At 44.9% G+C, this 54,364-nt stretch carries 56 protein-coding genes and 1 other RNA gene; 39 read left to right on the top strand and 18 right to left on the bottom strand.

Annotation, left to right across the window (positions count from 1 at the left end):
* Both J7I83_RS02770 and recU read right to left on the bottom strand, forming a co-directional pair.
* Positions 1–2,469 (bottom strand): PBP1A family penicillin-binding protein (locus J7I83_RS02770; protein WP_251047402.1); only part of this gene is annotated, 2,469 nt, incomplete at its 3' end.
* Between the two features lie 34 nt (positions 2,470–2,503).
* Positions 2,504–3,115 (bottom strand): Holliday junction resolvase RecU, encoded by a 612-nt coding sequence (recU, locus tag J7I83_RS02775; RefSeq protein WP_215099164.1) that lies wholly within the window; start codon positions 3,113–3,115, stop codon positions 2,504–2,506.
* Positions 3,116–3,495: 380 nt separating this feature from the next.
* On the opposite strand from recU, the gene J7I83_RS02780 reads away from it, so the two are divergent.
* The 11 genes from J7I83_RS02780 (at position 3,496) to J7I83_RS02830 (ending at position 18,994) form a co-directional block, all read left to right on the top strand.
* Positions 3,496–3,864 (top strand): YppE family protein, encoded by a 369-nt coding sequence (locus J7I83_RS02780; protein WP_215099165.1) that lies wholly within the window; start codon positions 3,496–3,498, stop codon positions 3,862–3,864.
* Positions 3,857–6,127 carry a DEAD/DEAH box helicase gene (locus J7I83_RS02785; protein ID WP_251047403.1) on the top strand — a complete coding sequence of 757 codons (2,271 nt, stop codon included), beginning with the start codon at positions 3,857–3,859 and terminating at the stop codon, positions 6,125–6,127. The genes J7I83_RS02780 and J7I83_RS02785 overlap by 8 nt, the downstream gene beginning before the upstream one ends.
* A gap of 6 nt (positions 6,128–6,133) precedes the next feature.
* On the top strand, positions 6,134–7,381 hold the full coding sequence (locus J7I83_RS02790) for a ribonuclease H-like domain-containing protein (RefSeq protein ID WP_215099166.1): 1,248 nt from the start codon (positions 6,134–6,136) through the stop codon (positions 7,379–7,381).
* 65 nt (positions 7,382–7,446) lie between these two features.
* Positions 7,447–7,740: a cell division regulator GpsB gene (gene gpsB, locus J7I83_RS02795; protein WP_006829902.1), complete on the top strand. Its 294-nt coding sequence runs from the start codon at positions 7,447–7,449 to the stop codon at positions 7,738–7,740.
* A 48-nt stretch (positions 7,741–7,788) separates the two neighbouring features.
* Positions 7,789–8,168, top strand: an RNA gene (rnpB, locus tag J7I83_RS02800) — RNase P RNA component class B.
* Positions 8,169–8,670: 502 nt separating this feature from the next.
* Positions 8,671–9,807 carry a THUMP domain-containing class I SAM-dependent RNA methyltransferase gene (locus J7I83_RS02805; RefSeq protein WP_215099167.1) on the top strand — a complete coding sequence of 379 codons (1,137 nt, stop codon included), beginning with the start codon at positions 8,671–8,673 and terminating at the stop codon, positions 9,805–9,807.
* Between the two features lie 49 nt (positions 9,808–9,856).
* The gene (locus J7I83_RS02810; protein ID WP_215099168.1) at positions 9,857–11,764 is read left to right on the top strand and encodes an ATP-dependent DNA helicase; all 1,908 of its coding nucleotides are present in this window, start codon (positions 9,857–9,859) and stop codon (positions 11,762–11,764) included.
* 53 nt (positions 11,765–11,817) lie between these two features.
* Positions 11,818–13,323 carry a carboxypeptidase M32 gene (locus J7I83_RS02815; protein ID WP_215099169.1) on the top strand — a complete coding sequence of 502 codons (1,506 nt, stop codon included), beginning with the start codon at positions 11,818–11,820 and terminating at the stop codon, positions 13,321–13,323.
* Positions 13,324–13,623: 300 nt separating this feature from the next.
* The gene (locus J7I83_RS02820; protein WP_215099170.1) at positions 13,624–14,382 is read left to right on the top strand and encodes an SDR family NAD(P)-dependent oxidoreductase; all 759 of its coding nucleotides are present in this window, start codon (positions 13,624–13,626) and stop codon (positions 14,380–14,382) included.
* A 97-nt stretch (positions 14,383–14,479) separates the two neighbouring features.
* On the top strand, positions 14,480–18,061 hold the full coding sequence (locus tag J7I83_RS02825; protein ID WP_215099171.1) for a dynamin family protein: 3,582 nt from the start codon (positions 14,480–14,482) through the stop codon (positions 18,059–18,061).
* A gap of 3 nt (positions 18,062–18,064) precedes the next feature.
* The gene (locus J7I83_RS02830) at positions 18,065–18,994 is read left to right on the top strand and encodes a sulfurtransferase (RefSeq protein WP_215099172.1); all 930 of its coding nucleotides are present in this window, start codon (positions 18,065–18,067) and stop codon (positions 18,992–18,994) included.
* Positions 18,995–19,031: 37 nt separating this feature from the next.
* Here the strand turns inward: J7I83_RS02830 and J7I83_RS02835 are convergent, their stop codons facing one another.
* Positions 19,032–20,348: a hemolysin family protein gene (locus J7I83_RS02835; RefSeq protein ID WP_215099173.1), complete on the bottom strand. Its 1,317-nt coding sequence runs from the start codon at positions 20,346–20,348 to the stop codon at positions 19,032–19,034.
* A 170-nt stretch (positions 20,349–20,518) separates the two neighbouring features.
* On the opposite strand from J7I83_RS02835, the gene J7I83_RS02840 reads away from it, so the two are divergent.
* The 3 genes from J7I83_RS02840 to J7I83_RS02850 are packed head-to-tail and all read left to right on the top strand — an operon-like array spanning position 20,519 to position 23,050.
* On the top strand, positions 20,519–22,096 hold the full coding sequence (locus J7I83_RS02840) for an amidohydrolase (RefSeq protein ID WP_215099174.1): 1,578 nt from the start codon (positions 20,519–20,521) through the stop codon (positions 22,094–22,096).
* A complete protein-coding gene (locus J7I83_RS02845) occupies positions 22,093–22,839 on the top strand; it encodes an SDR family NAD(P)-dependent oxidoreductase (protein WP_251047404.1) in 747 nt (248 codons plus the stop codon). The genes J7I83_RS02840 and J7I83_RS02845 overlap by 4 nt, the downstream gene beginning before the upstream one ends.
* Before the next feature lies 1 nt (position 22,840).
* Positions 22,841–23,050, top strand: a complete 210-nt coding sequence (locus J7I83_RS02850; RefSeq protein ID WP_215099175.1) for a hypothetical protein — start codon at positions 22,841–22,843, stop codon at positions 23,048–23,050.
* A gap of 409 nt (positions 23,051–23,459) precedes the next feature.
* Here the strand turns inward: J7I83_RS02850 and J7I83_RS02855 are convergent, their stop codons facing one another.
* Positions 23,460–24,506 (bottom strand): hemolysin family protein, encoded by a 1,047-nt coding sequence (locus J7I83_RS02855; protein ID WP_215099176.1) that lies wholly within the window; start codon positions 24,504–24,506, stop codon positions 23,460–23,462.
* Positions 24,507–24,983: 477 nt separating this feature from the next.
* Between J7I83_RS02855 and J7I83_RS17705 the strand changes: the two genes are divergently transcribed.
* The 6 genes from J7I83_RS17705 to J7I83_RS02885 all read left to right on the top strand — a co-directional run bounded on the left by J7I83_RS17705 (position 24,984) and on the right by J7I83_RS02885 (position 31,941).
* Positions 24,984–25,091 (top strand): CGNR zinc finger domain-containing protein, encoded by a 108-nt coding sequence (locus tag J7I83_RS17705; RefSeq protein WP_251047411.1) that lies wholly within the window; start codon positions 24,984–24,986, stop codon positions 25,089–25,091.
* Between the two features lie 202 nt (positions 25,092–25,293).
* Positions 25,294–26,034 carry a metal ABC transporter ATP-binding protein gene (locus J7I83_RS02865; RefSeq protein WP_215099214.1) on the top strand — a complete coding sequence of 247 codons (741 nt, stop codon included), beginning with the start codon at positions 25,294–25,296 and terminating at the stop codon, positions 26,032–26,034.
* A gap of 2 nt (positions 26,035–26,036) precedes the next feature.
* Complete coding sequence (locus J7I83_RS02870) at positions 26,037–26,894, top strand: metal ABC transporter permease (RefSeq protein ID WP_215099177.1); 858 nt, start codon at positions 26,037–26,039, stop codon at positions 26,892–26,894.
* 25 nt (positions 26,895–26,919) lie between these two features.
* Complete coding sequence (locus J7I83_RS02875; protein ID WP_215099178.1) at positions 26,920–27,858, top strand: metal ABC transporter substrate-binding protein; 939 nt, start codon at positions 26,920–26,922, stop codon at positions 27,856–27,858.
* A 616-nt stretch (positions 27,859–28,474) separates the two neighbouring features.
* Entirely contained in the window at positions 28,475–29,905 is a 1,431-nt protein-coding gene (gene cls, locus J7I83_RS02880) for a cardiolipin synthase (RefSeq protein ID WP_251047405.1), read from the top strand.
* 677 nt (positions 29,906–30,582) lie between these two features.
* Positions 30,583–31,941, top strand: a complete 1,359-nt coding sequence (locus J7I83_RS02885; protein ID WP_215099179.1) for a DUF2254 domain-containing protein — start codon at positions 30,583–30,585, stop codon at positions 31,939–31,941.
* Between the two features lie 447 nt (positions 31,942–32,388).
* Here the strand turns inward: J7I83_RS02885 and J7I83_RS02890 are convergent, their stop codons facing one another.
* Entirely contained in the window at positions 32,389–32,664 is a 276-nt protein-coding gene (locus J7I83_RS02890; RefSeq protein WP_215099180.1) for a hypothetical protein, read from the bottom strand.
* A 359-nt stretch (positions 32,665–33,023) separates the two neighbouring features.
* Positions 33,024–33,263 (bottom strand): alpha/beta fold hydrolase, encoded by a 240-nt coding sequence (locus J7I83_RS02895; RefSeq protein ID WP_215099181.1) that lies wholly within the window; start codon positions 33,261–33,263, stop codon positions 33,024–33,026.
* 99 nt (positions 33,264–33,362) lie between these two features.
* Here J7I83_RS02895 and J7I83_RS02900 point away from each other — a divergent pair, with 99 nt between their 5' ends.
* The 5 genes from J7I83_RS02900 (at position 33,363) to J7I83_RS02920 (ending at position 36,709) form a co-directional block, all read left to right on the top strand.
* The gene (locus tag J7I83_RS02900) at positions 33,363–33,740 is read left to right on the top strand and encodes a hypothetical protein (RefSeq protein ID WP_215099182.1); all 378 of its coding nucleotides are present in this window, start codon (positions 33,363–33,365) and stop codon (positions 33,738–33,740) included.
* Between the two features lie 205 nt (positions 33,741–33,945).
* Positions 33,946–34,161 (top strand): hypothetical protein, encoded by a 216-nt coding sequence (locus J7I83_RS02905; RefSeq protein ID WP_058385191.1) that lies wholly within the window; start codon positions 33,946–33,948, stop codon positions 34,159–34,161.
* 343 nt (positions 34,162–34,504) lie between these two features.
* Positions 34,505–35,893 (top strand): M1 family metallopeptidase, encoded by a 1,389-nt coding sequence (locus J7I83_RS02910; protein WP_215099183.1) that lies wholly within the window; start codon positions 34,505–34,507, stop codon positions 35,891–35,893.
* Between the two features lie 110 nt (positions 35,894–36,003).
* The gene (locus J7I83_RS02915; RefSeq protein ID WP_215099184.1) at positions 36,004–36,177 is read left to right on the top strand and encodes a hypothetical protein; all 174 of its coding nucleotides are present in this window, start codon (positions 36,004–36,006) and stop codon (positions 36,175–36,177) included.
* A 55-nt stretch (positions 36,178–36,232) separates the two neighbouring features.
* The gene (locus tag J7I83_RS02920; protein WP_215099185.1) at positions 36,233–36,709 is read left to right on the top strand and encodes an immunoglobulin-like domain-containing protein; all 477 of its coding nucleotides are present in this window, start codon (positions 36,233–36,235) and stop codon (positions 36,707–36,709) included.
* A gap of 91 nt (positions 36,710–36,800) precedes the next feature.
* Here J7I83_RS02920 and J7I83_RS02925 read toward each other — a convergent pair whose 3' ends face one another.
* The 4 genes from J7I83_RS02925 to J7I83_RS02940 form a co-directional block, all read right to left on the bottom strand.
* Positions 36,801–37,166 (bottom strand): hypothetical protein, encoded by a 366-nt coding sequence (locus J7I83_RS02925; RefSeq protein WP_215099186.1) that lies wholly within the window; start codon positions 37,164–37,166, stop codon positions 36,801–36,803.
* A complete protein-coding gene (locus tag J7I83_RS02930; protein WP_215099187.1) occupies positions 37,163–37,351 on the bottom strand; it encodes a hypothetical protein in 189 nt (62 codons plus the stop codon). Before J7I83_RS02930 ends, J7I83_RS02925 begins: the two co-directional genes overlap by 4 nt.
* 33 nt (positions 37,352–37,384) lie before the next feature.
* On the bottom strand, positions 37,385–37,870 hold the full coding sequence (locus J7I83_RS02935; protein WP_215099188.1) for a flavodoxin domain-containing protein: 486 nt from the start codon (positions 37,868–37,870) through the stop codon (positions 37,385–37,387).
* 281 nt (positions 37,871–38,151) lie between these two features.
* A complete protein-coding gene (locus J7I83_RS02940; RefSeq protein WP_215099189.1) occupies positions 38,152–38,361 on the bottom strand; it encodes a heavy-metal-associated domain-containing protein in 210 nt (69 codons plus the stop codon).
* A 291-nt stretch (positions 38,362–38,652) separates the two neighbouring features.
* Here J7I83_RS02940 and J7I83_RS02945 point away from each other — a divergent pair, with 291 nt between their 5' ends.
* Positions 38,653–40,554: a heavy metal translocating P-type ATPase gene (locus J7I83_RS02945; RefSeq protein WP_215099190.1), complete on the top strand. Its 1,902-nt coding sequence runs from the start codon at positions 38,653–38,655 to the stop codon at positions 40,552–40,554.
* Between the two features lie 258 nt (positions 40,555–40,812).
* On the opposite strand, the gene J7I83_RS02950 is transcribed toward J7I83_RS02945, so the two are convergent.
* Complete coding sequence (locus J7I83_RS02950) at positions 40,813–41,613, bottom strand: TIGR00266 family protein (RefSeq protein ID WP_215099191.1); 801 nt, start codon at positions 41,611–41,613, stop codon at positions 40,813–40,815.
* Between the two features lie 119 nt (positions 41,614–41,732).
* Between J7I83_RS02950 and J7I83_RS02955 the strand changes: the two genes are divergently transcribed.
* Complete coding sequence (locus J7I83_RS02955) at positions 41,733–42,260, top strand: cupin domain-containing protein (RefSeq protein ID WP_215099192.1); 528 nt, start codon at positions 41,733–41,735, stop codon at positions 42,258–42,260.
* 37 nt (positions 42,261–42,297) lie between these two features.
* Complete coding sequence (locus tag J7I83_RS02960) at positions 42,298–42,543, top strand: hypothetical protein (protein ID WP_215099193.1); 246 nt, start codon at positions 42,298–42,300, stop codon at positions 42,541–42,543.
* 66 nt (positions 42,544–42,609) lie between these two features.
* On the opposite strand, the gene J7I83_RS02965 is transcribed toward J7I83_RS02960, so the two are convergent.
* Positions 42,610–43,254, bottom strand: a complete 645-nt coding sequence (locus tag J7I83_RS02965; protein WP_215099194.1) for an SDR family oxidoreductase — start codon at positions 43,252–43,254, stop codon at positions 42,610–42,612.
* A gap of 197 nt (positions 43,255–43,451) precedes the next feature.
* Between J7I83_RS02965 and J7I83_RS02970 the strand changes: the two genes are divergently transcribed.
* The 3 genes from J7I83_RS02970 to J7I83_RS02980 all read left to right on the top strand — a co-directional run bounded on the left by J7I83_RS02970 (position 43,452) and on the right by J7I83_RS02980 (position 45,203).
* Positions 43,452–43,658: a hypothetical protein gene (locus tag J7I83_RS02970; RefSeq protein ID WP_215099195.1), complete on the top strand. Its 207-nt coding sequence runs from the start codon at positions 43,452–43,454 to the stop codon at positions 43,656–43,658.
* 21 nt (positions 43,659–43,679) lie between these two features.
* Positions 43,680–44,690 (top strand): S66 family peptidase, encoded by a 1,011-nt coding sequence (locus J7I83_RS02975; protein WP_215099196.1) that lies wholly within the window; start codon positions 43,680–43,682, stop codon positions 44,688–44,690.
* Between the two features lie 63 nt (positions 44,691–44,753).
* Complete coding sequence (locus tag J7I83_RS02980; RefSeq protein ID WP_251047406.1) at positions 44,754–45,203, top strand: GNAT family N-acetyltransferase; 450 nt, start codon at positions 44,754–44,756, stop codon at positions 45,201–45,203.
* A 49-nt stretch (positions 45,204–45,252) separates the two neighbouring features.
* Here J7I83_RS02980 and J7I83_RS02985 read toward each other — a convergent pair whose 3' ends face one another.
* Positions 45,253–46,263: a PQQ-dependent sugar dehydrogenase gene (locus tag J7I83_RS02985; RefSeq protein ID WP_215099197.1), complete on the bottom strand. Its 1,011-nt coding sequence runs from the start codon at positions 46,261–46,263 to the stop codon at positions 45,253–45,255.
* A 76-nt stretch (positions 46,264–46,339) separates the two neighbouring features.
* On the opposite strand from J7I83_RS02985, the gene J7I83_RS17955 reads away from it, so the two are divergent.
* The gene (locus J7I83_RS17955; protein WP_285228664.1) at positions 46,340–46,462 is read left to right on the top strand and encodes a hypothetical protein; all 123 of its coding nucleotides are present in this window, start codon (positions 46,340–46,342) and stop codon (positions 46,460–46,462) included.
* Positions 46,463–46,865: 403 nt separating this feature from the next.
* On the opposite strand, the gene J7I83_RS02990 is transcribed toward J7I83_RS17955, so the two are convergent.
* From J7I83_RS02990 to J7I83_RS03005, 4 genes are all read right to left on the bottom strand, one after another.
* The gene (locus tag J7I83_RS02990) at positions 46,866–47,180 is read right to left on the bottom strand and encodes a hypothetical protein (protein WP_215099198.1); all 315 of its coding nucleotides are present in this window, start codon (positions 47,178–47,180) and stop codon (positions 46,866–46,868) included.
* 20 nt (positions 47,181–47,200) lie between these two features.
* Positions 47,201–47,410, bottom strand: a complete 210-nt coding sequence (locus J7I83_RS02995; RefSeq protein ID WP_215099199.1) for a hypothetical protein — start codon at positions 47,408–47,410, stop codon at positions 47,201–47,203.
* 118 nt (positions 47,411–47,528) lie between these two features.
* A complete protein-coding gene (locus tag J7I83_RS03000) occupies positions 47,529–47,918 on the bottom strand; it encodes a ribonuclease HI family protein (RefSeq protein WP_215099200.1) in 390 nt (129 codons plus the stop codon).
* Between the two features lie 8 nt (positions 47,919–47,926).
* The gene (locus tag J7I83_RS03005; protein ID WP_215099201.1) at positions 47,927–48,610 is read right to left on the bottom strand and encodes a queuosine precursor transporter; all 684 of its coding nucleotides are present in this window, start codon (positions 48,608–48,610) and stop codon (positions 47,927–47,929) included.
* A 146-nt stretch (positions 48,611–48,756) separates the two neighbouring features.
* Here J7I83_RS03005 and J7I83_RS03010 point away from each other — a divergent pair, with 146 nt between their 5' ends.
* On the top strand, positions 48,757–48,957 hold the full coding sequence (locus J7I83_RS03010; RefSeq protein WP_215099202.1) for a zinc-finger domain-containing protein: 201 nt from the start codon (positions 48,757–48,759) through the stop codon (positions 48,955–48,957).
* 65 nt (positions 48,958–49,022) lie between these two features.
* Here J7I83_RS03010 and J7I83_RS03015 read toward each other — a convergent pair whose 3' ends face one another.
* Positions 49,023–49,232: a cold-shock protein gene (locus J7I83_RS03015; RefSeq protein ID WP_215099203.1), complete on the bottom strand. Its 210-nt coding sequence runs from the start codon at positions 49,230–49,232 to the stop codon at positions 49,023–49,025.
* Positions 49,233–49,397: 165 nt separating this feature from the next.
* Between J7I83_RS03015 and J7I83_RS03020 the strand changes: the two genes are divergently transcribed.
* The 6 genes from J7I83_RS03020 (at position 49,398) to J7I83_RS03045 (ending at position 54,236) form a co-directional block, all read left to right on the top strand.
* Positions 49,398–50,033 carry an HD domain-containing protein gene (locus J7I83_RS03020; protein WP_215099204.1) on the top strand — a complete coding sequence of 212 codons (636 nt, stop codon included), beginning with the start codon at positions 49,398–49,400 and terminating at the stop codon, positions 50,031–50,033.
* Positions 50,030–51,907 (top strand): ABC-F family ATP-binding cassette domain-containing protein, encoded by a 1,878-nt coding sequence (locus tag J7I83_RS03025; protein WP_215099205.1) that lies wholly within the window; start codon positions 50,030–50,032, stop codon positions 51,905–51,907. Before J7I83_RS03020 ends, J7I83_RS03025 begins: the two co-directional genes overlap by 4 nt.
* Before the next feature lie 26 nt (positions 51,908–51,933).
* On the top strand, positions 51,934–53,064 hold the full coding sequence (locus J7I83_RS03030) for a conserved virulence factor C family protein (RefSeq protein WP_215099206.1): 1,131 nt from the start codon (positions 51,934–51,936) through the stop codon (positions 53,062–53,064).
* 138 nt (positions 53,065–53,202) lie between these two features.
* Positions 53,203–53,505 carry a hypothetical protein gene (locus tag J7I83_RS03035; protein ID WP_215099207.1) on the top strand — a complete coding sequence of 101 codons (303 nt, stop codon included), beginning with the start codon at positions 53,203–53,205 and terminating at the stop codon, positions 53,503–53,505.
* 29 nt (positions 53,506–53,534) lie between these two features.
* Complete coding sequence (locus tag J7I83_RS03040; protein ID WP_215099208.1) at positions 53,535–53,789, top strand: hypothetical protein; 255 nt, start codon at positions 53,535–53,537, stop codon at positions 53,787–53,789.
* Positions 53,790–54,029: 240 nt separating this feature from the next.
* On the top strand, positions 54,030–54,236 hold the full coding sequence (locus J7I83_RS03045) for a hypothetical protein (RefSeq protein ID WP_215099209.1): 207 nt from the start codon (positions 54,030–54,032) through the stop codon (positions 54,234–54,236).
* Positions 54,237–54,364: the final 128 nt, after the last annotated feature.

The raw sequence follows: 54,364 nt of genomic DNA on the forward strand, positions 1-54,364 counted from the left end.
AGCTGGCTCTTCTTCAGCTGGTTCTTCTTCAGCTGGTTCTTCTTCAGCTGGTTCTTCTTCAACTGGTTCTTCTTCAGCTGGCTCTTCTTCCGGTTCCTCAGGGGCTGCAGCAACTTCTACCACTGTAGAGGCTGGATCGCTTCGTTGTGTGCTGTTAACCGCTACTACGCGGAAGGTATAGCTTTTTCCTTCTTCAAGTCCGTTAAAGGTATAGGATTTGCTAGATGAGGTGTTGAGCACTGTGCTGGAGCCATCAACTGCAACAGATACTTCAAAGGATACATCATCGTCACCATAGTTCCACGACAGCTGAGCTGAATCACCTTGGACATTTGCACGTAATCCGCTTGGTGTATTCAGGTCTTCAACCACATAGCGCTGTGAAACTGAATTTGGTTCAGTGCCACGGGCAAACAGTTCCGAGCTTCTCATGCCATAAGGTGTAAAGGCACTGGCCAGTTTCAATGGGTCAGAGCCCACTTCAACAACTTGCTCGGTTACTGATTCTGGCTGTTCAAAACGAGCCGTTTCAGGAGATGAAATTTCCGACATGACATTTTTGAACAAACGCTGAGACAACAGACGCTCATCAGAATCTGTGTCAATCGGTGTTTTTCGGTCAGGATAACCGCTCCAAACTGAAATGGAATAATCCGTTGTATAGCCGGCAAACCAAACATCCAGCGCGGAGCTGGCGTCCAGTCCAAATTCTTCTAGCTTTTCAACAGAGTAGTTGGTAGTCCCGGTTTTGCCGGCCATGTCCAATCCATTGATGGCGACTTCTTTGCCGGTAGAGCCAGGCACATTCAAGTCTACAACGTCTCTAAGCATATCTGTGACCATATAAGCGGTGCTGTCTTTCATTGCCTGAACGGGTTCGGGTTCAACAACCTGCTCAGTCGAACCGTCACGGAAGACAATTTTTTTGATGGTATGCGGTTTATTGAATTCACCTTGGTTTCCGAATGCAGCATAAGCACCTGCCATTTGGACTGTAGAAAAATTAGCAGCTCCTAAAGCTGTAGATTCGAAAATGTCTTCCATTTCGAGTCCGACATTCTTCATGAATTCGCCTGCATTTTCTGTACCGACCTCTTGCAGTACTTTCACTGCAGGAATGTTGCGTGATCGATAAAGCGCTTCTCGGATGGTCATGGTCCCAAGAAATTGACCATCGACATTGCGGATTTCCTGGTCATTGTCTTCATAGGAATAAGGCTCATCCACAACTGTCTGGCCAGTGGACCAACCCAGATATTCGATGGCTGGACCATAATCCAATAATGGTTTAATGGTTGATCCGACAGCCCGGTCTGTAGCTGTTGCATAATTATGCCGGACATCGCCGGTATATTCACGTGCTGCACCGACTGCGCTGATCCCGCCAGTTTTGGTGTTTACGACGGTCATGGCAGATTGAACTTGATCATCAAAAAACAAATCAGAAGCCATTGCTTCGTTTACTTTCGTTTGGACGTAAGGCTCTAAAGTAGTATAAATCGTCAAACCCTCATCCAGCGAGTAATCGCCTTCCAATGTTTCAAGCTCATCTTCTAGCATTTCCATGAAGGCGGTATATTCCGCGTTTGGTGTTTGCTCTTGGCGTTCGCCTTCAGCTACCAATGAATCGGCCACAGGCAATTCTTGTGCCTGTTCTTTTTCTTCAGTGCTGATTTTTTCATGCTGATCCATTAGGCTCAAAACGATATTGCGGCGTTCTTCTGCACGTTCCGGATTTTTGAACGGGTTATAGCCGTTCGGACTCTGTGGCATTCCTGCAAGCAAGGCCGCTTCAGAAAGAGTCAGCTCACCTAATGGTTTGCCATAGAAATATTCTGAGGCTGTGCCGAACCCGTAAATGTTTCCGGACATCAGTATCTTGTTGAAATACATCTCGAAGATTTCCTCTTTTTCATATTCCTGCTCCAACTTGAATGCCAGGTAAGCTTCCTGTGCTTTTCGTTTTAAGGTCTTGTCATTGGTCAAAAATGAATTTTTGATGACCTGCTGGGTGATGGTGCTGGCTCCCTGTGAGCCGAAGCCACCGGTGATATTGGCGATGACTGCACCACCCAGACGGATAACATCGATTCCGGAGTGTTCATAGAAGCGGTTATCCTCCGTCGCTAAAATAGCGTCTTCCATGACTTTCGGAATATCGTCGTAATTGACATATTCCCGGTTTTCTGCGGTGATATAAGGGATTTCCGTTTCACCATCTGCTGCATAGAAAGTCGGACTGATTGGGTCGCGAAGCAGCTCTTCGTCGATTTCCGGTGCGCTGCTTGCATAGAAGGCAAACAGGGAGGCTCCGAAAACAAATACTGCTATACCTATGGCCACCAGTGCCAGCAGGATGCGTTTAATCCATGTTACTGCAGGGGATTTTTTTTTCTTTTTGTTATTGGTCTTCTTTTGGCGTTCAATTGCTTTTCGGCGTTCTTCACGCGAAATTTGCTTATCGCTCAAGATTGGTTCCTCACTTTCATATATATGATGATGCTTAAAGCTTGTTCAAAAGAGGCAAATAATCGATGCGTGGAAATGCTCCAGGTGTTATTTCAAAAGAAGTTTCTTCAATCTCCTGCAAAGTAACCGATTTTCTTCCGCCTGTCATCATTCGGTTCCAAAATACTTCGAGTTCTCCATAAGACATGATGAAATAGCGTTGCCAGGAAGAAAATCGGATGATCATGAACGCCATTCCATTTTGCTTGACCACTTGGGACATATGATGAATCTGATGATCGTGAATATTCTTCAAAGGAAAGGAGGTTTTACTTTCCGTTTCTTTGGCTTCAAAGTCGATGTATCGCCCGTTCCAGACGCCATTATAATCTGTCGTCGAAGGAGCCTGGAAATAAGCCTCCCGAACTACAGCGGCACTTCTGGAAGGATACTCCACTTTGACGATCTGGAGAGGTACTGGCTTCTTATGGATGACCGCCAATCCCAACTGCAGATAATAGTCATTGGTTTCATTCAACTCGTCTTCTAATGTCTTGCCACGGTTACTGAAGGAAAAATCCTTCTTCTTTTTGGGGGCCGTTTGTTCTTTGGCAGGTTTGTCTTTTGAAGGAATGAATTTTTTCCCGTTCGGATAATTGATTGCCATTGTGATACACCTCGCTTACTTTATCATATCACAAGCTTTTAGACGACTGATATGATGAAAGGTTTCAACAATTTAAGTGGAACGAATGACGTCTCCGTGTCGTTGTTCCATAAAATAGCTCCTGAAAAATTGTTTCTGCATCACTGCGCCCAGTTCATTTTACGCTAGCCACAACCTTCCTGTGTTTGTATCCTTAAGCTGGGAAAACTTGTGCATCTTATTTATACTTCCCTAAAAGCCAAGCTGCAAATCCATCTCCTGTATATTCTCTAATAATAGCGGATTTCTTCGCCCGTTCCAACTAGAAAGAATGTCTGTTCGATAAAAGTCGTGCGGGTTTGGGGAATATGATAAACTAATGGCAATGGAGGGGTTGCAAAATGACAGTCAGAGAACTCTCTTCTGCATTATACGACGAATGCGGAAAATGCCTGGACCGCTTTTATGAAATGCGTGAAACGGACGCGGTCCCTGATTTTTATGAAGACGTTAAACCATATGCCGATCACTGGCACGGAAAAATAAATGAATGGCAAAAAGAATCATTGCTGTATATCCAGCAGGAACGGCCGAAGTATGTCCACAAGCCAACAATTGATACAGCGGCAGAAGGCATGACACAGTTTTTTGTTCAAAGCTTCTATAAGGAAACCAGCAAGAAGCGCTTTATCCAGACAATCCAAGCGGCCCAATACACGCTGCAGACATTTATACTGGCCATCGATGAAAAGAGTGCCAAGCATGATTAAGCGAAAAAAACTGCCTGAGTTGATGAATGAATGGAAGACAGAGCCGGACATGATGGAACGGATTGTCCATTGGCATACGAGACAGGAAAAAGCTGCTCAATACGCTGACTTTCCACCAGAGATGCATGACAGCCTGAAGGCAGCTTTACGGAAAAAGGGAATCGAGCAATTGTATACCCATCAGCGCGAAGCATTCGATTTAGCCGCAGCTGGTAAATCATTTACCGCTGTCACTCCGACAGCATCAGGCAAATCCTATTGCTATCATTTGCCTGTGCTCCACAAAATTTTAAATGATCCGGGCGCACGCGCTTTGTACTTATTTCCGACAAAAGCACTGGCGCAGGATCAGAAAAGCGATCTACATGATTTGATTGAGAAGACGGAAGAGGCAATTTTATCCTATACGTATGACGGAGACACTTCACCGGCAATCCGGACCAAGGTGCGCAAAGCAGGGCAAATTGTCATGACCAATCCGGACATGCTGCATTCCGCCATTTTGCCGCACCACACAAAATGGGTCTCTCTTTTTGAGAACCTTCATTATATAGTCATCGATGAACTGCATACGTATAAAGGCATATTCGGAACACATGTAGCGCATGTCATCCGCAGGCTGAAACGGATCTGTGAATTTTATGGCAGCAACCCGGTTTTCATCTGTACTTCTGCCACCATTGCCAACCCGAAAGAGCTGGCGGAAAACTTGACCAACAGCACGCATAAGCTGATTGACCAAAACGGTGCGCCTTCCGGCAAAAAACATATCGTCTTCTACAATCCGCCGATTATCCATCCGACTTTCGGCGTCCGCAGAAGCGCGATACTGGAAGTCCGCGACCTTGCCACGCATCTGATCAAAAATGGTATCCAGACGATTGTTTTTGCCAAGAGCCGGGTACGCGTCGAAATGCTGGTGACCTACCTGCAGGCCATCACCAAGATGAAACTGCAGGATGAATCGATCAAAGGCTACCGGGGAGGCTATTTGCCGACGGAGCGCCGAGCTATTGAAAAGGGCCTTCGTGATGGATCAATCAAATGTGTGGTGTCCACCAATGCGCTGGAACTTGGCGTCGATATCGGCCAGCTTCAGGCATGCATCATGACGGGCTATCCCGGCAATATCGCCAGCGCCTGGCAGCAAGCAGGACGTGCAGGCCGCCGCCAGGATGAATCCCTGGTGATTTATGTGGCTCAATCGACTGCATTGGATCAATACATCATCAACCATCCGGAATATTTGCTGGACCAGTCGCCGGAAGAAGCGCGCATCCATCCGGAAAACATTATTATCCTGATGGATCATTTAAAATGTGCATCTTTTGAGCTGCCGTTCAGAATCGACGATCAATACGGGGAATTTGAAGTTCAGGACCTGCTCCAGTATCTGCAAGAAGAAGGGGTGCTTGTGCGGACGTCGGACCGCTGGCATTGGATGAGCGATCGTTTTCCAGCACATGATATTTCCCTTCGTTCCGCTTCACAGGAAAATGTCGTCATCATCGACCAATCGGTTCCTGCCGACACACGAGTTATCGGGGAAATGGACCGTTTTAGTGCCATGACGCTGTTGCATGAAGAAGCAATCTATCTGCATCAAGGCACACAGTTTCAAGTGGAGATTCTGGACTGGGAAGAAAAAAAAGCCTATGTCAGAGAAGTCGACGTCGATTATTTCACCGATGCCAATTTGGCGGTGGAATTAAAAGTGATGAGCGAAGACAAAGACAAGAAAATGAACGGTTCGGAAGTTTTCTATGGCGATATCGCTGTACTTGCCATGCCGACTATTTTCAAAAAAATCCGTTTTGATTCGCATGACAACATCGGCTCAGGACCGATTACGCTGCCGGCAGAAGAGCTTCATACCTCGTCTACTTGGTTGAGCTTTACGAAGCCGGAAGATTTTTCGGAAGCGGAATTGTCCGATACGATGATCGGTGCAGCTTACGCCATCGAATCGTTCATTCCGGTGTTCGTCCAATGCGACCGACGGGATGTCCACGTCGTGCCTCAGGTGAAATCTCCGCATAATGACATGCCATCGTTTTTTATACACGATTCCTACCCGGGGGGCATTGGCATCAGCGAGCGGATCTATGACCTGTGGCGTCCTTTGCTTGATAAAGCGCAGCAGCACGTCTCAGAATGCCCATGCCTGGATGGATGTCCATCATGCATCGGCGCACAGGATGCCGCTATCAGCATGAAGAGCCATGTCATCCGGCTATTGGATGAGCTTCGCAAAGAGAGGTGAAGACGGATGTCGTTTGAAAACAAACTACTCCAGATGAAAGGCATGCTGAAAAAACAGCCGGCCAAAAAACAGCCGGCAAAAGCGGCAGAACGGCCACTGCACGAAGACAAATGGAATAGGATCGGGCTGGAGCTCGTTGAGAATAAGTTCGGCTATGTATTCCGGAAAAAAATCATCTATCCGTTCGATACCCAGCATGGATCGGTCGTGTTAAACGAGCTGGACCCCGTGCTGAAGGCGTGGGAGAGTACCGATTTCGACCACCCCTTCAAGCTCAAAGAACAGGATCCACTGGTTTTTTTTGACACAGAAACGACGGGACTCAGCGGAACCGGGGCCTATATCTTTTTAATCGGGCTGTTGGTCAAGCGGAGCGACCATTTTGAGATGATGCAATACATCATGCCGGAACCTTCCCACGAAGCGGCGTTTCTATATGAAACCGGTTTGTGGAAAACGGATGATCCAATCATCTTTTCCTATAACGGCAAAAGCTTCGACTGGCCGCAGCTGACGTCCCGCTGGACCATGCACCGGCAAATCCTGCCGAAGTTGCCGGTGCCGCGCCAAATCGATTTGTTCCACGGCACCAAGCGGATTTGGAAAAATGAACTGGCACGGATGAAGCTCAGCACCATTGAAGAAGAAAAGCTTGGTTTTATGCGGCAAGGGGATGTGCCAGGCTATTTGATCCCGGCCATCTATCTGGATGCCGTGAAGAGCGGTTTTCCAGACGGACTAGCAAAGGTCCTGTATCACAATGAGCTGGACATCTTGTCGCTAGTATCACTGTATGTACTGTCATCCAATCTGCTTATGGAGGATATGGAGTCGGAAACGAGCGGCGCCTATACAAATATCGGGAAATGGTATGCAGATTTAAAGCAGTTCGACCAAAGTGCAGCATATCTCGAACATGTTACGATTGAAAGAGGCGCTTCTTCTGCGTTGGCTCGTTATTTGCTGGCCATTCAAAAAAAAAGAGCCGGCCACCACGAAGAAGCCGTCAAATTGTTCAAAGAGGCAGCACCGCACTTACGCGGCAGCATTGAAGTGGAAGCATGGATCCACGCTGCTAAACTTTACGAGCATCAACTGCGCGATCTGGACCAGGCAGTGACCATGGCCGGGTTTGCGAAAGAAGCAAGTGAGCATACGAAAGTGCGCCATTCACTCATTACAGATATCCGCAAAAGGCAGGCACGCCTGGCAGAGAAAAAGCGAAAAAAACACCCGGAAGTTACCGAGAACTAAACACGAAAAATCCACCTTATGCTATACTTAGCGTAAGGTAGTTTTTTTATGGAAGGACGATTGGAATGGACAATAAATTTACATCTAAGGATATATTGGAAAAAGATTTCAAAACAGCGATGCGTGGTTACAATCAAGACGAAGTAGACCATTTTCTGGATGAAGTCATACAGGATTATGAGGCTTTCGCGAAACGGATCGAGCAGCTTGAAAATGAAAACAAACGCTTGCGTATGGAATTGGAAGACACTCCAAGAAAACAGGCGACACCGGCTCCAGGAACGACGAACTTCGATATTCTGCGCCGCTTGTCCCATCTTGAGAACCATGTATTCGGCAACAAACTGGACAATAACTAAAACGATTGTTTTATTGTGCCGAATGACGTATACTTATAAAGCCATTTGAAATTCTGGCAATCGCTCCGGCATTTATGCTGGAGAGGAAAGTCCATGCTCGCACGGCTCTGAGATGACCGTAGTGATCGCGCTCAGTGAAACAATAAGCTGGGGCAGCTAGCAATAGCTGACGGCGGGTAGAACGCCTAAGTCTTCGGATATGGCCGAAATACCCTGAAGGTGCCACAGTGACGGAGCTGTATAAGAAATTATGCAGGTGGAACGAGGTAAACCCCGTGAGCGAGAAACCCAAATTATGGTAGGGGCACTTTTCTGAGGGAAATGAACCGATGAAGAGGCAGGCGCAAGCTTGCAGATAGATGGTTGCTGTCCACTAGTACGAGGTGCAAACCGCTTGAGTACGTGGAAACAAAACATGGCTTATAGAATTTCACATGGTCTTAAAATGCTTATCAAAGGCTCCCCTTTTGGGGGAGCTTTTCTTCATATTATGAGACAAACTTTTAAGCAGGTCCTGTTAAATCCTATTAATTTAACGGAATGCCTGTAGTGAGATATGATGTAATTAGATATTAACTTTTCTATAACCGCTTCGGACGCTTTGGGCATGGCTCCCGCAAGAAGCCAGGAAAACCACTTGGCTTCTTGCTTCGCCCAGCCCGTGGAGGTGCCGGCGCTAAGCAATTGATTAACCAACATGATAATTTATTTTTCACTTATTAGTATTTGTATGCCTCTTAGTAGAAAGAGCAGAAGGCGGCGACTCCAGCGGGATAGCGAGACAGCCGAGACCCCGCAGGGAGCGAAGCGACTGAGGAGGCTTGGCGCTCGCCCGCAGGAAAGCGTCCGCCTGGCGCGATTTTTTCTTACGATTGATAAAAAAACAAACACCGAAATCTGAAATAGTGAACAACTGGAGAGGGAGTCGTTATGACAACATTTAAATTGCTCGCAACAGCCGCGATGGGCCTAGAGTCCATTGTAGCCAACGAAGTAAAAGAACTTGGGTACGAAACAGAGACAGAAAACGGTAAAGTGTTTTTTGAAGGAAATGAACGCGATATCGCCAAAACGAACCTGTGGCTGCGGACAGCTGACCGCGTCAAGATCATTGCCGGTGAATTCAATGCGTATACATTTGATGAACTGTTTGAACGCACGAAAGAAATCGAGTGGGAAAAATTCCTGCCGGTGGATGCTGAGTTCCCGGTACAAGGGAAATCGGTTAAATCGACTTTGCACAGTGTGCCAAACTGCCAGTCCATCGTCAAAAAAGCGATTGTTGAACGTTTGAAAAAAGCGTATCAGCTCAATTCATTCTTGGATGAAACGGGACCGCGCTTTAAAATAGAAGTTTCAATCCTGAAAGACAAAGTGCAATTATCTATTGATACAAGCGGAGCAGGGCTGCATAAACGCGGCTACCGTTTGGATCAGGGGGAAGCGCCTTTGAAGGAAACCTTGGCTGCGGCTTTGGTGAAATTATCAAGATGGACGCCTGACCGTCCATTCGTGGATCCATTTTGTGGTTCCGGGACCATCGCCATCGAAGCGGCGATGATCGGACAAAATCTGGCGCCCGGCTATAACCGCGATTTCGACAGCGAAGAATGGCCATGGATCGGCCAGGAAATTTGGGATGAAGTCCGTGAAGAAGCGGAAGAGTTGGCGAATTATGACCAGCCCCTTAATATTCTTGGAACAGACATCGACCACCGCATGCTGCAGATTGCGGAAGAAAATGCGCGGGAAGCCGGTTTTGGCGACCTGATCAAATTCGAGCAGCGCCAGGTCAAAGATTTCGCCACAACGGAAGAAAATGGCGTTGTTGTCGGTAACCCGCCATACGGAGAGCGTCTGGGCGAAATTGAAGTCATCGAAGAAATGATCGCTGACATGGGCCGTGTGTTTGCACAACACCCGACATGGTCTATTTATATGCTGTCATCCATGGGGCGTTTCGAAACCCTTTACGGACAGCCAGCAACGAAAAAACGCAAATTATTCAATGGGTTTATCCGCACGGATCTTTTCCAATTCTGGGGAGAACGTTCAAAAAATAAATGAGACGAAACGGAAGGGCAGCGGCTCTTCCGTTTCTCTGTGAGGAGAGTTTATGAGACAGCCACTACCATTTCCTTTAACAAAGGACAAAACTTTCTTTGAATCACTCAATGACTGGATCGGCGATGTATTTTACGATGAACTGCCTGAAAAAGGCTATGATCTGCGCGACGAACAAATTTTTATGTCTTTCCAAATCGAGCAGGCATTAAAACAAAAAGCGGTGCTTTTTGCAGAAGCAGGCGTGGGTACAGGGAAAACCATGGCATATTTGCTGCCGGCCATCGCTTATGCACGCTATACCGGCAAACCGGCGCTTATTTCATGCGCGGACGAGACTTTGATTGAGCAATTGGTCAAAAAAGGCGGAGATGTCGACCGGTTGAACGATCTTTTCGACTTGAATCTGGATGTGCGTTTAGCGAAATCGCGCGATCAGTATTTATGCCTTCAGCGCTTAGAAGGGGCAAAAAAGCGCAGCGATGCCGATTTTCTGGATGACATTGAATACAGCCTGCCGGAGTTCGTCAACAAAACCTACTCTATGCAAAACACTTATCCATACGGCGAGCGCTCAAGCTACCCGGAAGTCACGGATGAAGAGTGGCAGCAGGTCAATTACCACCCGATCCAAAACTGCAATGCCTGCGAACTGCGCAATAAATGCGGACAGACCATCCACCGCAACCACTATCGCCAAGCGACAGATTTGGTCATCTGTTCGCATGATTTCCTGATGGAGCATATTTGGACAAAAGAAACACGCAAACGCGAAGGCCAGACTCCACTGCTTCCTGAATTTTCTCAAATTGTACTCGATGAAGGCCATTTGCTGGAATTCGCAGCACAGCGTGCATTGACGTACGAAGTGCAGGAAAGCACACTTCAGGATGTCACAGAAAGCATCCTTTCCGATGGCATGCGTGAAAAAACTTTGAACATGATCGAGCAGACGATTGATCTACACAACGACTTTTTCCGCCTGTTGCGCATCCACACGGTTAAAAGCGATGAAGACCGGAAGGCAATCACTAAAGCTCCGGAATTGGTCCAAGTCGGTAAAATGCTGATTCGCCATATTGATCTGATGATGGAGGAATTCGTCTTTGAAGGCGAACTGTTCACCATTCCTGAATATGAATTGCGCCTGGCAGAAGAGTATTTTGAACAATACATCTTCTCGATGCGCTTGTTTGTGGAGGAAGGGGACGCAGTGACGTGGCTGGAAATAAAAGATGAAATCGAGACACTGGTTATCATGCCGCGCCTCGTTACTGATATTTTAGACGAAAAATTGTTTGATGGAAAAATTCCCATCATTTTTTCTTCAGCAACCCTGTCGATTCAAAAAGATTTTACTTATCTGTCAGACAGCCTTGGAATTGACAAATACCAGTCGTTTTCCGTGCCGTCGCCATTTGATTATGAGGATGTCATGAAAATATTCAAGCATCCGCTGGAACAGAACCAGAAGTTTGAACGTGTCTATGATTTGTTCAGCACTGGCGACCAGTCGCTGGTATTGTTCACTTCGAAGATGGAAATGGACAATTTCAAGAAGTCGCTGCCTTTGGAGCATCAATACACCATCGAATTCGAAGGGGATCGTGAGCTGTCGACGGTCGTTAAGGAATTCCAGGAAGGCAAGTTCCAGATTTTGTGTTCCTATCATCTATGGGAAGGATTGGATCTGCCCGGTGAAGCATTGACTAAAGTCATCATCGTCGATTTGCCGTTTCCGCCAAAAGATCCTGTTTTTGACGCCAAACGCAGGTTCAGCAACAACCCGCTGGAAGAAATCGATTTACCTTTCATGCAGTTGCGCATTCAGCAGGGAATCGGCCGTTTGATCCGTACGTCAAATGACTACGGCGAAATCCATCTATTGCTGAATGAAGATGAGTTGCGTGTGGAGCATCTATGGGAAAAAATTCTTCCGGTTGCTGCTGAAAATTTCTAAGTCGCCAGATTGCTTATGATACAATAGTCTCATCAACCATTGGAGGGATTTTTGTGTCACTCGAAAAGCAGTTTACCGAACATTTCAGCAAGATTAAAGGCTATGAAGAAGCAATTGCGTTATTGTACTGGGATTTGCGTACAGGTGCACCCAAAAAAGGCGTGGAACTGCGCTCTGAAAGCATCGGTACCTTGTCCGCAGAAGTATTCAATTTATCGACCTCAGACGAATTCGGCGAGTTGTTGTCTTCCTTGGAAGCAGAACAGGAAGCACTTGATCCTTATATCCGCCGATCTGTAGAAGAAGCGCGCAAAGAATACGATTTGAGTAAAAAAGTTCCTCCTGAAGAATACAAGAAATTCATCATTTTAAAATCCAAAGCGGAATCGGTCTGGGAAACCGCCAAGGAAGCTTCGGACTTTTCTATATTTCTGCCTTACTTGGAGGAGTTGGTCAGCAGCACGAAAAAGATGATCGGCTATTGGGGCGAGAAAAACGGCAGCCCTTATAATACATTGCTCGATCAGTATGAGCCTGGCATGACTACTGATATTCTTGATGGAGTGTTCGGCAAGCTGCGTGAACGCATTGTGCCGCTCGTCCAAAAAATTGCGGCTTCACCAAACAAACCCGAAACGGCGTTTTTGTATGAGAATTTCCCGAAAGAGGCGCAGCAGGATTTCAGCCGGCAGATGCTGGAGCAGCTGGGCTATGATTTCGAGGCAGGGCGACTGGATGAAACGGTTCACCCATTCATGATCTCGATCAATCGACAGGACATCCGTGTGACGACCAAATACGATGACGCCGATTTCCGTACGGCTGTCTTTGGCACCATCCATGAAGGCGGCCATGCCATGTACGAGCAAAACTTGGGCGAGCCATTGGCAGGTCTGCCGATTGAAACGGGTGCATCAATGGGCATCCATGAGTCACAATCCTTGTTTTGCGAGAACTTTATTGGCCGCAACGAGTATTTTTGGCAGCAGAACTATAATTTACTGAAGCAATACGCACCTAAGCAGTTTGCCGATGTCGAGCTGGCTGATTACGTCCGCGCAATCAATGAATCCAAACCTTCGCTGATCCGCATCGAAGCTGATGAACTGTCATATGCACTGCATATCATGGTGCGCTATGAGCTTGAAAAAGGACTGTTTGACGGAGATCTTCAAGTCAGTGATCTGCCGAAATTATGGAACGATAGATACGAAGAGTATTTGGGCGTCCGTCCATCAAATGATGCGGAAGGTGTGTTGCAGGATGTCCACTGGGCAGGCGCAAGCTTCGGCTACTTTCCATCATATGCACTGGGCTATATGTATGCTGCCCAGTTTAAGAGCGCTATGCTGAAGGAGTTGCCGAATTTCGATGAGCTTCTGGCGGAACGTGATATCCAGCCTATCCGTGAATGGCTGACCAGCAATATCCATCAATACGGAGCCTTCAAAAAGCCACTGGATATTTTGATGGATGTTACCGGAGAAGGTTTAAATCCGGATTATCTGGCTGATTATCTGGAAGAGAAATATGCGAAGATCTATCAACTGGATAAATGATTAAAAAGCCGCCGTGAATTTTCACGGTGGCTTTAGCTTGTGGATAAAAGAATATTGATGTCATTTAAAGAATGAATACGCACTTCAGCGTACTTATCGAGTCCTACGTTCCAGGCGGACGCTTTCTTATCTGCAGTCAAATTTTTTCTCGTAGTTTATTAAAAAAATAGAGGGAGTGGGCTGAGGAACGATTGCTTTTCGTTCCGGAGCCCGCGGAAAGCTTCGGAAAACCAGTGCTTTTCTTATTTTTAGGGCAAAAAATGAATAGTTTGATTATAATAAGAGAGGAGGCGATAAACGATGTTGAAATCATTTACTTTAGAAGGCAAGACAGCGATTGTTACGGGAGCCGGCAAGGGAATCGGCAAAGCGATTGCCATGGCGCTTGCAGAAGCAGGAGCCAATGTCATGCTGGTGTCGCGGACCGAATCGGATCTGCTGCAAACCAAGCAGGAAATCGGCAACAACCGCACGGCTTATGTGCTGGCGGATATTACAAAGCGCAGCGAGATTCAGGCTGCGGTGGAGAAAACCGTGCAGCATTTCGGCGCGATTGACATTCTGGTCAATAATGCCGGAATGAACATCCGCTCTTCCTTGACAGATGCAACCGATGCGGAATGGCATCAAATCATGGATACTAATGCACAAAGCGTCTTTATGTTTTCACAGGAAGCTGCGAAAAAGATGGAAAGCGGCAGCTCCATCATCAACATCAGTTCGGTAGGAGGCGATCGTGCTTTGAAGACGGGCGTGATTTATGCCGCTTCCAAAGCTGCAATCATTCAGATGACCAAGGTCATGGCGATGGAATGGGGACCGAAGAATATCCGCGTCAATGCAATCGGGCCGTGGTATTTCAAAACGCCTTTAACGGAAAAGATTTTAAGCGATCCGGAATACCTGGATTCCATACTGGCAGTGACGCCGATGAAGCGCGTCGGGGAATTGCCGGAAGTGGCTTCGCCGGTCGTATTTCTGGCTTCGGATGCGGCAAGCTATATCACCGGCCAGACTTTATTTGTTGACGGTGGCATGTCTATCCATGGATTTTCATAAGAAAAAAAACATCCTTTCCAAAATCGGGAAGGATGTTTTTCGTTCACCGATAAAAATGATATGATAGAGAGCAGTAAGCTGAGAAGGAGATTTCAAAATGACAGTTCTTGATCATAAAAAAGAATTACTTGAAACGGCACATCTTTACCGGATCTTCAAAGACAACGAAGACACCGAACGGGAAGCGAAAGCCCATTTATTTGCGAAGAAAATTTTGAAGAATAATTTCATTATCGGCTTTGCCGGCCATTTTTCATCTGGCAAGTCATCTATGATCAATGCACTGACAGGCGAGACCCTATTGCCTTCCAGCCCGATTCCGACCAGTGCCAATATCGTCAATGTCCAGAAAGCGGATACGGACTTCGCCATCGTCAACATGCGGAACGAAAAGCCGGTCTATTTTCCTGAAAACTACGATTTCAACGCCGTCAAGGAATTCTGTAAAAGCGGGGATGTTACGCAGATCGACATCGGGCACCAGGCTTCTGTCCTGCCGAAAGGCATTACTGTAATGGATACGCCCGGTGTCGATTCCACAGATGATGCCCATCGTATGTCGACAGAATCGGCTTTGCACGTGGCGGATATGGTCTTTTATGTCATGGACTACAACCATGTGCAATCCGAATTGAATTTCAATTTTACAAAAGAATTGCAGAAATACACCGAGCTTTACTTGATCGTCAATCAAATCGATAAGCACCAAAGCAGCGAAATGAGCTTTGCAGATTTCCAGCAGTCTGTCCACGATTCGTTTGCGGCATGGGGAGTCGTTCCAAAAGGCATCTTCTTTACCTCTTTAAAGGATTTTGATTTCCCAAGCAACGATTTTGAGCAGGTTAAAAGATTGGTTTCTTCAACCATGCAGGACTGGAAAGGCCACGTTGGCGAAGCTTCGGATTCTGCCCTTCACCAATTAAAGGACGAACACATCGAGTTTTTGGAAGATGAAAAAGCTGAGCGACTGCAGGCATTTTCAGAAGTCCTTGCTCCGCAGGAATGGGAAATGCGCGAAGACCTGAAAAACGAAAATGCCTTGGTGTCACGCAGAATGTCTGTGCAGGATTTCGAGAACTGGCAGGCCAAATTCGAGAAGAACCGCAAAGAATTGCTGGAAAACTCGAACATCATGCCCTACGAACTGCGCAGTGCCTTGACCAATTACCTGGAGTCGATTCAGCCGAATTTCAAAGTCGGCGTGCTGTTCAGCGGCAAAAAGACGGAAGAAGAACGGCAGAAAAGGCAGCAGGAAGTGGACGAGCGGCTGGAGTCGACGGTCTCTTCCCAAATCACCACCCATCTGAAAAAACTGATGAAATCTTCCTTGAAGGATGCCGGGCTATTGACCGACAGTGAATCCCTGGCGATTGATGATATGATTTTTAATGTTCCATTTTCTGTCGTAGAAGAACAAGTGCCAACCGGAGCTTCGATGACTGGTGATGCGGTACTGAATTTTGCCAACAGCATTTCGACGGCTGTGCAGCGCTGGTTTATCCGTGAAACGGATGGCTGGAAAAAAGCGCAGGAAGAAAAATTCGACGGTTTGACGGACGACGCCAGCACGGAAATAGACATGAAAGCACAAACCTTGTCCAAAAAAGTGCTGGCCATCCAGACACTTGAGGAAATGGACAGCAAAATCGATAAAGTCAAAAAATCATATTCAGCGATGCTGCCAAAGCAAAAAATAGCAGCCGAGAAAAAAGTAGATCAATGGCTGGAGGATTTTGAAGTTTCGATTGAAGAAATGACGGAATTCGATCCGTCGATGCTTGAAAAGTATGACCCGCAGCAGGAAGAACAACAGCAGCAGGCAGAATCGCTTGAAGTGGCATCATTCGACGAAATGGCGGTACTGAAACGTGCCAATCGAACTGCAGACGTGATTGCCCCGATCAAAGGTTTTGCTGAAACGGCCGCCTACTTAAAACGGAAAGCCGGCCGCTTGGAAGGACAGGAATTCACCATCGCGTTATTCGGTGCCTTCAGTGCAGGGAAATCATCGTTTTCTAATGCTTTGATGGGTGAAACGGTCCTGCCGGTGTCTCCGAATCCGACGACGGCGACCATCAACCGGATCCGTCCAGTCACAGAAAAGCATCCGCACGAAACTGCAGATGTGCGCTTGAAGACTCGTGCCCAGATGACGGAAGATGTCAAAAACTCTTTCCATATACTGGGGATTAAAGTTTCTTCATTGGAAGATGCCTATGCCAAGTCACTGAAATTGCCGGAAGATACCCCGACTGAACAGCAAGTCCATAAATCGTTCATTTCGGCTTTCAACAAAGGTTACCCAGTGTTCAAAGACCGTTTGGGCGAAACCCTTCGGACAGACCGTGAAGAATTTGGATTGTACGTAGCAAAAGAAGAAAAAAGCTGTTTTGTCGACGAAATCGACTTTTATTACGACTGTGAACTGACGCGTAATGGCGTGACGCTTGTCGATACGCCAGGAGCGGATTCAATTAATGCGCGGCATACCAATGTCGCCTTCGAGTATATCCGCAACGCTGATGCGATCCTGTTCATCACTTATTACAACCATGCGTTTGCACGGGCGGATCGGGAATTTCTTATTCAGCTCGGCCGTGTCAAGGACGCTTTTGAAATGGATAAGATGTTCTTTGTCGTCAATGCCATCGATTTGGCTAATGACGAACAGGAAAAAGACACGGTCGTCAGTTATGTAAAAGACGAATTGCAGCGGTTTGGCATCCGTTTCCCTCGGCTGTTCGGCGTTTCCAGCTTATTGGCCCTGCGTGACCCGGAACATTCCGGCATGCCGCAATTCGAGGAAGCCTTCCAGCATTTCCTTAAGGAAGAGCTGAAAGGCATGGCTGTTCAATCATTGGCGGAAGAAGAGCAAAAAACGGTGGACCGTTTCCGCAGCTTGATCGAACAGACAGAAAAGAATTTGTTGCGAAAAGACGAACGGTTGGAAGAGCTCAATCATCTCGAGCAGCAGCTGCGAATCCTGTTCGGTGCATCGATTGCCAAACTATTGGAGCGTGAAGCCCTCCAGGAATTGGATGAATTGCTGTATTACGTCAATCAGCGCGTGTTTTACCGCTTTAATGACTTCTTCAAGGAAGCATTTAATCCTTCGGTCTTTTCAAACAAATCCGCGCAGCAGGCTTTGGATACCGCTTTGCAGGATATGAACGAAATGACGGGCTTTGATTTCCAACAGGAATTGCGTGTCACCAATTTCCGGCTCGCCCAGTTTATTGAAAAGAAACTGGAATCGCGCTTTAAGGAAGATACGGCCAAGCTGATAGAACAGAATGCGGATTTTTCATTCACACCGTATGAAGTCCAGGAAGCAGTTTCGTTGGACATCACCAAACCGTTCACAGAGGCCGACTATTCCCCGGTCAAGTCATATTATAAGAACAATAAGAGCTTTTTCGAGAAAAATGAAAAAGAGAAGCTGCGTGATGCGTTGCAGACAATGATGGAACCGGATGCGCTGCACTATCTGGAACAAGAGAAGAAAGAGCTGGTCAATTGGGCGGAATTCTGGATCGAGCAGGAAGCAGAAGGCCTGCGCCAGCATATACTCCGCCAGGCGGTCGATCAGATTGATTCGGAGCGGACCTTGCTTCAGCAATCGGAAAGATTAGCACAATGGAAAGAGCTGTATTCAAACTTAATGGATGGAAGGGTGTAGACGATGTCAGTTTTTATTAAAACGACCGATACCGAAAACCACAGATGGATTGATGCACGATTCGATTTAAAGGATCCGTCGGCAGGCAGAAAACTGTACGGACAAGAGCATGTGGCAGGGGCCGTCTATTGGGACTTGGAAAAAGACCTGTCGGACATGTCGGCATCCCAAGGGCGGCATCCCATGCCGTCCAAGCAACAGCTGACTGAATTGGTCCGGGCAAGCGGCCTGGACGCGGACGACTCCATCGTTATTTACGACCAGGGTGGATCGCCTTATGCGGCACGCGCCTGGTGGCTGTTGAAATACGCGGGATTCGACAAGGTCCATATCAGCCAACAAGGTTTCAACCAGCTGAAGGAGCAGGGAATTGCAGTATCCACTGATGTGCCAAGCTTTCAACCAACTAAAGTTGAACCTGATTTTATCGAAGAGATTTTTGCCGATCAGTCTTATGTGAAAGATGTCATCAGTGGCGATGAGTTGGGAGTGCTGATTGATGCACGTTCGGCAGCACGTTATACAGGGTTGGAAGAACTGATTGATCCGGTGGCCGGACGCATTCCCGGAGCCCGAAATCTGGATTGGGCGCAATTCGTTTCCAAGGGCGAGTTCCAGCTGGGCGAAGACATTAGCCATATCGTTCAAAAGCAGGAACCGGCTGTGGTTTATTGCGGAAGTGGTGTCACAGCTGCCGCCTTGTATGCCATCCTGGAAGAAAAAGGCTACGATCAGCTGAAACTCTATATGGGCAGTTTCTCGGATTGGATCACAGACGCAGAAAACGTCGTCGAATTTGACCGGGGCGAGCACCCCGAAGCGGCGGATGATGAAACCAAAGAAATTTTGGCGAAATTAATCGAAGAAGGCTACTCAGGCGAAATGCTCATGAAGAAGTTTGAATACGAAAAATCACTATTGGAAGAAAAATAAAAAATCCCAGACAGCAAATTTGCTGTCTGGGATTTTTTTATGCAGTTTCAACCGGATCTGTATTGCGCGTTAACAGCACACGGATAATTTGGTGATTTTCCATTTCGCGCACTGTAATCAAGTGATTCGGCAATTCGACTGATTGGCCTTCGTTGATGTCGGTGTTCTTTAATTGAATCCAGCCGCCGATGGTGTCGACGTCTTCACTGTCATCAAAATCGATGGCAAAACGGTCTTCTAAATCTGACAACAGCACACGCCCATTCAATAAATAATTATTGATGTCGACAGCTTTGATCTCGTCGCGCTCGTCTTCGTCAAACTCATCACGGATTTCCCCGACGATTTCTTCTAAAATGTCTTCCATCGTGATGACTCCGGCAGTTCCGCCGTATTCATCGACCACGATCGCCATGTGGACATGTTCTTTCTGCATTTTCAACAGCACGTCCTGGATTGGCGCCATGTCATGGACAAAAGGGATGTTATGAACGACGATGCTGTCATTCAAATCCTGCTTGTACGTGTAATTGGTCAGCATTTCCTTGATGTTGATAAATCCAAGAATGTCATCTTTGTCTCCTTGTGCGGTGACAGGATAACGAGTGTACTGGTGTTCACGTACAATTTCCATCAATTCGTCATGGCTCATTTCAAGTGAAATGGTCTCCATTTGTGTCCGCGGCAGCATGATGTCCTTTGCCAGCCGTTCATCGAAAGAAAAAATGTTCTGCATATACGATAGTTCCGTTTGATTGATTTCACCGCTTTGGTAGCTTTGTGTCATGATAACTTTGAGCTCTTCTTCTGAATGGGCCTGCTCGTATTTAGCGGGCTCAATGCCGAATGCGCGGAGCAGCAATCGGGCAGATCCATTCAAAAGCCAGATGAACGGTGACAGAACGACTCCGAACAAATAAAGAGGGCGGGCAAAAATCAAGGCCATTTTCTCAGCATATTGAATTGCCAGCGTTTTAGGCGCAAGTTCGCCAATTACCACATGAAGGAACGTAATGACGGTGAATGCAATGATAAAGGAAAAGATCGATGCAGTCGGTTCTTCGATTCCAAAGTTTTCAAAAACCGGATGAAGGATTCGGCCCACAGTTGATTCACCCAGCCAACCAAGGCCAAGAGCGGTTACTGTAATTCCCAACTGGCACGCGGATAAATAATAATCCAGGTTGCTGGTGATTTTCTTCGTCAAAATGGCGTTTTTATTGCCTTCTGATACGAGTTGATCTATGCGGGACGTCCTGACACGGATAATCGAAAATTCCGATCCAACAAATAAAGCGGTCAGCCCGATTAAAAGAGCGACCAAAAACAAATTGAGAATGAGTATACTGTCCAATTCGTCCCTCCGACTAGGAGGGTTCACCTCTGCTTTCTATAAGTAAAAACAGTATAACATACATGCAGGCGCTTTTGCTTTGTACGTGAATCAAGGAAAGTTTCAGTCTAAACGTATTGAATGCGACGACGATTAAACTTATGATGAGAAGAGAGAAAAGGAGTGGTTTGATGAAAGTGTTATGGCATGGGGGAACAATTTATACGATGGCAACAGAAGGCGCTTCTGCAGAAGCGGTATTGGTGTCGGATGATCACATAGAGAAAATCGGAACATACGAGGAATTAAGCCAGGAAGCTGATACAGAAATCGATTTGCAGGGGAAAAGTATGTATCCAGGATTTGTCGATAGCCATATGCATATGATCGGCCACGGCGAAAAATTAATGCGCGTCGACTTGTCAAAAATCGAAAGCTCAGAGGAAATGCGCGAGCAATTGATCGAGTCAACAAAAGAACTGAACAAAGACGAATGGTTTATTGGGGAAGGCTGGAATGAAAACAACTTTGCCGACCGTAAAATATTCCATCGGGACGAGCTTGATGAAATCAGCCTATCGCCGATGATGCTGAAACGGGTTTGCCGCCATGCAATTTTGGCGAATTCCAGCGCTTTGGCGCTTGCCGGCATTACTAAAGACAGTCCGGATCCGGAAGGTGGAGTAATCGTCCGCGATGCAGATGGGGAGCCGACGGGCTACTTGTTGGACGCAGCACAAGACCTGGTCGCCAACCAGGTTCCTGAGGTCAGCGTCGAGTACTTGACACGTGCTCTGCAAAAATCAGTGGAAGATCTGCTATCACTTGGTTTGACAGGTGCACATACAGAGGACATGGGCTATTATGGCCATTATTCACGTCCATTGCAGGCCTTCAAGGACGTCATTGGCAAACAGGTGAAATTCCGTGCGCATCTGCTCAGAGCCCACAGTACATTTGAAGAAATGATGGAAAATGCTTCCTATGCGGAACCGTTTGTCGATCCAGGTCCGATGAAAATCTTTGCGGATGGTTCGATCGGCGGCCGTACGGCGTTGCTGAGCAAGCCTTACAATGATGATCCTTCAACTATCGGCGTCGCCATCCAATCAGACGAGGAATTCAAACGCCTGGTCTCTATTGCCCGGAAGCATGGAGAAGCCGTAGCGATTCACGTTATCGGCGACCTTGGTTTGGAAATGGCATTGGACGCCATTGAAGCGCACCCAGTTGCTGCAGGAAAGCGTGATCGTTTGATTCATGCGATGGTGGTTCGTGAAGACTTGGTGGCGCGGATGCAAAAGCTCGATGTGGCCTTGGATCTCCAGCCAAGCTTTGTGACCTCCGATTTCCCGTGGGTCGTGGAACGTCTAGGGGAAAGTCGTTTGGAATGGGCATATACCTGGAAAAAACTGCTTGACCATGGACTGATTTGCGCCGGAGGATCGGATGCGCCGATCGAAGAGGTGGACCCATGCCTTGGCATCTATGCTGCAGTCACGCGCAGAAAACCTTATGAAACACATGAAGGCTATCAGCCGGAAGAAAAATTGTCCCGCTACGAAGCCATTCAGCTTTACACAAGCGGCAGTGCAGCAGCTATCGGCAAAGAAGCGGAACGCGGTGTGATTCGCGAAGGATTGGACGCCGATTTCACGATTTTCGACCGGGATCTGTTTTCAGGAAATGAAGAACAGATTTTGGAAGCTCAGGTAGTCATGACGGTAGTGGCAGGAGAAATCATGTATCAAAGGGGCGGTCAGGAATGATGGCAAAACAAACCTACATCATCACCGGGGCATCCAAAGGAATCGGTTTTGAATGGAGCAGGCAGCTCAGCGATGCGGGACACATCGTCATTGGCCTCGCGCGCACCGAGCCGGAAAACTGGCCTGGAGTGGGCTTTCTGCCGTTCGATCTGACACGCCTGGACGCGATTGAAGACATTATTGCACAGGCGTTGAGGCTGATTCCAAAAGAAACAGAAACCATTGTTTTAGTGAATAACGCTGGAACGATCGAACCGATCGGACTTGCCCATACGAATGACGCGGCACAGGTCAGCCAAAGCATCGCCCTCAATTTGACTGCGCCGATGCTGCTATGCGCTGCTTTTATCAGACAGTTGGAAAAGAGTACGGCAGATAAGAAAATCGTCAATATTTCATCTGGAGCGGGCCGCAAAGTCTATGAAGGCTGGAGTGCTTATTGTGCAGGGAAAGCGGGGCTCGATCATTTCAGTTCTTGCCTGGATGCAGAAAATAAAAACGTCAAAGTGGTCTCTGTAGCGCCAGGAATCATCGATACGGGCATGCAGGAAAAAATTCGCCAAAGCGACGCAACAGATTTCCCAATGCTTGAAAAGTTCCTGGATTATAAGGAGAGCGGGTTGCTCAGCAGTCCGGAAGAAACAGCGCGTCTATTGATGGAAATGACCCAAAGAGCGGATTTCAAGAGACTGCCGACTATCCTGGACATCCGCAATTTACCGCAAGAAGAAGGGGGAGTTTGAATTGAGTAAAACACCGGAAAATATCCTAACAAAGCTGGCTGATGCCAACCAGGCGGGAATCGATATGAAAAGCCCAAAAGCTGTCGTTACGTTTATGCTGGCCCAAGGCGAAAAAGACTCTATCCTCTTTTTCTATAAGCCAGACAGCGTCGAATTCGATTTTGATAAATTCAACGGAGCTGTAGCGGAGATGAAAGAACGGAAAAACTGAATTTTCTACTATCATTTGTAAATATACGGTAGTTGGAGTGAACGTTCGTGAAATGTTTAGATACATTTCCGAACGTTTTTTGCATTTAAGTTGTTTTGAAAATGCACGTAATTGCGCCTAGAAGAAGTACTTAAAGTTGCATTTCAGTATTGAAAACTAAATACTGCACACTACATTCATTCCAATAAACTTATGTGTTGCCACGATTGGATTTAATGTGAAAAGCTCAAATTCACACCCGACTAATGAATGGGAAAGAAAGCTGTTTTTGAGAGTGAACTGAACCCCACATGGGTCACTCTAATCTTAAAAAAGTGTCTTATTTGGATTTTTACTTTGTTGTTAGATCCAGTTATTTTCGGGGCATCGTAAAGATAGACGATCAGGAAAGACTGCTGACAGCCGCTTCTCACTCCGATCGATCTTCACTTTTAATGTCGCCGACCAATTCTTCAATGAGATCCTCAAGTGTCACAAGTCCGGACGTGCCGCCAAATTCGTCAAGGACGATGGCCAAATGGACATTCTTTTTCTGCATTTCTATAAAAATTTCATCTATTTTTCTTTTCTCAAAAACAAAATGCGGTTTTCGTATAATCTTCTGAATATCAAAGCTGCCGGGATTGATTTTTTCCCTGTAGCGAAAAAGATCTTTTACGTTTAAAGTACCTACAATATGATCTGTGTTTCGCTCATAAACAGGAAATTTTGTATACGGGCATTCCTTCACGATATGTATGACGTTTTCAAGGCTCTCTTCAGTGGAAATGGCCGTCATATCAGTTCGGTGAACCATGATTTCTTCCACATTTTTGTCGTTGAATTCAAATACCCTGGTAATCATGAATTGTTCCATTTCCTCGATCGTGCCTCTTTCTTTGCCGGCATCCAGCATCAATCGAATTTCTTCTTCTATCTCTCCGGGATCTTCTTCGGCCGGATCGATACCAAACATGCGGATTACGGTGTTTGTCGACCAAGATAGAAATTTCACGAAAGGGTTTGTGAGTTTTGCCAAAAAGTGCAAAGGATTGATGGCCAGTAAGGAAATTGTCTCAGCTTTCTGAAGAGCCAGCCGTTTGGGGACAAGTTCTCCAAAAACAAGCGTGAAGTAAGAGAGAATAAGTGTGACAATAACAAGAGAGGCTACCTGGGCTAGTTGAGGGGAAACGGGCATTTCAGTTTGCTGGACATAAAGAGACAGTTCATCAGCGAAGCTGTCTGCTGCAAAAGCACTGGCTAAGAATCCAGCAAGAGTGATGCCAATCTGAATGGTGGCCAAAAACTGGCTGGGCTCTGATAACATCTGATGTATCCATTGTGCTTTTTTATGGCCCTCGTCTGCCATTTTTTTTATTTTGTGATCGTTTAAGGAAATTAGGGCAATCTCAGAAGCAGCAAAGAAGGCATTGAGCAGTATCAGAAATGCCAGTATTCCTAATTCTAATCCCATCATCTATACACCCCCGACTCAATTTTAATAAGAAAGAAATAGTGAAGCACAATCACTAAAGAAATAGGAAATCCTGCTAATGAAATACCAATTCCGGTTGCCAAGAATTGTATCAAGTATAGAGGAGATCACGCCAAAATGGCTTAAGATATCAGTGCCGGCGCGTCTATGAGCTTATCGTGCGAGCTTATGGCCGAAGCAGTAGATGAAATGATAGTTTTTCGGTTCAATTTATATAATTTGAAAAATCTGTCTATTTAGTTCAACTTACATAGTTTTCTATTCTCTGTAAAGGTATTTTCTGTTCTCCAGCAGAAATCGATGGAAAGGATAGGGCTGCAACAGCTTAGCCTAACAACAAATAACACTGTTTTCACATATGGGTAGGGATTTTGCAGGAGCTACTCTCTTATGAAACGCTTCAAGCATTTCAAAATGGCCTTTTTGAAAAAATCAAGAAATTCAAGAGCTCGCTTTGCTATGCCTTTTTTTGTTGATACTAGTGGAAAACGCAAATGGTGTTCGAAGGATATTTGTGGGAATCGCCAAAAGGCAAGAAGACATTACTCCAAAAAGACCAATTCATAAAATCATGTTTGGTTATCAAAAGCATCAAGGAAGACAAACTACTTTTCTTAAAGTACTTTGTCTTCCTTTTGCGTTTATAAATACTCAAAAACATGAAAAAAACTTTCTGTTTACAATCATTCATAAAAAGTATAAACTAAAGAAAAGTTTCCTTAGGGCAAAACTTTTTAAAAAAGAAAATAAATGGCGGAGGGGAAGTAAAATGGTTTCTGCAATTAAAATAAAAGATGTTCAAGTTTCTTATCATGGCCGTTCTGCAATAGAAGCCATTGACTTGACCCTTGAACAAGGTAAAGTTTTTGGCATAATTGGTCCGAACGGTGCAGGCAAATCAACATTATTAAAAGCAATATTAAATTTAGTTTCTATTGATAAAGGCGTCATTGAAATATTTGGTGAAGCATTAAAAGAAAACAGAAAACGAATTGCTTATGTGCCTCAACGAAATCAATACGATTGGGATTTCCCCATTCATGTTCTAGATGCTGTTTTGATCGGTACTTATCCAATCTTAGGAATATTTAAGCGACCAAAGAAAAAAGACAAAGAATGGGCTTACGAATGTTTGAAAAAAGTACGCATGGAAGAATTTGCTCATCGACAAATAGGGGAACTTTCCGGAGGGCAGCAACAACGTGTTTTTCTTGCAAGAGCACTTGCGCAAAAAGCAGATATTTTCTTTTTGGATGAACCATTTGTCGGAATTGACGCGACAAGTGAAGAAATGATCATCAAACTACTAAAAGATTTGAGAGACCAAGGCAAAACAGTAGTCGTGGTCCACCATGATTTAAGTAAAGCAAATGAGTATTTTGATGAATTGCTTCTATTGAATAAACATGTAATTCAGTTTGGGAACCCGAAACAAGTATTGCGGCCTGAAGTTATGCGGAAAGCCTATGAAAGCGAATTATCTTTTTTGTATGAAGTTGGGGTGAACTGATTATGGCTTTTATCGAAGGGCTTATTGAATACGACTTTTTGCAAAAAGCTTTACTTACCTCGATCATGGTAGGAATTATTTGTGGAGTCATCGGTTGTTTTATCATTTTAAGAGGAATGGCTTTAATGGGAGATGCGATTTCCCATGCGGTTTTACCAGGAGTGGCAATTTCTTATGCAATTGGCATCAATTTCTTCTTTGGTGCGGTATTTACAGGTGTGTTAACCGCAATTGGGATCGGCTTTGTGAGCCAAAACAGTCGGATCAAACAAGATACGGCAATTGGTATTATGTTTTCTGCAGCATTTGCGTTAGGGGTAATCCTTATTACGGTTCTCGAAAGTAGTACCGATTTGTATCATATTTTGTTTGGTAATGTGTTAGCGGTGAGGCCATCAGATATGTGGATTACGCTTGGCATCGGGCTAATTGTTTTAGTTTCTGTTTTTATTTTTTACAAAGAACTTCTTGTAACGTCGTTTGATGAGACGATGGCAGAAGTTTACGGCCTTCCCGTGAGATTGATTCATTACTTTTTAATGACACTTCTGACGATGGTGACAGTAGCTTCGCTTCAAACAGTCGGAATTATATTAGTGGTGGCGATGCTAATCACACCTGCTGCAACAGCATATTTACTGACGGATCGCCTATCAACTATGATTTTCATATCGGCAACTATTGGGGTGAGTGCAGCTGTAATCGGCTTGTACTTTAGTTTCACATACAACTTGGCGTCAGGTGCTACTATCGTGCTTGCTGCGACGACGCTATTCTTTTTAGCCTTTGTTTTCTCGCCTAAGCAAGGAATGTTATGGCGGAAATTGAATGCCAGAAAACAAAGAACAATAACTAATTAAATTTTTTTGGAAAGGGAGAGTACTTATGTTTAAAAAGAACAAAATTTTCATCATTAGTATCGTCCTGCTTTTTTTATTAGCAGGATGTTCTAGCAACGAAAGCGAAAATAGCGATACAAAAAATGACAAGTTACAAGTAGTAACAACTTACTCAATTCTTTATGACATTGTAAAAAATGTGGGAGGAGATCAAATTGACCTTCATAGTTTAGCGCCAATTGGCTCGAATCCACATGAATATGAAACATTGCCATTAGATGTACAAAAAGCAACAGACGCAGATATCGTTTTTTATAACGGCTTAAATTTAGAGGCAGGTAACTCATGGTTTGAAAAGTTGATGAATACTGCTGGGAAATCAGGAGATTCAGCACCTGTCTACAAGATGAGTGAAGGCGTAGAGGCAATGTATTTAACCACTGAAGGAAAAGAAGGCGAAGAAGATCCACATGCATGGTTAGATATTCAAAATGGTATTAAATATGCAGAGAATGCAAGAGATGCCTTTATTGAAGTAGACCCCGACCATAAAGAAAAGTATGAAAAAAATGCACAAGCTTATATTAGTGAGTTGGAAGCACTTCATCAGAAAGCCATCGATCAATATAGCAAAATTCCAAAAGAAAAACGGATTTTTGTAACGAGTGAAGGGGCATTTAAATACTTTAGTAAAGCTTATGATTTCCAAGCTGAGTACATTTGGGAGATCAACCAAGAAAACCAAGGAACACCGTCACAAATTACGCGCGTACTTGATTTGATCAATGAAAAGCAAATTCAAGGTTTGTTTTTAGAAACAAGTATTGACCCACGCAGCATGGAAATGGTGTCGAGAGAAACAGGTATGGACATTAAAGGAAAAGTCTTTACCGATTCGATTGGGAAACCAGGAGAAGATGGCGATACGTATATCAAGATGATGCAATGGAATATCGATACCATTTTAGACGGTTTAACCGACTAATCGATTAAGAAGAGTTCCAACAGAATATCCTCACGAATAAAGAAGTCGACAAAAGTCGGCTTTTTTATTCGCTGTATAAGTTGAAGTAAAGAATTAGCCCTTTTCATTTTTTGAAAAAGAATAGGTATAAAGAAATCGCTGCAGGCGGACGCTTCTTATCATTAGTCAAGCATCTTTCTCGAAGAAGCAAGGAAGTCAAAATGAAGATTAAAACAAGGGTGAATTGACTATGTTAAAATGTTCAAACGTTTGATTTTTATAGGAATTTAACTGTCTTTTTGAAAAAACTACTAGGAAAAATGTTTTTAGGGTCGGCCGGTCAATTAATATGCATGAGCTGTAGATGAAGATATCAATATAACAACGGAAGAAGGCATGGAAGAGATTATTCCACATGAAGAACCGAAAGAAGGAGAAGAAGATTAATAATTTCCAAGTCCATCGCGAAGAAAATTGCAATGGACTTTTAGTTTCTACCCTTTTTCCTTTTAAATCGTCGGCAAGGCCGTTACAATCAAGTTCGTTAGGATAAAAAAATGATTAAAGCATTACAAAACAGCAGAGATAAGACAGGACCTGGGGAGGGGTTAAAATTTCATTCGAATGGTTAAGTACATTGAGTAATCTTTTTATCCTATTGAACATGGTTCTGGCGTGTTTTATTTTATTTGCTGAACGGAAAACGGCCTCTTCGGCGTGGGCGTGGATATTGATCCTTTTCTTTATACCGATCATCGGCTTTATCCTGTACTTGTTATTTGGAAAGCCGTTGAGACCGGAGCGGCTAAAGCGTCCGGTTGCTTACGAGAACCCCGAGTTTGTGGCTACGAAGGAGCGGCAGCTGGCCGAAATGAGAAATGGCAACTTGAGTCCGGCTTCACCCGTTGTGAAAGACTGGATGGCCCTCATCAGGATGAATGCAGCCAGGACCGGTGCTCCTTTATCGACAGCCTCGAATCTCCAGCTGTTCAACGATGGCCAAAAGAAGTTCGATGCCTTGTTTGAAGACATCCGCCACGCGCAGGACCATATCCATCTGCAGTATTACATCCTGAAAAATGATGAACTGGGGAAACGGTTGCTGGCGCTGCTGACCGAAAAAGCGCAGCAAGGGGTAAACGTGCTGTTCCTGTATGATGATTTGGGCTCCAAGCATCTGCCGAAACGCTTTTTTAAGGAGTTTGAGGCCGCTGGCGGGAAGACGGCGGCGTTTCTGCCGATGCTATTGTCTAGTATCAATCCACGGCTGAACCACCGCAATCACCGGAAGCTCGTTGTGGTAGATGGTTCGGTTGGCTATACAGGAGGCTTTAATGTCGGAGACGAATACGTGGGGAAGAAAAAAGAGTTTGGCTATTGGCGGGACACGCATATCCGGCTGGAAGGGGAGGCGGTGCATTCTCTGCAACACCGGTTCTTTATCGACTGGAATCAGACCAGCGAAACCTACCCGATCAAGTATGCGGAACGTTATTTCCCAAAGGTGGACAACCAAACCGGAAAGGCGATGCAGCTGGTCGCGAGCGGACCCTTGGAGCGGCATGAAGATATCAAAAACGGCTACTTGAAGATGATCCATCATGCCCGGGAATCCATCTATCTGCAGACTCCGTATTTCATCCCGGATAAATCCATCATGGACGCTTTGAAGACAGCGGCGCTTGGGGGCGTGGACGTTCAAATCATGATTCCCCACCTAGCGGATCATCCTTTTGTCCATTCTGCAACGCTATCGTTTGTCCGCGAACTGTTGTCGGACGGCATCAAGGTGTACAGCTACAAAAACGGATTCATGCACGCCAAGACGCTGATCGTTGACCAACAAGTTTATTCGGTCGGGTCGGCCAATATGGATATCCGCAGCTTCTCGCTGAATTTCGAATTGAATGCCTTCGTCTACGATGCGCAGTCGGCGATTGAGATGGCGGAACTTTTTGTTCAGGACAAACAGCTATCCGTCCAATTGACAGAAGAAATATTTGAGAGTCAGTCATGGTTCGACAAGGTGAAACAGGCCGTTGCGAATCTTGTGTCGCCTGTATTGTGACCAAATCCATCCTTGATCAAGCAGACTGTGGGAACGGCCTGATGAAAACCAAAAGAAGAAGCGCCGATTTCTATTTTTTAGAAATCGGTGCTTCTTCTTTTGGAATCAACTCCGACTGCAAAATCCAGTATGGAAAAAGCGAAGAAATTGATAATTGAACTAAACCCCAAATGGTAGACACTTTAAAAAAAGTGACCCCATTTTGAAATGATCCGAAAAAGCTAGGAGAAATATTAAATGGTCTGTTGGATATGAATTCGATATACACTCGAAATTATATCGTTTTATTTTAAAGAATCAGAATTTTTTATCAAAAGAGACTAGTTCTAAGTTCGAGGGGTAAAGAAGTAAAGAGATTCAAAGAGATAATTTATCCAAATGGCTCTTCATCCCGGCAGAATAGTTAATTCGATGCGTACTTTAATATTTAGTGGATCTGCTCATTAAGAAAAAGGAATCTTTTTACTGCCAAAGATGAAAAGAGCAATTTTGCCTGGCGGTTTGACGTCGGGACTGAGATTCGAAAATACAATTGCTTGAGGAATTTTCATCTTCAAACGGAAGGCGGCACAGCTTCTTTTTAAAGGTGGTTTTTTATCAATCAAAACAAAATCAATCAAAAATATCGCAGAGACAATATTTGTACCAGCCACAAATAGGAAAGGAGAATTCCACTTATGCGCTTAAATTTTCTGCCTAGCGAAATCAGAAAATACTTTCAAATGTCTGAGCGGCAACGGAAACATGAGATAAGCATGTCGCTTTGGCATGTTCCGATTCTTTACATAGGAGCAGCCACCATTACTGCAGCGGTGACGATCTTTATCGATATGTATTTTGAACTTTCTTCACAATCCATTTCTTTTATTTTTGATTTTCAAGCTACCCAGTCGCTTGTCAGTACACTTATTAGCAGTGTCTTGCTTTTAAGTGCTTTTACGCTGAATATTTTGCTGATTGTATTGACAACGTTCAGCAGCCAATTTTCACCTCGTATGCTGCAAAATTTTATCTCGGATCGACAGACTCAACATTATGTAGGCATTTTTAATGGCAGCTTTATTTATGTTTTAGTGACGTTTTTGTTCATCACTAATTTTCAAAATAATGACTTTGTCTTGGTACCGATCATTACGGTTCTATTGACATTCATAACTGCGGTTATCTTCCTTTTTTTCATCAACCACGCTATTTACTGGATGCAGGTGCATAACATCACCTTTAGCATGAAAAAAACATCTGAACAAATTGTTCGAAATACATTGAAAATAGATGTGGAAAATCTGAAAAAAGTGGAAGCGGGAGATTTAAAAGAGGTTTTTCGGAAAGATGCGAAAGAAGTGAACACAGCTTTCTCTGGATATCTTCAGCTTGTTGATTTTCAAGCGTTGGTTAACAAAGCGCAAAAAGATAATATTATCATTGAACTCCATGAGAAAATTGGAAGCTTCCTTTTATTCAACAACCCACTGTTTTCCTACTGGGGCGAAGGAGCAGATGAAATAGATGAAGAAGCGTATAAGGAACTTATTTTATTTGGAAACAAAGAATTGGAAATTCAAGATAATGATTCAGCGATGAGTAAACTTGCAGAAGTAGCGATTAAGTCCATCAATAACGGAGACCCGCGCTCTGCAGTCAATGCCATTTACCAATTGGCCAATTTGATGCAGACAATCGATCATTTCATCACATCTGCCCCGTATCTTGCTGACTCAGATGAGCAAGTCAGAGTGATTCTTCAGCCGCAACGGTTTGCCGATTCTTTGTACAGAGGATTCGGGATGATTAGGCATTACGCCAAAGATGAGCTGCCAATTATTATCGAAATTATCACTGCGTTAAGAATGCTTGCGAAAGCGTCCGATCCGATACGCCATGAAGAGATTTGGAATTTTGCCGAAAATACTGTTAACAATGTATCAAAAGATATTGTTTATGATATCGAACGTAAGTTGTTGCTGGAGAAAATATACCAGCTTGCAAAGATTACAGGGAATGAAAAAGAGTATCATAAACTGGAAAAAACACTATAGTAGAAAGCTGTACAAGTCTTCACTGTTTTACTCGAACTCTTTTATGAAATAATGAAAAGAATTGGGTTTGCCCATAGCTCACTAAATTTCTTGAGTGAGCTATGCCGAAGCGGGTTGAAGATGAACGCACGAAATCTGACATGAATAATTTTCTATAGATAGTTGGGGTTTCCTATGTACCGTTGACTGAAAAAGCGATTAAGGTTTCAAAAGAAGTCGGAGCAGCTTTCTGAACGTCTATGAAAGCATTCAAAAAGATATGGATAAAGGCAAGGGGGTTCAATTGGAAATATGTGAGATGCTAAAGAACAAGGGGCGTTCCATTATGGATTGGCCCTCTTCTTTTTGAAGTTCATGAACGAAGCAATCTACTTTATTGCGAAAAATAAATGTTCTTGTGATTTCAGTTGTAATTACAATGAAGTAGTCACCTTCTATAGAGACTATTTAGTCTTCACGAATATTTTTTGAGGTGTAGCCAACATACAAAAAGACGAATCCGGTAACCAAAGTGGCAATAGCAAAAATAATACCAAAAAAACTGACCCCAATTCCAGCTTGAACGATAGGAGCGATGATTCCAAGAAAAATAGCATAAACTAAAAAAGGAAGTAGAAACACTGTCATATAGCCGGAATGGATCCACCGATGCCTCTTTTTTCCAGCAAATTTACTGACAGCAAAACTTAACAAAGAGATATACATGGCTAAAACCAGTATCATAAGAACGCCTCCAATCAGTGATACTTATTAGTACTTTCGAGCGAGGATTACCCAAAAGAGAAAAAAATAGTGATGATCATCAGTGCTATTAAAATATTTATCACTTCAACTGCAGTTAAGTGAATAAGTTTGAAACGAAGAGCTGTCGTTTTGATTTGGCATTGGCGCTTTTACTGTTTCACAATGATTTGGCCACGGCTCCAGACCAGCCATTCAGGCGCAAGCAATGGAAACTTTTTTTTAGTAGGCTATAGGAATCTGTTGCTTTAAACCCGGTTGAAAAAGTGTGCTGGCCGAAAACCATTGAGCACGTTTTTCTTGATAAAGTGATGTGGCCCAGCGCCACTTGTTCGAGTGCTTTATTGGGGTATTGATGGATCCCGAAGCATGCGGTTTAACTTAACCTTTTTTTGGAAGAGCCATAAAAGAGGTTTGTCGGAAGTTCGGTTAGTATGCCCAGGCAAATCAACAGCAAGAAACCGAAAATTCGTAAGGTTCTTGGCCAGCGCTTCAAAAATTTCTTTCCGTTCCCCGAGTGCAGGTATGGCGACAATTGTTGGTCCGGTGTTTTCTTGATAGTATTGTACATATTGCAACATTCAATGACCTCCTAAAAATTCCCTAGAGTCGATCATATAACTATTTCGGCAACTACTGGATAATACCTGCTTGTTTATTGTTTAGATGGAAATGAAGACATGCAGAAAAAAGCGCAAACCAAGTGGGAAAAGAGTTTTCAGATGGTTTTTTCTATGAAGGGGCGACAGAAAGTGAAGAAATATTATGCTTGGGTGATCGGCAGTTTTGTTGTGGCTACGATTTTATGCGTTTTTGGGCAGGGAATGGCTCTTTTTTTGAGCGAGCATGTTGTGCACATTGAGCCTGTCTATTACTTGACCGGATTGACCATTCTCGGTATTTCCCTCTACGCGGTGACTGCGATTTTTCTTTTTTTCTTGTTTAGGAACCAGGAATTTGTTTCGGACAATCGGGAAATCTATTTAATGATATTGGGTATAACTGCACCGAGCGCTTTTAGCTGGTCATTTTTTGTAACAGTAATGTGGTGGGGCTAAAAGAGCTTCAATAGAAGGTTATCGATTCGACATGGCATCATGCATTAGCCACATTTCACATGAAAAGGTGACAATAAGCAAGAACTTTAATAAATATAGGGCAGCCCGTGTTATAATGAGGAACTTAGGGCAGTTACGAACATGCCTTTAACTGAACGGATGCCAAAAGCCTCCGCTTACCGATAGAATATGGAGGTGTAACATTATGAACAAACGATGGACCTTTAAAGAAATTAAAGCATTTGTCGAAAAAAACTCGGACAGTAAATTATTGTCGACGGAATATCACGGTTTTTCTCAAAAGCTGTTGTTTAAATGCGCATGCGGCAATAACTTTGAAAAAACATTTACGAAATTCAATACGAAAAACCAGCGTAAATGCGACGTATGCCAACCGCCAAAAGCGCCTCGCGGCGAATAATGAATAACCAAAGCACTGATTTCTGTTCAAAGAAATCAGTGCTTTTTTAGTGTTGTACAAAAAGCTGCAGTGAAGAGTGTCTATAGCCAGCCGTCTTATCTGTCGTATTTATTGCTTTTGAAAATATGTTCGTCACTCCAAGCAGGTTACATCTGGTCAATTTTGATTGCTCAAAATTGAGATTCCATATAAGAATTCGATATTAATTTTGCAAAGCATAAAAAGGGCAAGCCAGTTATAAAAACAAATGATAAAATTTAGGAACAATAATCTCTTGCCGTGATCGGCCGGAAAATAACTGCAGGAAATTATGAGGAAAATTTGCAGAAACGGGAGATGCACAATGAAGTTGAAGGTATGGGGAGGAGTACTGGTCATTGCGATTGGAGTTATCGTTTTTCTGATCGTGAGGTCCACTCTGTTTTGCGAAGACTGCGGAAATCAGGAATCAGAGAAAGAACACGACACAATAAATGCGGTTTATGATATAGAGCTTTCTTTAAGCAAGACAGAAGAATTCCAAATAGCAGCTGCTATTGGCGTCACAAACTACTCGCGGGACACTTGGTCCGATATCGGGTTTTATTTGGTGCCAAATGCCATGAATTCGGAGGAAACACGGTTATACGAAGATGAGGATCTGGAGATTGACGTTTCTTCCGTATCCGTTGACGGGCAAAAGGCAGAGTACAGTTTGAATAATAATGAATTGATGGTAGAGCTGAATACAAATCTGGAACCAGCATCTGTGGTAAATGTGGCAGTAGAGTATTCCATGGTTTTGCCGCAAAATGGCATGCGGTTGTCTCAAGTGGACGACAATTTTTATTTGGCGCATTGGTATCCGATGCTCGGCCATTACCAAGATGGCTGGGACATTAAGGATTATGATTCGAAAGGTGAGTCCTACGATACAGATTACGGCGACTTTACCGTCAGCTTTGACTTGCCGAAAGATTATTTGGTCGCCAGTTCAGCTGAAGATGGGGCAACCGAAGCGGCATCTTCCGGCACAGTGCAAGGAGAAAACATCAAAGATTTTTATCTGGCCATCATGAATCCGGACGAGTGGGAGTTTGAAACTGTACAAGCCAATAGCGCGGATCTGCGTGTATTTACGCCCCGTTCGGCGAATATGCTGGAGGAGACCTCTGAGCTGGCCGCAGACGCTTATGTGTATTTTGAAGAAAACATTGGCGATAACCCATTTGGAGAACTGGACATCATCGCAAATGATGGTTACATGGAATACCCGAATATTATTGAAGTGGCAGCAGATGAAGAATCTCAGGAATCCGTACTGGTGCATGAAATTGCCCATCAATGGTTTTATTTTATCGTGACGAACGATCCGTACAATGAAGCCTGGTTGGATGAGGGATTGACGGAATTCAGCAGCTCTCTTTTCATCAGCGACTATTATGACGATGATGAATACGGATTTTGGGGCGCATCAATGGCCCAAGAGTATTATCCGCCAGAAACCTATGTGAACTTGCCGCTCGACGAATTTGAAGAGGGGTCTTATTACTCCACCGTTTATGGCAAAGTCCCGATGCTGCTGAAAGAGTATTTTGACAACCTGGAGGGGGACAGGACGGCACTTGAATTCCTATCGGCTTATTACACAGAATACCAATTCGAGCAAGTGGACACGGAGAAGTTCAAAGTATTTTTCGAAGAATATTTTGAAGGGGACCAAAGTGAGTTTTTGGACAGCTGGTTAAAATAGCGGAATAACAGAGAGAAGAAACTTAATCAGAGTTTCTTCTTTTTTATGGTTTCTTTAAAAAGTGCGAACTTCTTTGTTAAATTTTTTGAAAGACGAGGAGGGTATTTAATATGTCTAATGAGGTTCTTGCCATAGTTCTCTTAGTCTCTGCAGTGATTTGGGTTGCGGTTTCCAAAGAGGCTGTAAAACCATCAAAGGAAATAAATTGGCGGAAAATGATAACTTTATTGTCTGCAGGAACGGTATCGGCATTCGTTATCCGATATTTTTGGCAAACTTATTGATGTGCATCAAGGAAAGGCGCTTGGTGACGAAGTATAGTAGGAAGAGAGGTGGCTTATGAGAAAATTAGTGTTATTTCTATTGATTTCTTTATTCCTTGTAGCTTGCAGCAAAGATTCTTCAGTAGCGACCATAGCAAATCCATCGCCGGACCAAGAACTGTCCTTCAGTAAAGCAGGCTTGTCGCTGCTTCTTGAAGAGCATAGATACGTGGGATCGCCTTCTGTTATCGCAATGACGATCAAGAATGACAGTATGCAGGATTTTGGTTTCGGGGAATACTTCCATATTGAATTGAAACGAAAAAGCGGATGGCATATCCTGATCCATTCTGACGCTGTATTCATAAATAATCCGCATCTGAATGACTTTGGCCGTGTGTTGGCGGCGGGAGACGAAACGGACATGAGGTTTTCCATTGAAGAATTGGGGATTGAACTGGCTCCCGGTGAATACCGGATTGTCAAAACCTTCTTATCGCAAGAGGACCCATTTTTCGAAATATCGGTTGCCTCTCCTTTTAGCGTAGAATAATCACAGTCATCAAAAAACGTCTATTCAGAGCCTGAAAAGGCAAGGATAGACGTTTTTTGATGGGTTTTTATTAATAAGAATCGTTTCCTGTTCAATACAATAAAGAGCCTGTTCCTGCATTTCCGCCTTTTGTAATGTCAATCGGCCGTAAATGCGTTTTTTCAGAATGTCGGTAAAAGCTTGTGTCGATGGCGGCTTTGACCTTCCAAATCATCCAAATACCAAACAGTATCTGAACGATGACCAGTGCCAAGTAAAGTGGATTGGAAAAGGTTTCAGTGATGACAAAGAAAAGGGAAAGCAGGACAGTCTGGGCGACAATGACCTTTCCTGCACGCAACAGTACCGAAACGAACAGGATTAAAATCCCGATAATCAAAAATGCACTATGTTCCTGCAATAGGGAATTGAAGGAAAAGTCTGTAGATAAAGGTGAAATTAACTGAACCGAATTCATTTTAGTTCTCCTCCTTGTTCTGACATTTCAACTGGCAGAACTGGAGGCGGGCCCTGGTATTTTTCTTTCAGTTTCAAATGGGCCTCTGTATACTTCGGATTTAATGTCCCTCCGCTTAATCCCCCGTCAATCATACGATCTATTTCTTGGGTACAATCACAATCGATTGTTTGTAGCTTTTTCATGGGTGTTTCCTCCTCGTTTAATGTGGTTATAAATTAAAATTGCCCAGCTTCATTAGTAGCACCGTATTTTATGATGGTTTGCTGGAATTCTTCCGCCAGTTTTTTGATGGATAGCAGCTCTTCTTCCTCGTCAGGTGACAGGTCCACTTTGACGGAATGTTGGATGACCCGAGCGTTTTGCTGTTTAAACTCAACTTTCATCAAATCAACCGCTGAACAAAATCCATCATATGCAGTGTCACCTGAACCGAAAACTCCAACAACTTTGCCGGTCAGATCGGCGGTCCGCAGTGTGTCGCAAAATAGTTCTGTTTCAAATGGAAGATCTCCATCATCATACGTGTAGGTGCCAAAAAGAATGCCGTCATACTGAAGTAACTGCTGGGGATCCAGTCTATCCATTTCGATATTTTCCATAGTTACTGTACAGACCTCCGGATCCAGATGCTGCTCCAATAAATTGGCTATTTCTTCTGTATTTCCTGTTGAACTCGCATAAAGGATAAGCACATGTATCATAACGATCACTCCTGGTTCTGACTTGCTTCCTATCTATAGTTTATCGATAAGCTATAGTGAAAAACTTGACACACATCAAGTCGGGAGTGAACTCCGTTATTTTTTTGTCGAATGTTCTTCCATTTGCCGATAACGCACAAGAATTGGATCAGTTATACTCTGGTATCTCGAAAAATTGGAGATAAATGTAAAGTAAAAAACCGGCAAAAAAAGGTTTGCTTTTCACTGCCGGTTTCCTTATCTCTATAAATGGATCGGTAACACCAGATAATCTGCTGATGTCAGGCCATAACTGGATAGCCGAGCTTTTCGATAACGGTCTTCAACTCTTCCGGTGCTACCTGTTCTTCATCATAATCCACTTTTACTTTACTGGAATTGAACAGCACCTTCACTTCCTCGACGCCACCTATTTCCCCAACTTTCCCTTCAATCTTTTTAATGCAGGAAGGACAAGTCAAGGGTTCTAATTGGAATTTAACTCTAGTCATTTGAACCGCTCCTTTCTCTTGCTGCTTCCAGTATAGAAACTCCAGCCAGGCACTTCCTTGACCTGCATCAAGTCCTGAAATCAAACAAACGCCAGATCAATGAAGATCCACTCCGCAAATATTGGCAATCATAAAGAAAGCAATAAATTCTTCTGATGAACATGCGGTTACTTGATAGGGGTCAATTTATAAAAACATGACTTAATTTATTATGGAAGCATAAAGAAAAGTGTTATACACAAAGAATTTGATTGAAAATTTACACAATAATGAAAGGGGAGTTGAAGAGAGATGTTTGCGTTTATTCACAAAAAGAAAAAAACCATTACATTTACGGCCGGTTTCTTACTGGCGCTCGCATTGGTTTTAAACTTTACAGGACATTATGACTTGCGGCAGCTTGTATTAATTCTGGCCACAATCATTGCTGGAATTCCGATTGCCATCAAGGCATTTCAGGCATTGATGATGAAGGCATTCAGCATCGAGATGCTGGTAACGATTGCCATCATCGGCGCATTGTTTATCGGAGAATACGTGGAATCGGCAGTTGTAACATTCCTGTTCCTGTTCGGGGATTACCTGGAAGTGCGTACGCTCGAAAAAACCCGCTCTTCCCTGAAAAGCCTAGTGGATATAGCACCGCAGGAAGCAACCATCATCCGTGATGGCATCACGGTGACCGTGCCGGTGGAAAGAGTTATTAGAGGCGATCGTGTCCTGATCCGAACCGGTGGAAAAGTGCCGGTTGACGGAAAAATCATCACCGGGCACGCTTTGCTGAATGAAGCGGCCATCACCGGGGAATCCGTGTCTGCTTCGAAGAAAACCGGAGACAAAGTGTTCGGTAGTACAGTTATGGATTCGGGGTATATCGAGATTATTGCCGAAAAGGTCGGAGATGATACGACATTTGCAAAAATCATCGAGTTGGTGGAAGAAGCGCAAGAGTCGAAATCGAAGACCGAAAAATTCCTGAACAAGTTTGCAAATATCTACACACCCGCAGTAGTGGTCTTGTCATTTGTGGTATATGCGCTGACAAGAGATCTCCATCTGGCCATTACCTTCCTGGTCATTGCCTGTCCAGGGGCGTTGATCATCGGTGCGCCGGTCTCCAGTGTAGCGGGCATCGGAAACGGTGCGAAAAATGGCGTCCTGGTAAAAGGTGGGGAAGTGATGGACCGTTTCTCGAAGGTCGATACATTGGTCTTCGATAAAACCGGCACTTTGACGAAAGGCAAGCCGGAAGTAACAGATATCAAAGTCTTTCATTCATATAAAGAGCAGGAGCTGCTCCGGTTGGTGGCACAGGCGGAAACGGTTTCTGAACATCATCTGGGCCAAACCATCGTCAAGAGAGCAAAAACCCGGAATATGGCCCTCGATCAAGAGCCGGAACAAGTTGAAGTCATTAAAGGCAATGGGTTGGCGGCCAGTGTAGAAGGTAAGGTTTTGGTAATTGGGAACCGAAAACTGATGAAAGCGAAAAACATCACCATCTCGGCAGTAGCAGAGGCCTATGCGGTAGAACGTGAAAAAGCAGGGAATACCGCCATATTTGCAGCTGCAGACGGGATTGTGGAGGGGATATTCTCGATCGCTGACCAAATCCGTGAAGACGCGGCTCCTGCACTCGCTCAAATGAGAAAGAATGGCATCAAAAAAATCGTCATGCTGACAGGCGATAACCAGCATACAGCCGAGTTGGTCGCGGAAACTTTGGGTCTGGATGAATTCCATGCTGAACTGCTGCCAGAAGACAAAGTGGCTTTTGTCAAGAAACTGAAACAGCAGGGCCATGTAGTCGCAATGGCAGGGGATGGTGTCAATGATGTTCCGGCAATCGCTACTGCAGATATCGGACTTGCGATGGGCGAAGGCGGCACCGACATTTCAATGGAAACCGCCGATGTCGTGTTGATGGCTGATAAACTCATGCAGTTCTCGCATGCTTATTCATTGTCAAAAGCCACCATCCGCAATATGAAACAAAACACCTTCTTTGCAGTCGGCATTGTGGCGGTCCTGCTGGCCGGTGTGCTGATGGGATCTATTCACCTGGCTTCCGGCATGTTTATCCATGAAGCCAGTGTCCTGATCGTCACCTTGAATGCCATGAGGCTGATGAGCTTTAACCGCAAAAAAACGGAAGCTGAAAAACCTTTGGAACCGGTCAATGTTAGGGTTTAAAAAGAGAGGTTCTCAGATCCATCCGTAGACAAGAACTTGGTCTTGATCAATCTGATTTTGGATAGAGAAAAGCCGACTGATTCTAATCTGATCAGTCGGCTTTTTCATAGGTTTTTACGCTTTTGATATGAACGATAGGAACTTGCAAGTAAACACAACGATGAATAGGATTCTGACGTCATGCGGTTTGTAGATCCGACTACGAACCAGACAAATGGAAGTGCCTTTCCTGTTGCAGCCCGGTTTGCCGGTAAAAATTTATCTTCCACCCAGCAGATCGAACAATCCGCCAGCGGCACTGCCTTCGCCTTGTGAACGGCCGACAGGATTCTGCGGAGCCGCCGCAAATACGCGGCTTGCCAAACGGCTGAATGGCATCGACTGGATCCAGACACTGCCGGGGCCCCGCAACGTCGCAAAGAATAAGCCTTCACCGCCGAACAAGGCGGTTTTAATGCCTGGAACGGTTTCGATATTGTATTCGACGTCTCCGGTCATGGCAACCAAACAACCGGTATCAACGCGCAGCACTTCACCTTTTTGAAGATTTTTGCGATAGAGGGTGCCGCCTGCATGGACGAATGCCAGTCCGTCGCCTTCCAGTTTTTGCATGATAAAGCCTTCTCCACCAAAAAATCCGGCGCCGAGTTTGCGCTGAAATTCAATGCCGATGGAAACTCCTTTGGCCGCAGCCAGGAAAGAATCTTTTTGGCAGATGATTTTGCCATTCAGCATGCTTAAGTCCATTGGAATGATTTTGCCGGGATAAGGGGCTGCAAAAGACACGTGGCGTTTACCGGTTCCTTTATTGGTGAACGCTGTCATGAACAGGCTTTCACCGGTGATGACCCGTTTTCCTGCGCCCATCAGTTTGCCCATCAAGCCGCTGCCTCCAGAACTTTTGGAGCCATCGCCAAAAATCGTTTCCATGGCAATGCCATCCTCCATCATCATTAAAGCGCCAGCTTCGGCGATTACGGTTTCGGAAGGATCCAGTTCCACTTCCACAAATTGCATATCATCCCCGTGCAGCTTAAAATCAATTTCATGATTATTCATCTGTTATTCCTCCTCTGTCGTGTGGGTGTTTTTGTTATACAATGGATACGTGTAAAGAGATGGAAAGTTTCACAAATTTCAGCTGTCTAAAAAACTAATGAGAAATGGAGAGGATAGCGATGAATGCAGAAGACTGGATCACCCATTTGGACATGGCGGCGCATCCGGAGGGCGGGTACTTTAAGCAGTCATTTGTTTCGCCTGAAAAGATTAGCACGTCTACGCATCCGGCTGAGCGGAACCTGTACACCAGCATTTATTTTCTGCTGCGGTCACAGGATGTCTCGCATTTCCACCGGCTGAAATCCGATGAGCTTTGGTATTTTCATGCCGGCCATGCGGTTACGGTGCATATTCTGGATGTTGAAGGAAATTACCGTGCCGAAAAATTGGGGCTCGATTTAGCCGCGGGAGAACGCCCACAGGTGCTGGTTGAAAAAGGCAGCATTTTCGGCTCGACAGTAGAGGCAGAAGCCGCATTTTCCTTAGTGGGCTGCATGGTTTCTCCAGGCTTTGACTTTGCTGATTTTGAATTATTGATGCAGGACGAGCTGCTTGCGCTTTATCCGGAACAGGAACAGGTCATCAAAAAGCTGGCCTATGAAAAAAAACCGGGCACTCTATCGGATTCCGGGGATAAATGCTAGACTTGGGGAAGACAAAGCAAAAGGGTGAGGGAGAACGATGGGGAGTTTTTTATTGATTTTGATTATTGCCGTAGCGGTCTTTGTAGGAATTGCCTCCAAGAAATATTACGACAAGCCGTACATTGTAAATTTCGGCATCGCTTTGATGATGGCCTTATTGGTCATTCAGACATTCCAAATGACGCCAATTGGCGGACTCGGCTATGCCGCGATCATTCTCTGTTCGATTGCGTTTGTGTTTCAATTGGTCATGGGTATCAGAAACCTGAAAACAGCATCATAATCGGCAGGTAAAAAAGGCTTCTGATCATAGATCAAAGGCCTTTTTTCTTTGCATATTTTGAGCTGGCTAAAGCCGGTTAAGTGCGTCTTCAATTTCATCTTCACCCGAAATAACTTCAAAGGTCTTGTTGTAGACATGCTCATTGGCAAGTGAATGCAGCAAGACACGTGCTACATCTTCCCTTGTGATTTCACCCGAATCCAGCTTTTCAGTCGCTAAAATCTTGCCGGTTCCAGGATCGTTGGTCAACAGTCCCGGCCGAATGATGGTGTAGACCAATCCACTGGCGCGCAGGATGTTATCGGCGTGGTGCTTGGCTACATAGTAATGGGCCATATCCTCTTTCCACATCTCCCGCTTGTCGGCATTGATGGCACTGATCATGAGAAAGCGTTCAGTCCCGGTTTGTTCAGCTGCTTCGATTGTTTTGGCGGCACCATCCAAATCGATCAGCAAGGTCTTGTCCGCACCTGTAGCGCCGCCGCTGCCAGCCGCAAATACGACAGCATCGCAGTCCTTCATGGCATCCGCGATTTCCTCGACACTGCCTTCGAGGCTGGTCAATACCGATTCCACCCCTAAGCTATTGAAAAAGCTGATTTGCTCTTCTTTGCGGATCATCGCTTTCGGTATATGCTCTTCGCTGTCCGCTAGCATTTTGACAAAATGCCTCCCAATCTGTCCATTCGCGCCTACTACCAACACTTTCATCCTGATCAGCCCCTCTGCGGTTTTCGTTGCTCTTCTTCCCTAATATACCCTGCAAGAGCCCCTTCAAGCAAAGCATGCCTTTATTTAATTCTGAAAAATGCCAATAAGTAGAAAAGGGGACTTTATTCTCAAGTTAAGTTTAGTATAATGGTAGACAACAGACTGATTTTACTGCTACTGATTTTAGGAGGAACATTATGAACTCGATGACAGATTCAAAGATGATGGAATTAAAGGAAACAGCACCAACAAGAGAAACACCGCCTGATTTCTCCCAATTTAAAGGGAAAAGATTAGACAAGGAACCAAGCCGTTTTCTCGAATTGATGGGACATGCGCTATGGTTCTGTTCGGGTACCGCTATCTTAATGGCGATGATATTTTCTTTGTTTTATTTCGTTTAACTCATAAAGGGGGACTATTGGATGATTCGTTATCCTGAAAAAACCTTGAAAACGATTGGAATTACAGCACCATCTTCAGGCGTCGGAAAAGAACAGCACAATCTCTTGGAGCAGGCGATTGCCCGCCAACAGCAGAACGGCTTCCAGATTAAAACCGGAGAAACCGCCTGGACGCAGGAACTGGCCAAATCGGCACCTGCGAAAAAGCGCGCGGATGAATTCATGGAAATGATGAATAATCCGGAGATTGATATTATTATCCCTCCTTGGGGAGGCGAACTGCTGATTGAAACATTGGAATACCTGGACTTTAATGGGATGCAGCCCAAATGGGTTCTCGGCTATTCAGATCTCAGTTTGCTGCTGTTGGCCATTACCTTGAAAACCGGAATAGCTACTGCACATGGCACCAACATCGTGGATTTGCGCGGCGAAAAAAGCGACGAAACGACGGGACAGTGGCTGCCGGTTCTGAAAACCGAAGACGGAAAAACCGTTACACAAAGCTCTTCTGCACATTTTCAAAAAGAGTGGAATCATTCAGATCCATCTCCAGTGGTCTTTCATTTGACAGAGCCCACCAGATGGAAAACTGTTTCAGGAACCGACGAAACATTCTCGGGCCGCCTGCTGGGTGGCTGCATCGATGTGATCCGGCACCTGATTGGAACGCCGTATGGAGAAGTTCAGGCTTTCCGGGAACAGTACATTCCGGGTGAACAGGTCGTCTGGTATTTGGAGAATTGTGAAATGTCCGTTACAGATTTAAAACGGTCGCTGACAGGGATGAAATATGCAGGCTGGTTTGAGGATTGTTCCGGCATTCTGTTTGGGCGTAGTGCGGCGAATGAGCCGGTCGAGGGATACACCGCCGAAAGGATGTACCAGGATTTGGCTGAAGACTTGGGCCTGCCGATCGCTTATGACATCGATTTAGGCCATGTGCCGCCGCAGATCACGTTCGTCAACGGTGCCTACGCGGATATCCATGTCGCAGGCGGCAAAGGAACCGTCACTCAGGAATTCAAATAAAAAGGATGTCTGCTCATGGAGATTCGACAGTTGGACGTAAGGGATGCATAGGCTTATTATGATTTGCGGATCGAAGCGTTAAGGGACAGTCCAGACGCATTCAGCACCCGGCTGGAAGATGCCATCAAAAGACCGGTCAACAAAACGGCGGAAATTTTGGCGTTGAAAAATGCCGTCACTTTTGGTGCTTTTAATGCTGGAAAACTGCTCGGCAATGTAAAGCTTGTACGCAATACAGCACCAAAGCTGGAGCACCGGGCATCAGTCGTCGCTGTTTACGTGACGCCTATTGCCAGAGGCAAAGGGCTTGCCAGGCGGTTAGTGGTGGAACTGCTTCAATATGCGGCCAAATGGCAAGGGCTGGAACGCTTGGATTTGATGGTGGCCAGTGAAAATCTGCCGGCCATCGCGCTATACGGCCATTTTGGCTTTGAAAAATACGGAACTGAAATAAAATCTATGAAAACACCTGGAAAATACATTGATGAAGATTTAATGGTGAAATTTATTTAACATCATTTCAAGAAAAAAGGTGTATTGGACCCCTCCAATACACCTTTTGCTATTCATTTAATTTATAGAGATGGTCATCGCCGTCTACAGGCGTTCCGCGCCCATCTGTATTATTGGTGATAAAATAAAGGAAGTCGCCGTCTGAAAAGACATCCCGGACGCGGCCAAATCCTTCAATCGAGTCCAATACTTCAGCAGTTTCAGGATCCAGAACCTTGATGGCTGTTCCGCGTAGTGCAGCGACATAAAGGGATCCGTTATGCATATCCATTCCGCTCGGAGCCCAGGTTTCGTCAGAGCCTGTAGTGAAGAAGGGCGATTCCATACCTTCTTCCGTCTCATCGCCTTCGATGGTCGGCCAGCCGTAATTATTGCCTTCTTCTATGATATTGATTTCATCATTGGCCGATTGGCCATGTTCAGAGGCATACATGGTCTCTTCATCCCAGGTGATGCCCTGCGGATTGCGGTGGCCATGCGAATAAATTTCAAATTCGTTGGAGTTATTGAGTTTTAGTATTTTGCCATTGACCGATCCTAAATCCTGTGCAAGATCCGGAGTGGATGCATCGCCAATTGTCGCAAATAAGGTGCCATCTGCATCCAACTCCAGGCGGCCGCCATGGTGGACATTGCCGGTTGGGATTCCTTCGAGCAGAACTCTATTTTCCTGCCATTGGCCGTCTTCTAAAACCAGGGTAACAATTTTGTTGTAGTCATTGCCGTCACGCTCGTAGACATAGTAGCCATAGGCTTCCTGGCTTTCTTCAAAATCCGGCTTCAGAACAAAGCCTAAAAAGCCTGCCTCTGCAGCACCGGAAAGAGCATCGGAAAAGTTGACTTCCTGACGCGTCATGGTACCATCTTCAGCTATATGGGCAACACTGCCGGGCCGTTCCGAAATGTAAAATTCTTGGCCGGTCTTATTGATGTCCCAAGGAGCCTCGAGTTCTGTGGCAACCGCTTCGAAAGGGGCAGTGGCTTCTTCCGGATTCGGCGCGGCATTGTTGCAGCCTGCCAGCAACAATAGGGAAAGCGAGGGTACAAAAATTTTTCTCACGAAGAAAACCTCCTTTTTTCCATCATAATTGAATCGTACACTGATAGGAAATAATACAGTTAGAGGAGGTGACTCCATGCCGTTGTTGAAAGACGTCAAGGAACAAGAAGAAATACGCAAAAAGAAAAACCTCATCCGCATCATGACCTGGGGAATCGTTGCGATTGCCTTAGTGCTGGCCTGGTTTTTCACTAAATAAAAAGTACAGGGTAGTGGACTTTGAAAAATTATTTCGGCTTCAGAAAAGCAAAGCTGAAGAAATCGCTCCAGACGGCCGCTTGATAGAAGGAAGTCGGATAAATATCAAGACTACTGTTTAGGAAATGATTTCGTGATAAGTCTATCACCCCTCGAACATACTTCATTCACCTCTCTTAATGAACTAGACGACAGTGCAATAAGAGCATATTTCCATTTGTGCGGTATTTTAAATATGTTTCATAGCTAAACTCCGGGGAGTCCACGGGCTTGGCCGAAGCGATGTGGAAAAATAACGCTTTTATAACAAAGACTCAAAAAATTTCAAAATAAATCTACCTGCACAAAAAAAAGACCCCAGTGAGACTCAGACTATTCGAGTCACAATGGGGTCTATAGCCGTTTTAGGCTGGCTTTTTTCGGTTCTGGATAAATTCCACTATCACGATTGCCAATGTGACGGCAAGCAGCACATTAATGATCAACGGATCCAGAAACTCATCACGGAAAATCGTCGCGACGGTCAGTATGTAAAAGGCCGCTTGTGTGATTTTGGCAATAGTTGGAATGGCATCTTTCGGGTAACGCATGCGGGCCAGCTGGAAAGTGAGAAAAGCCAGCAGCAATACAAGGTAATGGGGCCACGATAATTCAGCAACCACATTGTTGACCACCGCAAAAACCAGCAGCGGAATAAGATAAAACAAAACCCATTTCACGGTTAAAGCCTCTTTTCAACTTATTTTTTGGTGTTGTCCTGCTGTCTCCGGGTAACCAGCAAATACAAGTTATAGATGGAGAAAATCAGTGCGACAGTCACGATAACCACTGAAACCACAGGGTAGAGCGAAGCGCCGTTTTGCATGATTTCAACGATTCGCGTGTAAATGATCCACGGTCCGATGACGAGAATGAAGATGTCGAGCGCAGTGCCAAGTTTAGTTCTCATGAGCTTCCTCCAATAAAACATAATAACTTAATCTTATCAGACTTTCGCTGAAGAGTATGCATAGAAACCAAAACAACCGCCCATAAAAGAAAAGGGCGGCTGCTACAGATTGGACATATTATTTGTGTTTGCGCAGCCTGGTTCTCGCTGACGCGTCCGCTGCCCGGTTCTGGGAGTCTGGAATCCACTTGATAAAGCAATATTCGAATTGGCCGCCAAGCTCCAGCGCTCGGGCCAGCAACGGTTTAAACTTCGGATTTTTGATTGATCCTCTTTCAAACGCGTCCACCGTGACCTGGGAATCGGACTTGATCGACACCATGCCCGATGACAAGCCTTTGGCAAGCTCCAAGCCTTTTATCAGCGCGGTAAATTCCGCAGTATGATTGTCCATTTCCCCCACATATTCGCTCCAGTGGATCAAATGGCCTTCACCTCGTATAAAAACGCCGACTGCGCTGACTGATGGATCTCCTGCAGTTGCGGCATCCACAAACACTTCCAGCATTGGATCACCTACTTTTCGTCAATGGGTTTGATTATTTTCGCTAAATAGCCAAAGGGCGTATCCAGTATGGAGACAATAAACTTCAGTACATAGGTCGAGATGAAAATCTGGAGCCAAACATCGAACGGGAACACGCCCCAAAAAGCGATGGAAGTGAAGATCAGTGTATCCAAGAGCTGGCTGATCAGTGTCGAACCGTTGTTGCGAATCCAAAATTGGCTGTCTTTCGGAAACATTTTGCGCAGCGCACTGAAGATGAGGACATCTAAATGCTGGCTGGCAAGATAGGCTACCATGCTGCCGATGGCGATTTGCGGAATCAGTCCGAAAATCGTTTCCAAAGAGCCTTGCGCGAAATCACTTTCAGCCGGGATGAACTTGAGCCCGAACTGCATGACCAGCACCATGATCAGCAGGGAAGAGAAGCCGAGCCAAACCGCTTTTTTCGCTTCTTTTTTGCCATACTTTTCATTCAAAATATCTGTGGCCAGAAAAGTTGATGCATACAGGCTATTGCCCAACGTTGCCGTCAAGCCGATAATCTCGATGGTCTTGGTGACTTGGATATTGGCCAGTACAGTGGAAATAGCCACCCAGGCAAACAAGCCGGTCTTGCCAAAAAATTTATACATAATCAATAAGAGTACGAAATTGAACAAGGCAAAGCCGAGTCCCCAAAATTCATTAAACAAAAAAACTTCCTCCTTAGTTTTGGTGAAGCGGGAATTTGCGAACCGCTTGGTACCGGGAAATGTCCTCAGTTAGTATAACTATTGTTGGAATAAAAAACAAATGCGTAGTAGAATGAGGAAATGACGATTTGCTAAGAGGTGACAAAGTGAAAAAAGTTTCTATTATCAACGAAATTGACGAAATGCTGACTGCATATTGTGAAGGCTGCTTTGTGAGAACCCAAATTCGCAAAGATGAAGGGAAAACCGCTGCCCACAGATTCTGCATCAGCAACTGTACAGTCGGCACCCAATTGCAATTTCTCGGAAATGAGCTCAATAAAGTTGGAACCAGTGATAATCAATAATGAGACTATTTTATTCAATATAAAAAGCAAGGACGGAAAATCCGTCCCTGCTTTTTTCTATTGTTTTATTCTGAATCGATCTGTATAACATTTGCAGCCTGTGGTCCGCGGTTGCCATCAATAATATCGAATGACACGGTCTTGCCCTCGGACAATGTCTTAAACCCATCGCCCTGTATGCCTGTAAAATGGACAAATACGTCATCACCGTCATTATACTCAATAAATCCGTAACCTTTTTCTGAGTTAAACCATTTCACTGTTCCCTGGTGCATGCGAGTTCCCCCTATTATTGAGTATGCCATGGACCTATAGACGCCATGTTATGGATGGCTATACTATACATGAAGGACATGAAAACGTCAATAATCGTTGGGAATACAGGCATTCTGATGTGATTTCAGGTTATAATAGAAGAAACAGGCGATAGGAGCGGAAGTATGGAGCAGGAAAAGTTCAGTCAATGCCAAAGTGAAGTGAAGAAAATTTATGAACAGTTTGATGCCAGTCATGACTGGCAGCATATTGAGCGCGTCATGAAGAACGCCAAAACGATTTTGGAGCAGGAAGAGGCAGATGCCTTCATCGTCGAACTCGCGGTGTTGCTGCACGACGTTTCGGACCCGAAATATAGAAAGCCTGAGGAAAATTTGGAGCAGGATATCCTGGGTCGCCTAGAGCTTCCGGACGCCCAGCGGCAAAGGGTCCAGGAAGTTATTGCATCGGTGTCCTTCAAAGGCGGCAATGGCAAACCGGCCACAAGCATCGAAGCGAAAATCGTCCAGGATGCTGACCGGTTGGATGCCATTGGGGCAATCGGTATCGCGCGGGCGTTTGCTTACGGCGGAGCCAAAGAACGAAAACTGTACGACTGGAACGAAAAAGCACGCACAGAAATGACTGAACAGGAATACCGGGAAGCGCAAACAAGCAGTGTCACGCATTTCTATGAAAAGCTTTTGCTGCTGAAAGATCAAATGACTACGGAAACTGGTAAGCAGATGGCTGAAGAACGCCATGAATTTATGCTATCCTTCTTAGAGCAACTACAAACAGAAACGGATGGGAATAAATGAGCCACTTAAATATTACGAAATTAACTAAAACAGTTGGAGCCAAAACATTATTCAAGGATGTCGAATTTTCATTGTATCCAGGAGAACGCGCTGGATTGATCGGTGTAAACGGAACAGGGAAATCGACTTTGATGTCTATTTTGGCCGGAACAATGGATGCGGACAAGATCGTTATGGACCACCCGAAAAAATACCGGATTACGTATTTGATGCAGGAGCCTGAATTCGATGAGTCACTGACTGTACTTGAAACGGTATTCTCGGGTGATTCACCGATACTGGTGTTGAACCGCGCCTATGAAAATGCTTTAAAAAATATGATGGTCGATTCAAGTTCCACTCAATTGCAAGACGAATTAATGGATATACAGGAAAAAATGGAGCAGGAAAACGCATGGGACATCAATGCCATGGCGAAAACAGCTTTATCTAAACTGGGAATCGATATGTATGATCAGGTGATCAGTGAATTGTCAGGCGGCCAGCGCAAACGTGTCGCGCTCGCTAAAGCCCTGATTGAACCAGCGGACTTGATCCTTTTGGATGAGCCGACCAACCATCTGGACGCCGTTTCAACGGAATGGCTTCAGGAAACTTTATTGCGTATGGGTTCGGCGATGTTGTTTGTTACACATGACCGTTACTTCCTCGATGCCGTTTCTACGCATATTTTCGAAATTGCCGACCAGACCATGTATACCCATAAAGGAAACTACGGGGACTATCTGGAAAACAAAGCGATTCGCGACGAAATGAACGCTTCGTCCCAGCAGAAACTCGAAAACCGTTTCCGTTCAGAATTGAAATGGATTCGCCGCGGTGCGAAAGCCCGTTCGACAAAACAGAAAGCGCGGATTCAGCGTTTTGATGAAATCAAAGAAGATGTTCAAAAAGTAAACGACAATACTTCATTGGAACTATCGATGCAAAGCCAGCGTCTTGGCAAAAAGATCATCGAAGGCAAGGATATGGGCGTCGCTTTTGGCGACAAGCAGATCTTCAGTGGCTTTGATTTCCTATTACAGGGCGGAGACCGCATCGGAATCGTCGGGCCAAATGGTGCCGGCAAATCAACATTGATGAAAATGTTGGCCGGCGAACTGGAACCGACCACCGGCAAGATGGAATACGGGAGTACGGTTAAGATTGCTCATTTTACGCAGCATTTGCCGGAAATGGACGAATCACAGCGGATGATTGAATACATTCAGGAAACATCCAGTGATTTTGAAGCCGAAAAAGGGGTTCGTCTGTCTGCAACACAGATGCTCGAACGCTTCCTGTTCCCATCCAACGGCCATGGCACGCAAATCGGCAAATTGTCGGGTGGCGAGCGAAAGCGCCTGTATTTATTGAAATTATTAATGGAACAGCCGAATATCCTGTTCCTGGATGAGCCGACAAACGATCTGGATATCCAGACCCTCTCTGTTTTGGAGGATTTCCTGGAAAACTTCCCAGGCGTCGTTATCACAATTTCACATGATCGCTTTTTCCTTGACCGCATCGCGCGGAAATTATGGACGACAGGAACGGGCCAAATTGAAGAATATCAGGGCTTATACTCTGAATTCATCAAGGAAAAAAACAACCCGGTTGCTCTGGCTGAACAAGAGCTTGTCGAAACCATTGCGGCTGAGCCGGTAAAACCCAAAAAGAAAATAACTTATAAAGAACAGCAGGAATACGACGGCATTCTTGAAAAGATTGCAGAAGCGGAAGCGAAAATCGAAGCGCGCGAAGAGGAAATGGCTCTGGCGGGTGCAGATTACGATAAGCTGCAAAAACTGACCGAAGAAGTCAACGCACTGACAGCCGAGTATGATGCATTAATCGAACGCTGGACCGATCTTCAGGAAATCGCGGAAGCATGATCTACTAATTGCAGGAGGGATTTTTTGTGAAAATCATTACCATTGAACCAACACCAAGCCCGAATACGATGAAAGTGGTCATCGATCAGGAATTGCCGTTTGGCAAAAGCCATAACTACCATAAAGATAACCTGGAAGGTGCTCCGAAAGAAGTTCAGGAGCTCCTGCAAATCGACGGCGTGAAAGGCGTTTACCACGTCGCCGACTTTTTGGCGGTCGAACGCATCTCCAAGTTTGACTGGGAAGCGATCCTGGCACAAGTACGCAATGTGTTCGGTGAAGACCGTGAACACAGCAGTGAAGAAATCGAATTGGATGAGCATTACGGGGAAGTTTATGTCCATGTTCAGGAGTTCAAAGGGATTCCGCTGCAGGTCAAAGTTTTCGATAACAGCTCAGAAGAACGTTTTGGCATGCCGGAACGCTTTGTCACGGCGATGCAGCTGGTCATGGACCCGACAGAAGAAAACTACCTGCTGCAGCGGAAATGGGCAGATTATGGCGTCCGCTACGGCGATAAAGGCGAAATCGGCAAAAGCATGGTCGAAGAAATCGAAGCCGCTTATCCCCAGGAGCGCCTGGATGCCCTGACCGCGAAACAAGACACCGAGCAGCCTGAGCCGGCACCGCGCGGCCGCAGAATTTCAGCGGAAGAATTTAATGCTCCTGACTGGGAGACCCGTTTCCAGCTGCTCGATCAAATGATCGAAGCGGATGTTGACGATCTGCCGTTGCTGTCGCTTGCATTGGATGATGAAAAAATGTCCATTCGCCGCCAGGCAGCCATCTTCCTTGGAGACATCAAGGACAAGGCCGTGGTGCCTTACGTCGAGCGGGCAATGAAAGACAAGAGCTGGGCTGTCCGCAGAACAGCGGGCGACACCATCAGTGATCTGGGGTTCGAGGAATTTGAACCGATCATGATGGAAACTTTGCAAGATAAAAACAAATTGGTTCGCTGGAGAGCAGCGATGTTCCTTTACGAAACGGGAACAGAGGCTTCTTTGCCAGCGCTTAAGGATGCACAAGACGATCCGGAGTTTGAAGTGAAATTGCAGATCAAAATGGCGATTGCGCGCATTGAGCAAGGCGAAGATGCAAAAGGTTCCGTTTGGAAACAGATGACCGAAGCGCGCCAAGCGATGAAAGAAGAATAGGGAATTGGGTCGGTGACTGAAAAGTCGCCGGCTTTTTTTCTGCTTTAGGACCAATTCAATGTTTCCGATTGTCCATTAAGAGGTAAAGTGCTCCTAAACGATAGAAAATACGGGAGCAACATCTGGGGGGATTTGGAAATGGAAAACAGTGTTTATTCGATGGAGATTTTGTATAGCGGAAAGTATGAATCCTGGGAGTTTGAAGACCGCCAAAAACGGGATGCCTTTTATGCGAAAGTGGCCAATCAGTTTGCTGGCCAAAAATTAACAGAGCAGGAAGAAAAGCTGGAAGATACACAGATTGTTCAGCTCTCCTCTAATAACCTGGAACTCAAAGAAGGCGGAAAATACGATCAGGATACATCGTATGAATGGTTCGAATACGACATTTTCAGTCAAATGCTTGATTTCATCAATAAAGAATATGATAAAAACGAGTAGAACTTCCATAGTAAAGGATGGTGAAAAACATGAAACTCACCAAAGAACAGCTGGAAATTATTTCGAAAACCTTGAATGACAAAGGTGTCAGTAAAGTGTGCTCGGCATGTGGTAAGAAAGAACCGGTCATTGTAGAGGAATTATTGTTTCTTGGGAAAGCGGCATCCGGCAAGTTTCCATTGATTGTCACCGGCTGCGGCCATTGCGGCCTGACGCAAAGCTTTGCAGTCAACCGATTGGTGCCAGGGCTGTTTGATGATGTTGTGTTACACAAAGAAAAGTAGAAACTGTAAGTTCAAAAACTACCCATTATGGGTAGTTTTTTCATTGTCAGAAATACGTGATTGGCAAGTGTTAGGTATTATAAATCTGGGGTGAAATAGGTATTTTAAATCACTTTATATATCAAAAGATGTGAAATTACTAAAATTCGTAAATTTTTTTAAAAAACATTAGGTCCTTATATACGTTTACTGTTAATAAATTTATGCTATCTTTGTAGTATATACATAGGAGGGTTTTAGGTGAATCTTACAGTCAATGGAGTAGTATTAAATCAAAAAAGAAGTTCATTAATAATCAAAGAGCTTATAAGAGAAGCGGTTGCGGAGCATGCGCAAGATGTAGAAGAGTATTTAAAGGATTACACGGTAGAAGAATTGGGCAGTTCAATCATTCTTCGCCCGCCGTCGGTTGAAGGCATTCAAATATCGCTGTTCAAGTCATCCTGAGGGATGGCTTTTTATATTGTCTATAAAGCAAAGGTGAGTGTTAGGGCGCGTTGAAGAAATCGCCCCCTTTCGTTCTTTCTTTAAGGTTTCTGGAATCTTTTCATAAGTGAATCAATTTCATAACTCTG

Source organism: Planococcus sp. ISL-110 (assembly GCF_018613575.1).
Classification (GTDB): Bacteria; Bacillota; Bacilli; order Bacillales_A; family Planococcaceae; genus Planococcus.

Coding starts and splice junctions, on each gene's coding strand:
- J7I83_RS02865 (WP_215099214.1), top strand. CDS start 25,294: ATGGTTTCTGCAATTAAAATAAAAGATGTTCAAGTTTCTTATCATGGC.
- J7I83_RS02870 (WP_215099177.1), top strand. CDS start 26,037: ATGGCTTTTATCGAAGGGCTTATTGAATACGACTTTTTGCAAAAAGCT.
- J7I83_RS02885 (WP_215099179.1), top strand. CDS start 30,583: ATGCGCTTAAATTTTCTGCCTAGCGAAATCAGAAAATACTTTCAAATG.
- J7I83_RS02855 (WP_215099176.1), bottom strand. CDS start 24,506: ATGATGGGATTAGAATTAGGAATACTGGCATTTCTGATACTGCTCAAT.
- J7I83_RS02790 (WP_215099166.1), top strand. CDS start 6,134: ATGTCGTTTGAAAACAAACTACTCCAGATGAAAGGCATGCTGAAAAAA.
- J7I83_RS02925 (WP_215099186.1), bottom strand. CDS start 37,166: ATGAATTCGGTTCAGTTAATTTCACCTTTATCTACAGACTTTTCCTTC.
- J7I83_RS02875 (WP_215099178.1), top strand. CDS start 26,920: ATGTTTAAAAAGAACAAAATTTTCATCATTAGTATCGTCCTGCTTTTT.
- J7I83_RS03040 (WP_215099208.1), top strand. CDS start 53,535: ATGAAACTCACCAAAGAACAGCTGGAAATTATTTCGAAAACCTTGAAT.
- gpsB (WP_006829902.1), top strand. CDS start 7,447: ATGGACAATAAATTTACATCTAAGGATATATTGGAAAAAGATTTCAAA.
- J7I83_RS02945 (WP_215099190.1), top strand. CDS start 38,653: ATGTTTGCGTTTATTCACAAAAAGAAAAAAACCATTACATTTACGGCC.
- J7I83_RS03025 (WP_215099205.1), top strand. CDS start 50,030: ATGAGCCACTTAAATATTACGAAATTAACTAAAACAGTTGGAGCCAAA.
- J7I83_RS02930 (WP_215099187.1), bottom strand. CDS start 37,351: ATGAAAAAGCTACAAACAATCGATTGTGATTGTACCCAAGAAATAGAT.
- J7I83_RS17955 (WP_285228664.1), top strand. CDS start 46,340: ATGCCGTTGTTGAAAGACGTCAAGGAACAAGAAGAAATACGCAAAAAG.
- J7I83_RS02900 (WP_215099182.1), top strand. CDS start 33,363: ATGCAGAAAAAAGCGCAAACCAAGTGGGAAAAGAGTTTTCAGATGGTT.
- J7I83_RS02830 (WP_215099172.1), top strand. CDS start 18,065: ATGTCAGTTTTTATTAAAACGACCGATACCGAAAACCACAGATGGATT.
- J7I83_RS03015 (WP_215099203.1), bottom strand. CDS start 49,232: ATGCACCAGGGAACAGTGAAATGGTTTAACTCAGAAAAAGGTTACGGA.
- J7I83_RS02820 (WP_215099170.1), top strand. CDS start 13,624: ATGTTGAAATCATTTACTTTAGAAGGCAAGACAGCGATTGTTACGGGA.
- recU (WP_215099164.1), bottom strand. CDS start 3,115: ATGGCAATCAATTATCCGAACGGGAAAAAATTCATTCCTTCAAAAGAC.
- J7I83_RS02895 (WP_215099181.1), bottom strand. CDS start 33,263: ATGTTGCAATATGTACAATACTATCAAGAAAACACCGGACCAACAATT.
- J7I83_RS17705 (WP_251047411.1), top strand. CDS start 24,984: ATGCCTTTTTTTGTTGATACTAGTGGAAAACGCAAATGGTGTTCGAAG.
- J7I83_RS02890 (WP_215099180.1), bottom strand. CDS start 32,664: ATGATACTGGTTTTAGCCATGTATATCTCTTTGTTAAGTTTTGCTGTC.
- J7I83_RS02845 (WP_251047404.1), top strand. CDS start 22,093: ATGATGGCAAAACAAACCTACATCATCACCGGGGCATCCAAAGGAATC.
- J7I83_RS02995 (WP_215099199.1), bottom strand. CDS start 47,410: ATGAGAACTAAACTTGGCACTGCGCTCGACATCTTCATTCTCGTCATC.
- J7I83_RS02805 (WP_215099167.1), top strand. CDS start 8,671: ATGACAACATTTAAATTGCTCGCAACAGCCGCGATGGGCCTAGAGTCC.
- J7I83_RS02905 (WP_058385191.1), top strand. CDS start 33,946: ATGAACAAACGATGGACCTTTAAAGAAATTAAAGCATTTGTCGAAAAA.
- J7I83_RS02825 (WP_215099171.1), top strand. CDS start 14,480: ATGACAGTTCTTGATCATAAAAAAGAATTACTTGAAACGGCACATCTT.
- J7I83_RS03020 (WP_215099204.1), top strand. CDS start 49,398: ATGGAGCAGGAAAAGTTCAGTCAATGCCAAAGTGAAGTGAAGAAAATT.
- J7I83_RS02840 (WP_215099174.1), top strand. CDS start 20,519: ATGAAAGTGTTATGGCATGGGGGAACAATTTATACGATGGCAACAGAA.
- J7I83_RS03000 (WP_215099200.1), bottom strand. CDS start 47,918: ATGCTGGAAGTGTTTGTGGATGCCGCAACTGCAGGAGATCCATCAGTC.
- J7I83_RS02940 (WP_215099189.1), bottom strand. CDS start 38,361: ATGACTAGAGTTAAATTCCAATTAGAACCCTTGACTTGTCCTTCCTGC.
- J7I83_RS02955 (WP_215099192.1), top strand. CDS start 41,733: ATGAATGCAGAAGACTGGATCACCCATTTGGACATGGCGGCGCATCCG.
- J7I83_RS02960 (WP_215099193.1), top strand. CDS start 42,298: ATGGGGAGTTTTTTATTGATTTTGATTATTGCCGTAGCGGTCTTTGTA.
- J7I83_RS02780 (WP_215099165.1), top strand. CDS start 3,496: ATGACAGTCAGAGAACTCTCTTCTGCATTATACGACGAATGCGGAAAA.
- J7I83_RS02910 (WP_215099183.1), top strand. CDS start 34,505: ATGAAGTTGAAGGTATGGGGAGGAGTACTGGTCATTGCGATTGGAGTT.
- J7I83_RS02965 (WP_215099194.1), bottom strand. CDS start 43,254: ATGAAAGTGTTGGTAGTAGGCGCGAATGGACAGATTGGGAGGCATTTT.
- J7I83_RS03035 (WP_215099207.1), top strand. CDS start 53,203: ATGGAAAACAGTGTTTATTCGATGGAGATTTTGTATAGCGGAAAGTAT.
- J7I83_RS02915 (WP_215099184.1), top strand. CDS start 36,004: ATGTCTAATGAGGTTCTTGCCATAGTTCTCTTAGTCTCTGCAGTGATT.
- J7I83_RS02920 (WP_215099185.1), top strand. CDS start 36,233: ATGAGAAAATTAGTGTTATTTCTATTGATTTCTTTATTCCTTGTAGCT.
- J7I83_RS02950 (WP_215099191.1), bottom strand. CDS start 41,613: ATGAATAATCATGAAATTGATTTTAAGCTGCACGGGGATGATATGCAA.
- J7I83_RS02975 (WP_215099196.1), top strand. CDS start 43,680: ATGATTCGTTATCCTGAAAAAACCTTGAAAACGATTGGAATTACAGCA.
- J7I83_RS02970 (WP_215099195.1), top strand. CDS start 43,452: ATGAACTCGATGACAGATTCAAAGATGATGGAATTAAAGGAAACAGCA.
- J7I83_RS02785 (WP_251047403.1), top strand. CDS start 3,857: ATGATTAAGCGAAAAAAACTGCCTGAGTTGATGAATGAATGGAAGACA.
- J7I83_RS02935 (WP_215099188.1), bottom strand. CDS start 37,870: ATGATACATGTGCTTATCCTTTATGCGAGTTCAACAGGAAATACAGAA.
- J7I83_RS02810 (WP_215099168.1), top strand. CDS start 9,857: ATGAGACAGCCACTACCATTTCCTTTAACAAAGGACAAAACTTTCTTT.